Source organism: Microbacterium koreense, assembly GCF_042677105.1.
Taxonomy (GTDB): Bacteria; Actinomycetota; Actinomycetes; order Actinomycetales; family Microbacteriaceae; genus Microbacterium; species Microbacterium koreense.
This window is the reverse complement of sequence record NZ_JBHTIM010000001.1, coordinates 1,025,176-1,080,474: the sequence shown is the minus strand read 5'-3', so window position 1 is coordinate 1,080,474 and position 55,299 is coordinate 1,025,176. Positions and strand designations below refer to the sequence as shown.

The window sequence follows — 55,299 nt, the reverse complement described above, 5'->3', positions numbered from 1 at the left end:
CGACATCTTCACGTTCAGCGAGCGCTACATCGGCATCCCGCACGGCACGATCCGGGCGACGGTGCTCATCGAGACGCTGCCCGCGGCGTTCGAGATGGAAGAGATCCTGTTCGAGATGCGCGACCACTGCGCGGGCCTCAACGCCGGCCGCTGGGACTACATCTTCTCGATGATCAAAAACTACCGCGGCCGCGGAGCACGCTTCGTGTTGCCCGACCGCAGCCAGGTGACGATGACGGTGCCGTTCATGAGGGCCTACACCGAGCTGCTCGTGAAGACGTGCCACCAGCGTGGTGCGTTCGCGATCGGCGGCATGAGCGCGTTCATCCCGAACCGTCGTGACCCAGAGGTCACCGAGCAGGCGTTCCAGAAGGTGTCCGCCGACAAGAAGCGTGAGGCCGGCGACGGCTTCGACGGCACGTGGGTGGCCCACCCCGACCTCATTCCCGTCGCGCGCGCCGAGTTCGACGCGGTGCTCGGCGACCGGCCGAACCAGGTCGACCGCCAGCGCCCCGACGTGCATGTGAACGCCGCCGAACTCATCGACGTCCACATCGGGTTGCCGGTCACGGCCGAGGGCGTGCACGCCAATGTGTCGGTGGCCATCCGCTACATCGAAGCGTGGCTGCGGGGTCTGGGTGCCGTGGCGATCGACAACCTCATGGAGGATGCCGCAACCGCCGAGATCAGCCGCAGCCAGGTGTGGCAGTGGATCCATCAGGACCGCTCGACCGAAGACGGCACTCGCATCACCCGCGAGTACATCGAGGGACTCATCACCCAGGTGCTCGAAGAAGTGACGCGCTCAGAAGGCGACCGCTTCGACGACGCCGCCGAGATCTTCCGCGATGTCGCGCTGGGCGCGGAGTTCCCGGCCTTCCTGACCCTGCCGGCCTACTCGCGCTACCTCGTCGAGAGCGCCTGACACATCTACCCGATCGGCTCCCCCGAGCCTTCGAGATCAACGAAGAGGAAACGACATGACCACCTACCAAGACGACATCGACGCCGTCCAGGCCCTCAAGGACGAGAACGGCGCGACGTGGGACGCCATCAACCCCGAGTCGGTGGCCCGTATGCGGGCACAGAACCGATTCCGCACGGGTCTGGAGATCGCGCAGTACACCGCGGACATCATGCGCCGCGACATGGACGAGTACGACGCGGACTCGTCGGTGTACACGCAGTCGCTCGGCGTTTGGCACGGCTTCATCGGGCAGCAGAAGCTCATCTCGATCAAGAAGCACCTGAAGTCCACCAACAAGCGCTACCTGTACCTGTCGGGGTGGATGGTCGCCGCGCTCCGCTCGGAGTTCGGCCCCCTGCCCGACCAGTCGATGCACGAGAAGACCGCCGTTCCGGCGCTCATCGAGGAGCTGTACACGTTCCTGCGCCAGGCCGACGCCCGTGAGCTGGATCTGCTGTTCACGCAGCTCGACGCGGCACGCGCGGTCGGTGACGACACTGCAGCGGAGTTCATCCAGACGCAGATCGACGACTATGAGACGCACGTCGTGCCGATCATCGCCGACATCGACGCCGGCTTCGGCAACCCCGAGGCCACGTATCTGCTGGCCAAGAAGATGATCGAGGCGGGCGCTTGCGCCATCCAGATCGAGAACCAGGTGTCGGACGAGAAGCAGTGCGGTCACCAGGACGGCAAGGTCACCGTTCCGCACGAGGACTTCGTCGCGAAGATCAACGCGGTTCGCTACGCCTTCCTCGAGCTCGGCATCGACAACGGCATCATCGTCGCCCGCACCGATTCGCTCGGCGCGGGTCTCACCCAGAAGCTCGCCGTCAGCCACACCCCCGGCGACCTGGGAGACCAGTACAACGCGTTCCTCGACGTCGAAGAGATCGCCGAGGGCGACCTGGGCAACGGCGACGTGATCATCCGCCGCGACGGCGCCCTGGTGCGCCCGAAGCGCCTGGCGAGCAACCTCTACCAGTTCCGCCCCGGAACCGGCGAGGACCGTGTCGTGCTCGACTGCATCACCTCGCTGCGCAATGGTGCCGACTTGCTGTGGATCGAGACCGAGAAGCCGCACGTCGAGCAGATCGCCGGCATGGTCGACCGCATCCGTGAAGAGGTGCCCAACGCGAAGCTGGTGTACAACAACAGCCCGTCGTTCAACTGGACGCTCAACTTCCGTCAGCAGGCGTACGACCAGATGGTCGAGCAGGGCGCCGATGTGTCGGCCTACGACCGCAGCGCGCTCATGAGCGTCGAGTACGACGACACCGAGCTGGCGCAGCTGGCCGACGAGAAGATCCGCACGTTCCAGCGGGACGGCTCGGCACGTGCCGGAATCTTCCACCACCTGATCACCCTGCCGACGTACCACACGGCCGCGCTGTCCACCGACAGCCTTTCCAAGGGCTACTTCGGCGACGAGGGCATGCTGGCCTACGTCAAGGGCGTGCAGCGTCGCGAGATCCGCGAGGGCATCGCGACGGTCAAGCACCAGAACATGGCCGGCAGCGACATCGGCGACAACCACAAGGAGTACTTCGCCGGCGACGCCGCTCTCAAGGCGGGCGGCAAGGACAACACGATGAACCAGTTCGCCTGATCTCTCGTCTGTCCGTCTGAAGGGCGGATGCCGTAGCCACCGCGCGGCATCCGCCCTTCGGCGTTTCCGGAGGGATGCCGCGGGCGGCGCACGCGAGTACGCTCGGACGCGTGACCGAACGCGCGCCATCGCCCCACCAGCCTGCCCTGTCCGCCAAGCTCAGTGCGATCGCCGAGTCTGCGACGCTCAAGGTCGACGCGAAGGCGAAGGCGTTGAAGGCATCCGGCCGTCCCGTGATCTCGTATGCGGCGGGCGAACCGGACTTCGCGACGCCGCCCTTCGTGGTCGACGCCGCCCGCGAGGCACTGAACGATCCTGCCAACTTCCGCTACACGCCCGCTGCGGGGCTCCCGGGCCTCCGCGGGGCGATCGCCGCGAAGACACGACGTGACTCAGGCCTTGAGGTCGACCCGTCGCAGGTCATCGTCACCAACGGCGGCAAGCAATCGGTCTACCAAGCGTTCCAGGCGGTGGTGAACCCGGGCGACGAGGTGCTGTTGCCGGCCCCATACTGGACCACCTATCCCGAAGCGATCGCGCTGGCCGACGGGGTGCCCGTGGAAGTGTTCGCCGGCGCCGATCAGGAGTACAAGGTCACCGTCGAGCAGTTGGAGGCGGCGCGCACCGAGCGCACGGCGGTGCTGGTCTTCGTGTCGCCCTCGAACCCGACCGGGTCGGTCTACACCCCTGACGAGACGCGGGCGATCGCCACGTGGGCGCTCGAGCACGGCATCTGGATCATCTCAGACGAGATCTACCAGAACCTCGTCTACGAGGGCGCGCGGGCCATGTCTGTGGTTGAGGTGGTGCCCGAGGTCGCCGACCAGACGATCCTCGTCAACGGTGTCGCCAAGACGTATGCGATGACGGGGTGGCGCGTGGGCTGGATGGTCGGCCCGGCACGGGCGATCAAGGTGGCCGGCAACCTGCAATCGCACCTGTCGTCGAACGTCAACAACGTCGCCCAGATCGCCGCGCAGGCAGCGCTGGAGGGTCCGCAGACGGCCGCCGAGGAGTTCCGTGAGGCTTTCGATCGCCGCCGACGCCTCATCGTCGCCGAGCTGTCGAAGATCGACGGGGTCACCGTCCCCAACCCTCTGGGGGCGTTCTACGTCTACCCCGACGTGCGGGGCCTGCTCGGCCGCGAGTGGCGGGGAAAGCGCATCGAGACGTCGCTGGAGCTGGCCGACCTGATCCTCGACGAGGCAGAGGTCGCCGTCGTTCCGGGTGAAGCCTTCGGCCCGTCGGGCTACCTGCGCCTCTCGTACGCGCTCGGCGACGATGCCCTCCTCGAGGGCGTGCGCCGCCTGCAGGAACTGTTCGACTGACCCCGCAGGCCGAATCCACGGACACCATCGGGGTCAGGACTCAAGGAGTCACGATAGCGAAGTCGGGGTCACCGGGATCGAGCACCGACAACAGCGAGGCGAACACGTCCGCATCCCCCGTGATGTCGACGCCCGGGCTGTCGGTGTCCCCCGCGAGCAGAGCGATGAGCCGTTGCTTCTCCAAGGTCACAGTGGCGGCGGCGGTCGCGGCATCCGCTGCTTTCTCGACGTACACGAGGACTCCGTTGCGCAAGGTGACGCGGAAGCTGCGGCCGAGGTCGGTGAACACGACGTCGAAGGCGAGGTCAAGGTCCCACGCGCGGGGACCGTCGATCGAGATCGCGATCGCGTCGAGGAGCTGCTCGGGTGTCAGTTGCGCGATGATCGCCGGAGCGTCGGTCTTGGTCGGTGTGCCGAAGGTGCCCTCGCGCAACTCTGTGGCCCCCGAGAGGTAGAAGTTGCGCCACGTTCCGTTCTCAGAGCCGTAGGCGAGCTGTTCGAGGGTGTCGGCGTAGAGCGCGCGAGCCGCAGCGTGGTTTTCGTCGGTGAAGGTGGCGTAGTCGAGCAGGGTGGCCGCCCAACGGAAGTCGCCCTCGTCGTGCGCGACCTGCGCGAGCGCGACCACGTTGTCGATGCCACCCATCGCTGCGACGTGGCGTTCGGCCGAAGCCTTCGGCGGATGCGGCCACAGTCGGGCGGGGTTGCCGTCGAACCAGCCCATGTATCGCTGGTAGATCGCCTTGACGTTGTGGCTCACGCTGCCGTAGTAGCCGCGCGCGTGCCAAGCGTTCTCGAGCGCGGGCGGAAGTTGGATCTCCTCGGCGATCTCGGCGCCGGTCATCCCCTGGTTGAGCATTCGGAGTGTCTGGTCGTGAAGGTAGCCGTACAGATCACGCTGCTGGCCGAGGAACTCGACGATCTCCTCTGTTCCCCAGGTCGGCCAATGGTGCGAGGCGAAGAGGACGTCGGCGTCGTCGGCGAAGCGCTCGATCGCCTCGGTCAGGTACTGCGACCACACGTGGGGATTTCGCACGAGCGCGCCGCGCAACGTCAGCAGGTTGTGCTGGGTATGGGTCGCGTTCTCGGCCATGCAGAGGGCACGGTACTTCGGGAAGTAGAAGTGCATCTCCGCCGGCGCCTCGGTCCCGGGCGCCATCTGGAACTCGATCTCGACTCCGTCGATCGTGTGGCGCTCCCCGGTCTTCTCGATCGACAGGGTCGGCACGACGATCGCCGCGTGTCCCGTCGACGTCGTCTGCCCGAGCCCGGCCCCCACTTGGCCGCGTGGGCCGCGCTCCAGCGCTGCTCCGTACATGTACCCGGCACGACGACCCATCGCTGTTCCGGCATAGACGTTCTCGGCGACGGCCTCGACCGTGAAATCGGCAGGCGCGACGATCTCGACGCGCCCGTCGGCGATCTCCGTGTCGGTGACGACGCCCAGCACGCCACCGAAGTGATCGATGTGGCTGTGCGTGTGGATGACAGCCACCACCGGACGATCGCCCCGGTGCTCACGGTAGAGGGCGAGCGCCGCGGCGGCGGTCTCCTTCGAGATGAGCGGATCGATGACGATCACGCCGGTGTCGCCCTCGACGAAGGAGATGTTCGACAGGTCGAGACCGCGCACCTGATAGAGCCCCTCGACGACCTCGTAGAGCCCGTGTCTGGCGACGAGCCCGGACTGGCGCCACAGGCTCGGGTTGACGGTGTCGGGCGCATCGCCCGCGAGGAAGGCGTACGAGGCGGCATCCCACACCACATCACCGTCCTCTCCGCGGATGACGGCCGGATCGATCGTGCCGAGGTACCCGCGGTCTGCCGCGCTCAGATCACGTGCGTCTGCAAAGGGGAGGGATTCTGCGAGCGCCGCGTGCTGGGCGCGGATGGCAGGGGTGGCGTCGTTCTGGTGCATGGCGGTCTCCGGGGTGAGAGGACGGGGGTCCATCCCCGACGCTACCCATGTCGTACGCGCTCCGATAGTGCCGCGTGCCGCGGTCTCAGCCGATGATCTGGTCGGTGACGGGCGACTCGTTCCCGGCCATGTCGAATCCGACGGCGCAGAACCGCACCGGCAACTCCTCGGTCGGGATGAAGAACGCCTGACGCACGTAGGGGCGGTATGCGTCGCGGTCGGCGCAGTCCGTTGCGTCCGGCGCGCCGAAGAGCACGTGGATGTCGGCGATGTCGGGGATGTCGAACAGCGGGTCGACCATGACCTCGTCGTCGCCGAGCGACTCGACGGACAGTTGCGGTCCGGCCGTAGGCGGCACGGCATCGATCGCGAAGACGAATCGGACGGCGCCGTCTTCCTCTCCGGGAACGGTCGCGCACGCGAGCACGAACCCGTTCTCGACGGGCAGATCATCGACGGTGACGGTCACCGGTTCTTCGGCGAGCCCTGCGACGGTGTACCGCGGCGCGTCGGCGTAGGCCGCCGCATCCGTGCACCTCGCGGCGTCGCCGAGCGGCACGTTCGTCACCACGGCGACCTCGACGTCGGTGTCACTTCGCAACCGCAGTTCGGCCTCCCATCCCCCACCGTCGGTGCCATCGGGACCGTAAATCCCGCCTCCGTCGCTGTCGCCGAGAGCCGGAACAACCAGCGCGCACCGCCCACCCATCGTGAAGATTCCGTCCACGAAGCACTCCCCGATTCCGGCCACGGGTACCCCATAGCTCGTCTCGGGCACGAAGACCGCCGCATCGCCGTCGATCTCGCACGGTTTGCCGAGGTAGCAGGTGTCACCGCGCTCGACCGGCACACCGGTATTGGTCGTGTTGATCAGCGAGACGATCTCGTCGCCCACGATCAGCGGAGAACCCGACGAGCCTCCGCGGACACCCGGACAGTCGTTGGGCTGGGTGTCGAGCCACAGCCAGCGGAATTCGATGACATCCCCGGGCGCCCCGACCGTGCACTCCCCACGGCGCAGCACCCAGTCTTCTTCGCTGAGCCCCTGCGTCGGTGCGGCGATGTTGACGACGTCCGCCCCCTCGGCCGGGCCGGACGCGGCGATCGCCAGCGGCACCGCCCCGGCGTCGCGCAGTTCTGCGAGCGTCGCGTCCAGGCGGACGATCGCCACGTCGGTTGCGCGCATCGTGGCGTACTCCACGCGCGCCGCGGGCACCGTCAGACGTTCGCCCTCGTCTGCGGTCTGAAAGAAGGTCGCCTCACCGTAGGCTTCTTCGTCGACCATCGCGATGTTCGACGGCGCCCCGTCGAGGCCCACACAGTGCCCGTTGGTGAGCACGTAGGCGGGTGCCTCGTCGACGTCGGTCTCGATGAGGCTCGCCGTGCACTGCGACCCGAAGTCGGTCACCGCCACACCGCCATAGTCGGCAAGCTCGTCACGCGTGACGGGACCAGCTACCTGTGGCAGCTCGGTGGTGGCCTGCGGCTGCGGAGCGCCGGTGCAGCCGGCCAGAAGTGCAGCGGCGACGACGAGCGCGCCCATCCCGATTTTGCGTCTCACCACGCCAGCGTAGTGACGTCCCCCTCTCGCCGATGTGCCGCGCGAAGCACCCGGCACAGACCGATCCTCCCGCGCGTTTCGTGTGCGACGTCGTAGTCTGACGACGTTCACCGCACGCACCCCCGAGGAGGCCCATGCGCACGCGATCCCGTCTCGTGGCCACGATGCTCGCGGTGGCGACATCGGTCACCCTGCTGACCGGATGCGGGATCCTCGCGTCACAGCCGGCCCCCACATCGACAGTCCGCTCCGCCGACGGCGAATCCGTCGTGATCAGCTGGGAAGATTACCCCGCCCACGCGGGGGTGGATGGCGAGCGGCTTCTCGGCGCACCCGATGCCGCCGAACTCGAGGGGCCCGCGCGTGGGGTGATGGATGCGGTCCGCGGGGCGGTACAAGACGAATCCGGCGTGCCCCTTCACCCGCTCACCCCGACGACGGAGTGGTTCGGCATCGACGACTGGTTTCCCCAGCAGGGCAACGGGTATGGCGGCGATTCGATGCTGACGTCGGTGAACTGCTGCGATCTGCAATCGGATGCGGTGCCGACGCCGGATCGGTGGGATGCCGTCTTCGCCGCCGCGAACGCGGCGCTCGTCGAGGCGGGGCTCGGGGCGTTGACCGAGGATCAGGCCCTCGACGACGAGTACCGCGACACATACTGCACCGGCGCAGGTGGGACGTGCTGGCTGCGCTCGATGACGGCCTACGACGGATACCAGTGGGTCTTCGTGACGATCCAGGACACCACGCTCGACCCGACCGGTGACGCCGCGCGCGAGGCGGAAGAAATGGGCTGGCCGCTCGCCAGCATCGCGGTCGGGTACGGCGCGACCGTCGTCGATGCGGGACGGTCGGACGAATTCGCCGCAGCGATCGCTCCGTTCGTCGGACTGGAACGCCCCGACGCCACGACGTCCGACTGATCCGTCAGAGCTCGACGTCGACCAGTACGGGTTCGGGTTGGAGGATCAGTCCGAACTCGGACTGCACGCGGCCCTGGATGAACCGAGCGAGCTGCGCGAGCTCTTCTGCTGAGGCACCCCCGCGATTCGTCAACGCGAGCGCGTGTTTGGTCGACAACCCTGCCCGCGAACGGGGAAAGCGGAACCCCTTGCCTATTCCGGAATGCTCGATGAGCCACGCCGCGCTCACCTTGACGTCGGGCTCGGTCGAGGCGGGAGGAGGCACCACCCCGTCGAAGGTGGCCAGGGGTACGACCATGACCGGGTCGAGGTCGGGCGCGACCGGCCAGCGTGGACACTCCGGGGGCAGAGTCCTGGCGAAGGATGCCGACACCACCGCGTTCTGGAAGAACGATCCGGCACTCCAGGTGTCGGGGTCTTCGTCGTCGAGCACCATGCCCTTGCGCGCGCGAGTGGCGAGCACATGGTCACGCACCCACGCCAGTGTCACCGGCTCACCCTCGGCCACGCCGAGCGCGGTACGCAACTGTGCTCCCGTGAGGGGATGGCCGGCCGATCCCACGTCGGCGAGTTCGAGGGTGACAGAGAGGATCACCGCGTCGCGCTCCGCGACCGAACCGTAGTGCTTCTTGAGCTGCGACGTGCGGAACCCGAGACCGAGTTCCGCGGCCGGCACCGTGCGGACCTCACCGTCGACGGCATCGATCAGATCGACCTCGACGAGTGTCTGCACGATCTCCTGCCCGTAGGCACCCACGTTCTGGATCGGGGCGGCCCCGACCGTTCCGGGGATGCCCGACATCGCCGCGATGCCCGAATAGCCGTGCGCGACACTGTGCGCGACGAGGTCGTCCCAGTTGTGGCCTGCGGCCACGCGCAGGCGAACGTAGCCGGGGCGCGGCGACGGAAGCATCTCGATGCCGGTCGTGAGCACACGGACGACCGTGCCGTCGAACGGCGCGTCTCCGACGAACAGGTTCGATCCCCCGCCGACGACCAGGACCGGCTCGTGCTCCGCCCACAGTTCACGCAACGTCAGGACGAGTTCGTCGGTCGTCATGGCGTCGATCATCCGCGCGGGCGCGCCGCCGGTGCGCAGCGTCGTCAGCTGCGCAAGCGGAATCGGAGTGACCTCGGGCATACGTCAGACGCGGCGGACGCGCACCTGTGCCTTGCCGAGAACGGTCGTCTCCGCGGCCGTCACCGTGAGGTCGACGCGGACCGTCTCGTCGTCGACCGCGCCGATCTTGGCGACGACGACGAGGTCGGCCCCCGTCTCGGGGTCGACGACGACGGGGCGGGTGAACCGCACGCCGTAATCGACGATGCGCCCGGCATCGCCGAGCCAGGGCACGACGGTCTCGACGGCGAGTCCCATCGTCAGCATCCCGTGTGCGAGTACGCCGGGGAGCCCGACGGATGCGGCGACATCGTCGCGGTAGTGGATCGGGTTGAAGTCACCGGATGCTCCGGCGTAGCGAACGAGAGACTCACGTGTCAGGTGAACGGTGCGCTCCGCGACGATCTCTCCGACGGCCAGGTCGGTCATGATCCCTCCCCCACGAGCAGAACGGAGGTCGCGGTGACGACGTGGTCGCCCGCGGCATCCGTCATGACCGCCTCGCTGGTGACCATCGCGTTGGCGCCGAGAGTGCGGATGCCGGTGACCTCGAGACGGGCTGTGATCTCGTCTCCCGCGACGATCGGGCGCGTGTACGAGAAACGCTGTTCGGCATGCAGGACGTTGGACAGCACGATGCCCGAATCGGGCTCGGCGAGCAGCTGCTGCAGCGTCAGATCCTGAATCACCATCGCGAAGGTGGGCGGCGCGACGACATCGGCGTAGCCAAGCGCGCGCGCAGCCGCCGGATCGGCGTGCTGAGGGTCATCGGCGAAGACGGCGCGGGCGAACTCGCGCACCTTCTCACGACCGACGAGGTACGCGGGCGTGGGCGCGAAGTCGCGCCCGACGAGCTCGGGGTTCACTGGCACCGTGCCATCCTACCGAGCGGCCCGGACCCAGCCGATGGTCGAGCGGGTTCAGCGTCGGCGACCGCGGATGGCCTTGAGCGCCATCTGCACCGCGATCACCACGAGGAACGCGGCGAACAGGATGTTCCCCGTGAAGGGATCGACGACAGTGGCGATCCACGCACCGAGCGCCGTGGTCGTGCACGCAGCGAGGCCGACGAGTGCGGCCGCGACGAGATCGACGTTGTGCCGACGGATGTTGCCGATCGTCCCCGAGACGGCGGTCGGGATCATCATGAGCAACGACGTGCCCTTGGCGATCAGGTCACTTGCCCCGAACAGCAACATGAGCACCGGGACGACCACGACGCCGCCCCCGACGCCCAGGAGTCCCGCCAACACACCGGTGATGAGACCGAGCACGATCAGTCCGATCACGGTGACCACGGTGAGCGGCAGGTCGGCGGCGCGCGAGGGGACGACGAGGAACAGGCTCACGATGACGATGCCGAGGAACCCGACAAACCCCCACCGCAGTGCCGTCAGCGGGATGCGTGGAAGCAACCAGGTGCCGATCTGGGCACCGACGACCGCGCCGAGGGCGAGGATCAATGCCGGAATCCAGGCCACCGAGTCGTGCACGGCGTAGGAGATGACGCCCACCGTCGCCGTCGGCACGATCGCGCCGAGCGACGTCCCCGCCGCCAGGCGCTGGTCCATCCCGAGCACGAGCACGAGCAGCGGCACGATCACCGTGCCTCCGCCGACACCGAAGAGCCCCGAGAGGAGCCCTGCCGCCAGGCCGACGAGCACACAGGTGATCACGTACCGCGCATCGCGCGGCCGGGTTACCGCATCCGTCATCAGCGCAGGCTGTCGATCTGCCAGCCCTCGTCGGTCTCGACGAGCACGTAGGTGTAGATGTCGCGCATCGGAGCGGGTTCGTCGACGACGACACCGTCGGCATCGAGGTAACTGCCGTACCGCTCGACGGTCTTCACCGCGATGGTGTCGCCGCGGCGGTCGATATCGGTCACCGTCACCGAGTAGTCGACCACCGAGTCACCGAAGATCTGCGCCCATTCTTCGAAGCTCTCGCAGTCGGGAATCCGCTGCTCTTCACGCAGACGCTCACTCGTCGATGCGGTGAAGGCGTCACAGTCCTGCTCGAGCCACGCGGTCGTGTACTGGCCGACCGCTTCGACGGCGGCGCGCTCATCGTCATTCTCCGGCGCGACGCCGCTCACCGAGGTGGCGTGGTTGAGGAACAGCAGCGGGACGACCACAGCGATTGCCACGACGATTCCGAGAAGCACGACGCCGAGAGTCGCCCAGAGCACCCACATCTTCGAACGACGCCCGTCCGTCGCCGAAGTGAACGCCCCCGGTTGACCCTCGTCGTCCTCGTCGGCGATCTCGGCGAGCTCGGGTGGAAGCTCCCCGTCGTCGTCGGCGATCTCGGCATCTTCCTCCGGCACCGCGACGTGCGACGTCCACGCGGCCCCGTCCCACCATCGCAGGGCGCCGTGTCCGTCGTCGTACCAGCCAGGAGGCTTCGTGCTCATGGCGACGACGATACCCGGCCGAGTCCCCGCATCCCGCACCGAGCGAATTCGCCGAACATGATGCGCGGGCGGTGTCCATCTGGTCGACTGTTGTTCGTCAGGGTGGTGAGAGGTCGCAAGCGGCGGCTTCCGTGTCGAAAGGACAGACCCATGCAGTACATGTTCCTCATCGCAGACGAGCCCGGCGCCGGTCCCGCGCAGGACAGCCCCGAATTCGCGGCCGAGATGGGCGAATGGTTCGCATTCGACCAGCTCGTGCGCGACGCGGGCGTGTACGTCGCCGGCGAGGCGCTTCACCCGCAGGAGACCGCCACGACGGTGCGCGTACGCGACGGCAAGACCGTCACCACCGACGGCCCCTACGCCGAGACGAAGGAGCACCTCGGCGGCTTCTACGTGCTCGACGTGGCCGACCTCGACGAGGCGATCTCGTATGCCACGAAGATCCCCAACATCGGCTACGGGTCGATCGAAATCCGTCCCGTCCTCGACGTGTCGGACATGCAGTAGCGGATGCCGGATCCCGCGGTCGCCGAAGTCTTCGGTACGCAGTGGCCGCGCCTCGTCGCGACGCTGCGTGCCGACTTCGGCGACCTCGATCTGGCGGAGGACGCCGCCGGCCACGCCTTCGCCGTCGCCGCCGAGCGGTGGCCACACGAGGGCATGCCGGACGCACCCGGGGCGTGGCTGGTGACGGTCGCGCGACGCTGGGCGATCGATCAAGCCCGGCGCGACGTGAGGTGGCGGCAGCGTCAGAGCGACGTCAAGGCGATGATCGAGACGCCGCCCCGCGAGCGCGGTGCCGTCGACGATGATCTGCTGGCCATGATCTTCGGCTGTTGCCACCGCGCCCTCGATGAACCCGCGCAGGTCGCTCTCACGTTGCGCTACGTCGTCGGCTTGCCGACCGCAGCCATCGCCCGTTCGTTCCTCCTCCCTGAAGCGACGATGGCGAAACGGCTCGTCCGCGCGAAGAAGAAGGTCGCCGCATCCGGAATTCCGTTCCGCGTGCCCGACCGCAGTGACCTCGGGTCGCCGCTGAGCGAGGTCTTGCGGGTCGTGTACGTCATCTACACACAGGGGCACGCCGCGCCGTCGGGAGAGCTCATCCGGGGTGATCTGTGCGACGAGGCGCGCTGGCTCGCCGGCAGCCTCTGCGAGCTGCTTCCGGATCAGTCAGAAGTGTGGGGACTGGCCGCGCTGCTGGCGTTCACGGATGCGCGGCGCCCCGCCCGTCTCGACGCCGACGGCGAGGTGGTCGTGCTGCAGGACCAGGACCGGACCCTCTGGAACGCGCGCGCCGTGGCCGACGGCCGACGTCTGCTCGACACCGCCCTGCGGATGCGGCGGATCGGCACCTATCAACTCCAGGCGGCGATCGCCGCCGCCCACACGACCGCGCCCTCGTTCGAGGCAACGGACTGGCGGACCATCCGTCGCCTCTACGCCGCGCTGGCCCATATCGAGCCCACACCGATCGTGGGACTCAACGAGGCCGTCGCGGTGTCCATGGCCGAGGGACCCGCTGCCGGACTGGCCCGACTGGCCGACCTCGACGCCGAGCTCGGCGACTACCACTACTTCCATCTCGCTCGCGCCGACATGCTCGCCGCCGCGGGCGAGGTCGATCAGGCACGGGCGGCCTTCGCCCGCGCGGAGGAGCTTTGCGGCAACCCCGCCGAAGTCCGCGCCATCCGCCGCGTCGCGGTGTCGCGTCTCGATGAGGCGACGGCACGGCTCCCAGGAGCCTCGTAGGCCCCGCGCGTACCGTCAGGTGACATGACGACCCTCCCGCGACTGTCGATCGACGGCGAATCAGTTGCCTTCACCACCGACGAACTACGCGAGATGCGCGACGATCTGCAACGGTTCATCCTGGAGTACCGCTTCGGGTTGCGCGAGGTCGAGACGAAGATCGCCATCTTGCGCGAGGAGTTCCAGCACGCGCACGCCTACAACCCGATCGAGCATGTGACGAGCCGGGTCAAGACGCCCGACAGCATCGTCGACAAAGTCACACGCAAGGCCATCGCCCCCGACTTCGACAGCATTCGCGAGAACATCACCGACATCGCAGGAGTGCGCGTCACGTGCAGTTTCGTCCACGATGCGTACCGTCTGTTCGACCTGTTGACACAGCAAGACGACGTCGAGCTGCGCCTGGTCAAAGACTACATCGCCGACCCCAAACCCAACGGCTACAAGAGCCTTCACGCAATCGTCGACGTGCCGGTCTTCTTGTCGACCGGCCGCGTCACGGTACCCGTCGAGATCCAGTTCCGCACGATCGCGATGGACTTCTGGGCGAGCCTCGAGCACAAGATCTACTACAAGTACGACAGCCAGGTGCCGACGGCGCTCCTGGACGAGTTGAAGGATGCCGCCGACACGGCCGCCGAGCTCGACGTGAAGATGGAGCGCCTGCACCGCGAACTGCACGGCCCGGTGGGTCGCGGCCCGACCGTTCTCGCCTGAGACACGCGGTCCAGCGATCACGCTGTGGACCGCTCGGTGCGGGTGCCGCAAACGGCCGCAGCGGGCACACTCGGGGGATGCACACCACCCCGTCGACGACCCGCACCGCGACGGGTGCCGCCTGGGGGCTTCTGGGCGTGCTGGCGTTCTCGTTCACCGTCCCGCTCACCCGGATCGCCGTCGCCGACCTGCCCCCGCTGTTCGTCGGCGCGGGGCGTGCGGTCGTCGCCGCCGCGCTCGCCGCATCCGCGCTCGCGCTCTTGCGGCAACCCCTGCCGACGCCACGGCAATGGGCGCGACTGGCGGTCGTCGCCGGTGGGGTCGTCGTCGGGTTTCCCCTGCTCACCTCGTTCGCCCTCGAGACGGCGTCGGCGAGCCACGGCGCGGTCGTCATCGCCGTCCTCCCTGCTGCCACCGCCGTCGCAGCCGTGCTGCGTGGTCGGGAACACCCTCCCGTGCGCTTCTGGGTGGCCGCCGGCATGGGTGCGGTCGCCGCTGTCGTGTTCGCTGCCCTGCATAGCGTGGGACCGATCGGATTCGTCTGGTCGGATCTGTTGCTGTTCGGCGCGGTGATCGCCGCGGCGGTCGGCTATGCCGAAGGCGGCATGCTCGCCCGCGAGCTCGGTGCCTGGCAGACGGTGTCGTGGGCACTCGTGCTCGCGAGCCCCGTGATGATTGGACTGACGGCGGGGAGCGCCACCGCCGATCTGTGGACCGCGAGCGCCGAGGCGTGGTGGGCCTTCGCCTATCTCGGCGTCGTCAGCATGTTCTTGGGGTTCTTCGCCTGGTATCGCGGGCTGGCGATCGGTCCGATGTCGTCGGTGAGCCAGACGCAGCTCGTTCAACCGGTCTTGACTCTGTGCTGGGCCGCGCTCCTGCTCGGTGAGCACCTGACCTGGCAGACGATCATCGGCGGTCTCGCTGTCATCGCGTGCGCGGCGATCGCGGTGCGGGCACGTCAATCACCGGTCGCTCGTAGCGTTTCCCGATGATGGCCGTCACGCCGCGGCGGCGGGGGCGACGGATGCCGCAAGCGCCCGGAGCATCGCGGCGGTGACGACGAGCCCGCTCGTCGACGAGGCGCGAGCCGCCATGTCTTGCAGCATCGTCTGGTCGAGCACGATCGCCTCGGAGCGGTCGTAGACGAAGCGCATCGCGATGGCAGGCTGTATCCAGATGGTCGATCGCCGCCCGTCGTGATCCCACGTGAGGGTGAAGCTCTCGCTGCGGCGCAACTTGGTGGTGGTGACGGCCGTCACGTGCGCGAGAAGCCGATCATCGAACTCGAATGCGTCGCCCGACGTGCCGTAGAACAGCTTGCCCATGGCGCCTCCCCCAATAGGGACTAACGTCAGGTTACTAGTTTATCTAGCCATAAGCAATGGTGCGCTTGTCTGGGGACCCCACGAGCGGGCGTCGAGCAGTCGCGCAGCTGCGAGCTCCTCACCTCGGAGTGGAATCCGCCGCAGACAGCGATGGCATCCGCGTTACCACCGCATCCATACAGCGCACGCGTGGAGTCTGCACGCCCGGCGAGTGCCGATCATCGCACCTCGCCGTGTGGCCCGGCCAGGCGGGTCACCAGCGGCAGAGGCTCTACGCCACGGCAGACGCTTCGACCTCGGCCCACAAGCGATCGAGCGAGAGCCCGACTGCATCGGCGATCGACGCGACCGTCTGAAAAGACGGCGTTGCAACGCGACCCGACTCGATCTTGCGCAGCGTTTCCGGCGACACCCCTGCCGCGAGCGCGACCTCGAGCATCGTGCGTTCGCCGCGCGCAGCGCGCAACACCGCGCCGAGACGGCGGCCACGGTCCAGGTCTGCCGCACTGAGAGGGAGCCGAACCATCACACTGCCGATACTAATACCGGGATTCTTCGACCGGTATAGTTATCCCGAACTCGAAGGAGCCCCCATGATCGAGATCCTCAGCCCCGCTCAGGTCGACCAAGCCCGGGTGACCGGCAGGCTCGTCGCCGACATCCTCCAAGCGATGAAGGCGCGCGTGACCGTCGGCACCAACCTGCTCGAGATCAACGCGTGGGCCAAAGAGATGATCGTGGGCGCGGGAGCAGTCTCGTGCTACGTCGACTACGCGCCGTCCTTCGGCGACGGACCCTTCGGCCATTACATCTGCACCGCCGTCAACGACGCGGTCCTGCACGGACGCCCGCATGATTACATGCTCGCCGACGGCGATCTCCTTACGCTCGACCTCGCCGTACTGACAGGAGGTATCGCCGCCGATGCCGCGATCAGCTTCATCGTCGGCGACCAGCAACGGCCGGAAGACCTCGCGATGATCGAGACGACCGAGCGCGCGCTCGCGGCAGGCATCGCCGCCGCACGCCCCGGCGCAAAGATCGGCGACCTCTCACGCGCCATCGGCACCGTCCTCAAGTCCGACGGCTACCTCATCAACACCGAGTACGGCGGACACGGCATCGGAACCACCATGCACGGTGATCCCCACGTCCCCAACACCGGGCGCCCTGGGCGCGGCTACCAACTCCGCCCCGGACTCCTCCTCGCGCTCGAGCCGTGGATCATGGCCGACACCGACCAGCTCGTCGTCGACGAAGATGGCTGGACACTCCGAAGCTCGACCGGGAGCCGCACCGCCCACACCGAGCACACGATCGCGATCACCGAAACGGGCGCCGAGATCCTCACACTCCCCTCCGCTCACTGAGACCGCGCGTGAACCCGCCTCGAGCGAACACGTGAGCTCGACGCGGCCGCCGACCGGCGCCCGCCGCGCCGGCCCTATAGCCCATCCGTTCGACGCTTCGCACGGGGTTGACCAGCCCCATCACCGCATCGCGAGACTGAGTGCATGCCACGGGTGAGAGCGAATCTTCGGGAGTGGCGGGACGGTGCCCTGAACCGGTCCCGCATATTGCTGGCGGCGAAGACCGCCGTCGCCGCGGCGATCGCATGGGCGATCGTGCCGCTCCTGCCGTTCGTCGACAACGAATACTCGTACTACGCGCCATTCGGAGTGCTGGTGGTGATGTACCCCACCGTCGCGGCAACCGCCCGCACCGGCGGGCAGACGCTGCTGGGACTCGCACTCGGCGTCGCGCTCGGGCTGGGCGCACTCGCAGCGACGCAGTTTCTGTCCGTCCCGCCGGTCATCCCGCTCGCGATCGTCGTCGCCGTCGCCGTCCTGCTCGGCGGCATCCGTCATCTCGGAGCCGGACGCGACATCCTGTCGGCAGCCGCCGTATTCGTTCTTCTGCTTGCGGGACAGGCGGGCGGGGACAGCTACCCGCTGTCGTACCTCGTCACGATGGGCGTGGGCGTGGTGGTCGGACTCGCGGTCAATCTCGTCTTCGTGCCACCGCTGTACTTCCAGTGGGCGGGCGGGCGACTGACGACGCTGCGCGGCGCCATCGCTGCCGTTCTCAACACCCTCGCCGATCACGCCCAGAACCCCGACCCGCCGCAGGTCGACGCCGCCCTCGCGCATCTGGACGCCATGCTCAGCGAGGTGCGGCGAGAGGTGTCCGAAGCCGAGGACTCCGCGCGCGCGAACCCCCGCGGCCGCCGCCATCAGCACGAGGGCGAGCAGAATGCGAAGCGTCTTCGCTCGCTGGAGCTCGCCGCGGCCGGCACACGCGATCTCGCTGAAGTCGTGGCGGGACGCCACCCTGCGGCGCTGGCCGCGCTGACCGATGAGACGACGGAGCGCTTCGCCGACGCGATCCGCGCATGCGCGGCTCTGACCGACACCGCGACGGATGATCCGGAGCTCGACGAGCGCCTCGGCGCAGCTCTTCGGGCACTCGACCGCTACCTCGACGCGCTGCCCTCGACGACGGTGTCGACCTCGACGAAGGCCCAGCGGATCGAGCCGGCGATCTTCCTGCGTCGCGTCATCGACGCATCCGCGCCGTTCGCATCGGATTCACCCAGCAGCGGATCGGCCGGCGAGCGGTGAGGAGGTCCCTTCCGCCAGGAGGCCTAGCGGCCAGACGTCGGGATCGCAACCCTTCGACCTCGACGGCGCGTGGCGCGACCCTGGGAGAGACGAAGGGAGACGACCGAATGAACACACCCGCTGATCAGCCCATCGACGGCCGTGACACCTCGATCGAACCGGATCCGTCGAAAGACCCCGCCCAGGCGGAGTGGGACCGGACGGCCGCGCGGGACGAGGGGATGTCCGTGGGCCCATCGACCGCCACCGGAGCAGACCCCGCCGAGCTCCCGGCCGATGACGACGAGATCCCCGCACAAGACCTTCCGGGCGCGGACGAACAACCCGACTCACAGGGAGCCGCGCCTCTCGCCGTGGAACTCGGCGACGACGGCCAGGGCGATCTCGCTCCCGAAGACCTCTGAGTCCCGCTTCCGCGCACCGAGCCAGGTGCACGCGTTCCTCGACAGCGCTCCAGAAACGACGAAGACGCCCGCAAGGAGCGTCTTGTTCTGTAGCGGGAGCGGGGCTTGAACCCGCGACCTCACGATTATGAGTCGTGCGCTCTCACCAACTGAGCTACCCCGCCGCTAAGCACCGTGACGATGCTACGAGCCCCGAGTCAGGATTGAACTGACGACCCCTTCCTTACCATGGAAGTGCTCTGCCACTGAGCTATCGGGGCGCGCTGCCCGCAAGCAGGCAACTCAAAGAGGATATCAGAGCAAAGCCCTGCCTCTGAATCGGCGTCACCCGCCGGCGTACTGGCGCAGCCAGGGGATCGGATCGATCGGCGTGGTGCCGTTCATCAGGATCTCGAAGTGCAGGTGCGCTCCGAAGGAACGCCCCGTGTTGCCGGTGAGCCCGAGAACCGTGCCCGCCGTGACCGTCTGCCCGGGAACGACCTCGATCGAGTCATAGATCATGTGCGCGTAGTGGCTCGACACCAACTGCCCGTCGACCTCGTGATCGATGATGACGTGCACGCCGTAGGCGCCACCCGAGTTCGTCGCCACACGCACCGTGCCGTCGGCGATGGCCTGGATGGGTGCACCCGACCCAGGCGTGAAGTCGACGCCCTGGTGCATCGCGCCGGATCGCATTCCGAAGCCGTAGCTGATCGGAACGCCGACGGCGAAGGGCCACTGAATGGCCGAGTTCGGGTCGTTGACGAAGAAATTCGAAACGTTCGTGATGCCCGACTCGTAGGCCAGCTCTGCCATCGTGGCGGTCGAGTAGCTCTCCGTCTTCTCGATGTCGGCGTTCTCCGTCGTCGCCGGAGCCACGTACGCCTGGATCTCTTCGTCCTCGGTGACCGGTTCCACATCCGAGCCCGCGTCGAGCGGCGCCAGCACCGACATCGTGCCCTCGGGCGCGCTCGAAGCGACGACGGCTTCGACAGGTGTCGTCATGCCGACGGTCAGCAATCCGATGACACCCATGACGCCGAGCGAGAACGATGTCGCCGCGACCCGTTGGAATGGGATGCCGGGGCGTGCGCGCCGTCCTCGGCGGACCGCGTGCGAGGCCACTTCTTCACCCAGGTCCCGCGACTCGTCGTCGGGGGCTTCGTCGCGAGCGGGGGCAGGCTCGGTCGTGTCGTCGTCCGGCACGACCGCGGTCTCGCCGGTGAAGGAGAAGGCGCGTGCCGCACGAACGAACTCGTCGTGCGTGGGCGCGAAATCCGTCGGCGGCACGTCGGGGGCTTCGGGGGCCTCGACCAGCACATCGGGGTGTTGGGCGGGCAGCTCGTCGCCCGATTCGTCCTGCACCGCGGGCTCGAGCAGCTCGAAGGGCTCGGCGGGCGCGAGCACCGGCTCCGCGGCGACCGAGCGGGCAGCACGCGCGCTCCGGCGCGTCAGCGGTGCGGGTGCGGGAATCGCCTCATCCACCGGAACGACATCGGCGACGACGGCTTCGACCGGCCCCGTCACTGTGTTGTGCTCCACGGCGGCGGCCGCAGCCGCCAGCGCGGCAGCCGCGCGGCGCCGGACTTCGGCACGCGTCAGGGGTGCCGCATCCGTCGGCGCCGATCCAGGCGTCGTGGATGCGCGGCCGGAGCGTGCAGGCTCGGTCGGCGTGGAGTCAAACTGCAAGGGGGCGGGAACTCTCGCGTCGTGTCGCTCGGGGGTGCGACCGTCGGGCAGGTGGGGCTTCGAACACTTCGCCGTACGGGCGGCAAAGGTAACGATCGGGTAAACACTACCCCGGGCTGGCTGGGAATGCCATCAATACACCACGGCGATCGCCGAAACCGATTCTTCAGTCGCGCGCGGCACGAAACAGCTCGTCGAACAGCCCCGGTCCTGCGGCGACGATGAGCCGCCGCCCGAAGCCGTCGATGTCGTCGAGCCCCCCGATGCGGCCACCCGCTTCGGTCACCAGCAACGCTCCCGCCGCATGGTCCCACGCCTGCAACCCGCGCTCGTAGTATCCATCGATCCGTCCCGCTGCGACGAAGGCGAGATCCAGCGACGCAGCGCCGATGCGGCGGATGTCGCGGGCCATCGGCATGATGCGCGCGATGCGCGCCAGGTCGCCCTCGTGCGTCGCCGGGTCGTACCCGAGCCCGGTCGCCAGCATCGCGCCCGCCTCAGCGGGCTCTGCCGACACCGCCAGTCGTTCGCCGTCGAGCCAGGTACCGGCTCCGCGCGCGGCGTGGAACAGTTCGCCGCTGACCGGGTTGAAGACGACGCCGGCCTCTGCCCGCCACTCCCCGACGACAGGCGCGCCCGTCACCGCGGCGATGCTGACGGCGTACGAAGGGATGCCGTAGGCGTAGTTGACCGTCCCGTCGATCGGGTCGACGACCCACGTCACGCCGGATTCACCCTGCTCGGCGCCGGACTCCTCGCCGAGGAAGCCGTCCCCCGGCCGCGCCGCGCTGAGCCGCTCGCGGATGAGGTTCTCGACCTCGCGGTCGGCCTCGGTGACGATGTCGGCGATCGCGGACTTCGTGGCGGCGATCGACACCCCCTCGCGGCGGCGGCGGCGCGCGAGCTCACCGGCCTCGCGGGCGATGTCGATGGCGAGGGACTCAAGGTCGGCAGGCTGCGGCATCCCTCCACGCTACCGGCGCACGACGGAGGAGTAGCGTGGCGGCATGACCGCCGGAGTTCCGAACGCCACCCATGACGTCGTGATCGTCGGAGGCGGGCACAATGCCCTCGTCGCCGCCGCCTACCTCGCCCGCGCCGGGCGATCGGTCATCGTCCTGGAACGTCTGGATCATGTCGGCGGGGCCGCAGTCTCGGAACGCCCCTGGGCGGGCGTCGATGCACGACTGTCCCGCTATTCGTATCTGGTGAGCCTGCTCCCCCGCCGCGTGATCGACGACCTCGGTTTGCGCATCGAACTGACCCGGCGCCGCTATTCGTCGTACACACCGGTGCCGGACGACCCCGAGAGAGGCGTTCTCGTCGACAACGGCGATGCCGCCGCCACCGCGGAGTCGTTTCTGCGTGCCACCGGCGACGGGGCGGAGGCGGGGCGCTATGCGGCGTTCGGTCAGCGGATCGCCCCGGTCGCCGAACGCCTGTTTCCCACCGTGACCCAACCGCTCCGTCGACGTCGCGACGTGCAGAGCCTCGTCTCGGACGACCGGCTGTGGAGCGATCTGTTCGCACGCCCACTCGGAGAGGTGATCCGGTCGTCGCTCGCCACCGACATCGCACGCGGAATCGTGCTGACCGACGGCCTCATCGGCACGTTCGCGTCGGCGGACGATACAAGCCTGCGGCAGAACCGGTGCTTCTTCTACCACGTCATCGGCGGAGGGACCGGCGACTGGGACGTTCCTGTCGGTGGCATGGGCCGGGTGAGCGGCGAGCTCGAACGCGCCGCACGCGAAGCCGGCGCCGAGGTGCGCACGAGCGCGGAGGTCGCGTCGGTGTCACCGGACGGCGAGGTCGTCATCGCCTCCGAGGCCGGGCGGGACGTCGTGCGCGGAAGCATCGTCCTGAGCGGTGTGGGTCCCGCGGTGCTCGATCGTCTGTTGCGTGCCGGCGGGGCGGATGCGGCGACGACCGAGTCCGTCGACGATCCCGAAGGCGCTCAGGTCAAGGTCAACATGCTGCTTCGGCGTCTGCCTCGCCTGCACGACCAGAACGTCTCCCCCGAGGCCGCGTTCGCCGGGACATTCCACATCAATGAGACCCTCACGCAACTCGACGCCGCGCACGCGACGGCGATGGCGGGCGGCATCCCGCATCCGCTGCCCGCAGAGATCTACTGCCACTCCCTCACCGATCCGTCGATTCTCGGGCCCGAGCTGCGCGCCTCGGGCGCACAGACGCTGACACTGTTCGGCTTGCACGTTCCCCACCGGCTCGTCGCCGGCGCCGACCGCGACACGAGTCGTGCGGAGTTGCTGGCTGCGGCCGAGGCATCGCTCGCGTCGGTGCTCGCCGAGCCCATCGGCGACGTCGTGCTCGAGGCGCCGGACGGCACGCCGTGCATCGAGGCGAAGACGACCGCCGACCTCGAGGATGCTCTCGGCATGACCGGCGGTGACATCTTCCACGGATCGCTGTCATGGCCGTGGGCAGGCGACGACGAACCGTTGAACAGCCCCGCTGAACGCTGGGGCGTCGCGACCTCGCACCCGCGGGTGCTGCTGTGCGGGTCGGGTGCACGCCGCGGTGGTGCCGTCAGCGGGCTCGGTGGCCACAACGCAGCGATGGCGGCCTTGGAGATGCTCGGACGATGACGGATGCCGCGGGCTACCGCGGCGGCGCAGGCGGCATCGGCGGCGGGGGCGGGTAGCCCTCGTACCCGGCCTGCGGTAGCGGCTCACCGGCCGGGGGCGGGTAGCCCTCGTAGCCCTGTGCGCGCGGCGGGTTCGCCTGGGCGGCTTCGGCGGCGGTGGGTGCCTCGGCTTCGGCTTCGGGTTCGGCTTCGGCTTCGACTTCAGGCACCTCGGCCGACGCGGCTTCCTGCGCGGCGTCGACGGGCGGTGCCGCTGGATCCTGCGCGGGATGCGGTGGCTCGGGGGCTGGTTCTGCAGCCGGCGCGGACGCGGCCACCGGCGCGTACGTCGCTTCCACCGCGTGCGGCTGATGTGCCGCGTACGGGTCCGCGGGGTACGCAGCGACGGGGGCGACGACGTACGCGCCCGGCGATGGGTAACCGGAGTAGTAAGCCCCCCAGTCGGGCGACCCGTCGGGCATGACCGGCAGGGGCGTCATCCCGTCGACGTACGTCGGCCACGGCGCGGGTTGCGGGGCGGATGCGTCGGACCCGGGGCGCGCCGCAACGGGCTTCTTCGGGGCGAACAGCACGTTCACCAGCGGAACGAGCATCGTGCCGACAGCGGCGAGGATCGCGGCGGCGACGACGAATCGCCAGTAGATATCGGCAAAGGTGACGTACTCCCAAAGCATCAGCGGCAGAACCAACAGAGCTGTCAGGGCGACGACGAGCGCGATGGTGATGATCGTGACGGCCTGCGTGAACGGAGTGACGTAGCGGCGGAACGCCTTCATGTAGAGCCGGATGTGCAGCAGTGCCAGCTGCACGATCAGCACGATGATCAAGAACTGCAGGAACCGACCCACGCCCGAGAACGGCGAGCGCTCGGGCATCCAGATCATGACCGCGCCGATGAGTAGTAGCACCACCCAGCTTCCGATACTCGCGAGCGAGAACCATGCGGGCCGCCGCGGCGCGAGGTGCGCGTCGAGGATCGCGACCCCGGCGAAGGCGACGAGCAGCAGGATCGTGAGGAACGCGCGCCCGATCATGCCGCCTGCGGATCCGACGAACACCCAGATCACGCAGACGACCGCCGCGGCGATCAGCGCACCGATGGCGACCCAGATCGCTGCACGGATGAGCGACGAACTCGCCGGCCGGTCTGCGGCGGTTCCGGACGGGATGGTCATGGCGTTCCTCCTCCGCGACCGGACTCGGCCGCTCGCGTTCATCCTCGCATGTCGGCGCGCGACGACGAGGGAAAATTGTGTCGCCACCCGCCCACGATCGTGCGGATGCTGGTGGAATAGGAGGACGCGTTCGAGGCGAGGAGGAGCCATGCCAGAGATCGAGAGCTTCACGCTGGACCACACCGCCGTCCAGGCGCCGTACGTGCGCCGCATCGGCGTCGAGCACGGGCCGGGCGGGGGAACCGTGACGAACTTCGACGTGCGGTTGGTGCAGCCGAACACGGGCGAAATCCCGACCTCGGGCATCCACACCCTCGAACACATGCTCGCGGGACTGCTACGTGAGCGCATCGACGGCGTGATCGACATCTCACCGTTCGGATGCCGCACCGGGTTCCACCTGCTGATGTGGGGTGAACCGTCAGTCGCCGACGTGGTCGTCGCGCTCACCGAAGCGCTGCGTTTCATCGCCGACGACGCCGTCGAGTCCGACATTCCCGGCGTCTCGGCGCTGGAGTGTGGAAACTACCGCGACCACTCGCTGCACTCTGCCCGCGAATGGGCGAAGACCGTGCTCGACCAGGGCATCAGCCTCGACGCGTTCGAGCGCGTCGGGGTCTGACAGATCTCACCGCACGGGCCACGGCGCGGGCGGCGCGAAGGAAAAGCCCCGAGAGTGCAGAATCTGCAGCTCATCGGGGCTTTTCTTGGGTGGCGAGTGAGGGATTCGAACCCCCGAAGTCGAAGACGGCTGATTTACAGTCAGATCCCTTTGGCCACTTGGGTAACTCGCCAGGTGCGCACCCGCCCGGCTTTTCCAGTCGACCAGAGGCGCGATCAACTATCTTACAGCCCCCGTGGGCGCGGCGGAAATCCCGCCGAACTCCCCGCGATCAGGTGTCGATACGGCCCAGATCGGCGTCGCTGAGCGCGGACGGCAGACGCAGCAACGCGCCCTCGAACCGGCAGGTGGCCGCGGCCGCATCCATCGCCCGTGTCAACACGGTGGCCCACCCGTCACGGTCGTGCGGCGGCTGTGTCGCGAGCGAGGCGAGGGTCGACGCGAACGCAGCGTCGCCGGCACCCATCGTGTCGACGATGCGTCCCGGCAGGTCTGAGATCCCGCTCGTGACGCTCACGCCCCCCACGTCGATCGCTGCGCCGCCGGCGCCGTAGGTTGACAGCACCGCCGTCGCCCCGAGGTCGACCAGGCGCGGGCGCAACGTGTCCAGCGGTTCCCCGTAGAGAAGTTCGGCGTCGTCCTCGCCCACCTTGACGAGAGCTGCGCGCGCGGCGAGCGCTTCGAAGCCGACGCGGAAGTCGTCGCGGTCGTGCAACATCCCCAGGCGCGGGTTCGGATCGATCGCGAGCGTGCTCTCCGCCGTCGCGTCGGCGAGCTCGGCGGTTTGCTCGGCGTCGTCGAACCGGAAGCAACTGACGGCGACAAGCGCGGCATCCGAGATCGCGGCGCGCGCGACGCCCTCGAAGCGGATGCGGCGCTCCCACGCGGCGTCATTGAACTCGTAAGTCGGCTCTCCGCCCGCGTTGCGGATGCTCACCGCACGTGCACTGCCTCGCGTCGACGGCGTGGCGATGAGGTCGACACCGTGGTCAGCGAGGTAGGCCCGGATGCGTCCGCCCGCGTCGTCGTCACCGACCATCGCCAGTAAGGTCGCGGGCACACCGAGTCGGGCGAGGCCGACCGCGACGTTGAGCGCTGCGCCTCCGACGAACTCACGGACGTTCGACCCGTCGCGCAGCTCGTCGATCAGGGCATCGCCGACGACCACGACCCGCCGCATCATCGCCGCGCCCCCGACGTCTCGGCCACGCGGGACACGAAGGCCTCCGTACGCTCACGGGTGCCGTCGATACGTCGATCGACACTGGCTCGGATCTCGCTCGGAGCGAGAGGCGCCGCGAGCCGCACGTTCTCGTGGCATGACAGGTCGGCGCAGATGTAGGTGCCGATCGTGTCGCCGTGTGCACCGGCTTCGCCGGCCTTGCGCGCCGAGAACAGCACGACCTGATCGGCCGGCTGCATCGTGTGGCAGAGGTTGCACATGGCCGAGCGTGCGCGCGATGTGCCGTTCGCTGCACGGAGCACCACACCCTGCGCGGTGTCGTCGACCTCGGCGATGACGTACCCGCGGCTCTTCGTGTGCGGGTCGCGCCACGCGTAGAAGTCGAGATGGTCCCATTCCGCGAGCGCGAAGTCGCGGGGCACCGACAACAGGCGCAGCTCTTCGTCGGTGGCGTTCGTCATCGCCGCACGCACGTCTTCTTCTGTCAACGGCCGCATGGCACCTCCTCGACGTCGCGTCCAGTCTACGAAGGCGACCCCGGACGCGGTTCGTTCACGCGGAGGCGCGCTCGGCGGCTGCCTCTTCTTCGTCTTCGTCCGAGGCGCGTCCACGGATGAGAAAGCCGAACCCGAAGGCGATGAAGAACATCAGCACGCCGTAGACCGCCGCCGGAAGGGACAGCTCGACGGATCCGAGCACGGTTTGGGCGATGACGATAGCGAGGGTGGCGTTGTGGATGCCGATCTCGAACGACGAGGCGATCGCCTGGCGCCGCCCGACCCTGAGCCAGCGCGGCACGAGGTAGCCGATGGTGAGGCTGATGAGGCAGAACACGATCGTGATGAGCGACAGTCGTGCGAAGTTCTCAACCAGGAGCGCCCAGTTGGAGGCGACGGCCCCGGCGATGACGACGACGAGCACGATCACCGAGATGATGCGCACCGGCTTGTCCATGCGGTCGGCGAAGCCGCGCCAGAAGCGACGCACCAGCATGCCCAACGCAACCGGCAGCAACACGATGGCGAACACCTCGATCGCCTTCGACCACTGCATGCCGAGCTGGTCGTCGAACGGGTCGAAGTACCAGATGGCGATGTTGGTGATGATGGGCAGGGTCACCACGGCGATGACCGAGTTGACGGCGGTGAGCGAGATGTTCAGCGCGATGTCACCGCGGAACAGGTGGCTGTAGAGGTTCGCGGTCGTTCCGCCGGGCGATGCGGCGAGCATCATCATGCCGACGGCGAGGATCGGTGGCAGTTGGAACAGCATCACGAGGCCGAAGCAGATCGCGGGCAACAGCAGAAGCTGACATGCGAGGGCCACGATCACCGCCTTCGGCTGCTTCAGCACCCGGGCGAAGTCGCCGAGGGTGAGGCTGAGGCCCAGGCCGAACATGATGATGCCGAGGGCGACGGGCAATCCGATGGTGGTCAACGCTGATCCCATGGAACTCAGTGTGCCGGATGCCGCGACCCGGTGTCACGCGGCTGTGGACAACACGCCGCGTGACATCGGGTTCAGCCGGCTTTCGCGGGCACCGCGACGCCCGGGAGTGACCAGGTGGCGAAGGCGGGACCCGTCGCCACGAGACGATGTGCCCCGTCTGCGGTCCGGTCCAGCACAGCATCCCCGACGAGTCGTCGCGCATCGCCATCGGCGAGCGCTCCCACCGCAAGACTGACGTCCGCATCCCCTCGGGTGGCGAGTACGAGCACCGATTCGTCGACGCTCTCTCGCACGAAGATGATCGTTTCGTCGTCGACGTGCAGCCAGCGAAGTCCTCCCGATCCGAGCACCGGATGCCGGCGGCGCAGCTCGACGAGCGAGCGGTACAGCGCCAGGCGTGCCGCGACATCCGGGTGGTTCTCACTCCCCCACGGCATGGGCGTGCGACTGAGTTCGCCGTCGATGCCCTCCACGCCGAACTCGTCACCGGCGAACACCACGGGGATTCCTGGAAGCGTCATCGAAAGCCCGACCGCGACCGGGATCACCGCATCCGGCGCGTGGGTCGCGAAGCGCCCGGTGTCATGGGTGTCGAGGGGCTGCATGTTGCCGAGCCGCACACGCCACGGGATGCCCGCGGTGAACCGTACGACTGCATCGACGAACTGCCGGGCGGTGAACCGCGGTATCCCTCCGATCGGCTGGCCGAAGAACCAGGGCTCGTTCGTCTCCTCGCCCTGCGCCGTGAGGTACGTCTCGTTGCGGGGCTCGGCCAGCCACCCCCACAGCGGGCGGGTGAACGACGGATAGGTCATGGCCCCGTGCCATCCGTCGCCCTGCAGATCGCCCGAAGCATCGTTCGTGATCTCGCCGACCAGGAGCGCGTCCGGATTGATGGCGTGCATCGTCTCGCGCAGCAGACTGCGCACCTCGGCATTGAGGTCGACATCGCCCAGCCGGCCGGTCATATTGGCCACGTCGATCCGCCAGCCGTCGGTCGAGAAGGGTGGCTTGAGCCATCGGGCGACGACAGAGTCCGCGTCGGTGACGAACACGTCGCGAAGGCGCGCGGAAGCCCAGTTGAACTTCGGCAACGTGGGTGTTCCGAGCCAGGACTCGTACGTCGTGTTGTCGTCGTCGGTGAAGTAGTAGAACTCCTCCGTCGGGGCCCCCGGGCTCCCCAGAGCCGACCTGAACCACTCGTGCGCATCGCCGGAATGGTTCAGTGTGAGGTCTCCGATCACGCGGATGCCGCGGGCATGGGCAGCCTCGATGAGCCGGACGTACGCATCGTCTCCGCCGACGACCGGGTCGATCGACAGGAAGCTCGACGCGTCGTAGCGGTGGTTGGACCGAGCGGGGAAGACGGGTGTCAGGTACAGGAGGTTGACACCGAGGCCGACGAGATGGTCGAGCTTGTCGACGATGCCGTCGAGGTCGCCCCCGTAGAACTGCTGTGAGCGTCCGGGGAGGACGGGATCGACCGGCTCGTCCCATGCGGCGGGGATCGCCCACTCGGGCGTCGGACGTTCGTCGGCGCGCGCGGAACGCGCGAACCGGTCGGGGAACACCTGGTACATCACCGCATCCGTCATCCAGGACGGCGGCGCGGGGCGCGCGACCAGCGCGAAGTCGTCGGTGTCGCGGGTCTCGATGTCGTGGATTCCGGCTTGGTTGAGCCACTCGACCCGGCCGTCTTCGTGGACGAGCAGCCAGCGGTAGCCGTGCCGGCGGTTGCCGACGGTCACCGGTGCGTCCCACCAGTCCCAGCCGTCGGACGAGCCGGTCATGACGGCATCCGTCCACTGGGGCTCGTTGTCGGGGTTGGATCGGGTGCGGACGGCGTGAAGGGGCCCGTAGCCCTGAGGTACACGCAGCCGCACGGTCACGATGTCGCCGAGGTCGGGGGCGGCGTTCGACACGTACAGCGGGGAGCCGTCGTGATGCGGCAAGAGAAGAGTCATGAAGATCTCCAAGGTCAGGCGGATGAATGCGTCGTGGATGCAGGCGTTCGCCGTGACAGAGCCCTCGGATTGTTCTTCAGTTGTCTGCGGGAATCCTGCCACGCTGTCACGGGACGCGCGACCCCAGGTGCGCCGCCACCGCCGCTCGCGGAGGCACGGTGACGGAAGCCACACCATCCGCGACGGTGATGTCGGCCCCGTCGCATGCGCTCGCGGCGACGACGTCGCAGTAGTCACCGGACGGAAGGGCGGTCGGGATCTCCAGCACGATCTCCTCGTCGCCGACGTTGACGGCCACGACGCCGCGCCCGTCCCGCTCGAAACCGTACGCGTCGCCGGCCGACACCCCGGGCATGCGGGGCGCGTCGCCGACGACGGCCCGCCAGTCCAGCATCCCCACGATTCCCGGCCAGGTCTGCACACAGGTGCGCTCACCGTCGGTGACGAGGTCACCTGCGGATGCCGCGCCGCACGTCGAGTCGGTGACCGTGCCGTCGGACTCCGCCGGCGGTCCGGCATCGCGATCGCTGAACGCGTAGCCCGAATACACGACCGGGGTGCCGTAGTCATCCGCGAGCATCAACACGTTCGCGAGCAGGTAGAGATCGCCGTCACGATACGTGAGCCCCGCTTCTCCGCGCTCGGTGTCGTGGTTGTCGACGAACACGATCGCGCGGTCGGCGGGGACGTGCATCGGTCGCTCGTCTGACAGGTCGGGGTCGGAGAACAGGCCCGATTCGAACTGCGGCGCGAGGTCGCGCGCATACGAGAACTCGAAGACCTCGCCGCTGCCGGTGTACTCCTCCGGCTGAATGGGCTCGAGGGGCCCTCGGATCACCTCATTGAGGATGCGCGTTCCTTCGGGAAGCCGGCCGACGATCGCGGCGACATCATCCGCGGCCATGTGCTTCGCGGCGTCGATGCGGAAGCCGGCCACCCCCAGCGAGAGGAGGTCGTCGAGATAGGCGCCGAGCCGCGCGCGCACCGCCGGGGCGGACGTGTCGAGGTCGGCGAGGTTGACGAGTTCACACGTCTGCACTTGCTCGCGGGAGCCGTAGTCGACGATGTCGTCGTATGGCGTGAGTCCGCAGTGGTGAAAGTCGTCGAACTCGAACGAGCCGGGGTACGAGTAGTGCTCGTAGGAGCTCCCGGCCCACCCGACGCCCGGGGCGTCCTGCCCGGTCATGTGGTTGATGACGGCATCGGCGATGACGTCGACGCCGGCGTCACCACAGCGTTGCACCATATCCGCGAACTCATCCCGCGTACCGAGGCGCGACTCGATCTGGTGGCTGACAGGCTGGTACGACACCCACCACTCGTCGCCCACGATGTGTTCCTGGGGCGGCGACGTCAACACCCAGCTGAAGCCCGCCGGGCCGATGTTCTGCTCGCACTCGTCGGCGATCGACACCCACGGTAGTTGGAACAATTGGATGCCGACATCCGGCGCGGCACGCTCGGGTTCGCCCTGCCCGGTGCACGCCGTCGCCAGCAACCCGGTCGCGGCGAGCGCGACCAGCGCGAACGGCACCCGCATTACTTGACGGATCCCGCTGTCAGCCCCCCGACGATGAATCGCTGCAGGGCCAGGAACAGCGCCACCGGGATGATCGCAGCGAGCACGGCACCGGCGGCGAAGACACTCCAGTTGCTCGAGGTCTCTTGCGAGATGAATTGGTAGAGACCGACCGCCAGGGTCTGCTTCTCTGGGTCGATCAGAATCACACTCGCGATGACGAACTCGCTCATCGTGCCGAGGAACGACAGCAGACCGACGACCGCGAGGATGGGCGCGACCAAGCGCAGGATGATCGTGAAGAAGATCCGCGCGTGGCCCGCGCCGTCGAGCTTCGCCGCCTCGTCGATCGACGACGGCACCGTATTGAAGAAGCCGTACATGAGGTAGGTGTTCACCCCGAGCGCGCCGCCGAGGTACACCATGATGAGGCCGATCTGCGTGTTGAGACCGATCGCCGGGAAGATCTCGGCGATCCCGCTCATCAGCAGGAAGATCGCGACCATCGCGAGCAACTGCGGGAACATCTGCACCAGCAGAAGGGTGATGAGCCCGACGCGACGCCCGGTGAACCGCATCCGCGAGAACGAGTACGCGGCAAGCGCTCCGAGCAGCACCGTGCCCGCAGCTGAGGCGAGGCCGATGAAGAGGGTGTTGCCGAACCAGGCGGCGTACGGCTGCTGGGGCCGGTTGAACAGCTCGACGTAGCTGCCGAGGTCGATCGTCGAGAACAGGGTGTTCGCGGTCATGAGTGTGCCACCCGGGTTCAACGACGCCGACAGCACGTACAACAGCGGGAACGCCGCGAAGATGAGCATCGCGACGCCGATGAGGTGGCGCCATCCCGTCTCGCGGAAGTACTTGCCGAACGGGCGCCGCGGCAGGTGCACGACGTCGCCGGCCGGCGCGGGGGCGCCGCCGCGCAGCCGCCGAGCACCGCGCGGGGTGTCGGCGTCGAAACCTTCGGGCGTCGAAGCGACACCACCCGATGTCTGGAGTCCTGGCTGCGTCATGTCAGTTCAGCTCCTCGAGTGCGCGGGTTCGTCGGAAGGCGATCACCGAAATCGTTCCGACGAGGATGAAGATGATGATCGAGAACGCGCTCGCCAACCCGTAGTCGCGGTTGGCGCCGATGAACGCGACCTTGTAGACCATCGAGATGAGGATGTCGGTGGCTCCGACGTTCACGCCGGCAGTCACGTCACGCGGCCCGCCCCCGGTGAGCATGTAGATCAGGTTGAAGTTGTTGAAGTTGAACGCGAAGGACGAGATGAGAAGAGGCGCGACCGACACCAGCAGCAGCGGGAACTTGATGAGGCGGAACGCCTGGAACACCGACGCCCCATCCATCTGCGCTGCTTCTTGGAGCTCGTCGGGGATGGATTGCAGCGCACCCGTGGTCACAAGGAACATGTACGGGAACCCCAGCCAGAGATTCACGAAGAGGATGCTGAACTTCGCCAGCCACTCATTGGTGAGCCAGGGGATCTCGGCGCCGCCGAAGAGCACGACGTTGACGAAGCCGAATTCCTGATTCAGCATTCCGGCCCAGACGAGCGCCGAGAGGAATCCCGGGAACGCGTACGGCAGGATCATGATCACGCGGTAGTACTTCTTGCTCTTCATCCGCGGATCGTTGAACACGATCGCGAGAAAGAGTCCCAGCACGAACGTGGTCACGACCGAGAGGATCGCGAAGACGAACGTCCATATGGTCACCGATATGAGCGGCCCGCGGATCGATGACTCGGTGAACGCCCGCACGAAGTTGTCGAAGCCGACGACGATCTGCCAGCCGGGGAGCAGCTCGGTTCCGTCCGGCGCGGTGAAGGCGCCCGTGCTGACGTCGGAATAGACGGTGCCCGTCTGGGTGTCGAGCATCGCATCCGCGGACTCGTCGTAGACGTATCGCGACGTGTACTGGAACGCGGTGGTCGCATCCTGAGTCTTGAGGAAGCCCTCGTTCGGGTCATCGCTGATCGGCACCGCCATCGAGGCGATCACCGACTGGTTCTCGATGACCGCGGCGAAGCCGAGCGTGTTGTAGCCGTCGACGGAGACCGCGCGATCACCCTCGAAGGTCGCGTCGACGACGTCGAGCGGACGCTCATCGCCACCGAGGAGCGCCTGACCGTCGGGCGATGTGACGAGGAACGACAGTTCGCCGAATGATTCGACGACGGTGAGTGGAAAGGACGGCGAGTCGGGAACACGCTCGGTGTTCTGCAGCATGAGCGCGTCGACCGCGTCTTCTTTCGTGCTGTTGTGGCCGGTGCCGTAGTTGGTGAACGCGATGTAGCCCGAGTACAGGACGACGAAGATCTGAAAGATCAGAAGAAAGATGAGGCCGGGCGTGAGGTACTTCGCCGGGAGACCGCCGCGGCGCAGGTAGATCCAGTTGACGATCGCCGTACCGACGGCGACGAGGGTGCCGATGAGCCAGCTGCCTGACGTGAACAACACCAGGCACGCGTAGACGGCCATCGCGTCGATCAGGCCGAGCGCGACGATCTTGAACGTCAGCACCTTCCAGCCGACCGCGGCGGCTTCGGCCATGCGCGCGGCGGAGCGGCGGCGCTTGTCGATGCGTGTCTCCGCCGGGGTGCGCGTGGGTGTCGTCGTCATCGTCTGACCCTCCGTTGGGTGGATGCGGGGATGGAGTCAGGTGTGGGGCGGCACCCCGCAGGATGCCGCCCCACACCGTTGATCAACCGGCGATGGCGCTCTGGATGTCGCTGGCCATCTGCTGCCAGAGGGTGACCGGGTCGCCCTCGCCCTTGACGATGGCGTTCTCGGTGACGCCCCAGAACTCCCACACCGAGCCCATCTGCGGGATGTTCGGCATCGGCACGGCGCTGGCGCCGACCTCACCGAACCCGGCGACGATCGGGTCGCCCGCGACGGCGGCGTCGAAGGCAGACGTCAGGGCCGGTGCACGGCCGCCGACCTCGTACAGAGCGGTCTGCACGTCTTCGGAACCGATGTAGTTGGTGAGGAAGTTGGTCGCGGCGACGACGTTCTCGCTCTTGGCACTGAGGAAGAAGCCCTGCACCCCGACGAACGGCTGTGCGGCTTCGCCACCGGCGGTGGGAATCGGATCGATGGCGATCTCGATGCCGGCCTCTTCGGCCGCCGGGACGTTCCAGGGTCCGGTGAGGAAGAACGGCGCCTTGCCGCCGACGAAGTTCTCCCGCGCGAGGTCACCGGAGATGTTTGGGTTGAGGATGCCCGCAGTGCCCTGCTCGGCCAGCCACACGGCGAAGGCGTCTCCGCCGGCGTTGCCGATCTGAAGGTCGTCGGCGTTGTAGGTGCCGTCGGCGTTGGTGCCGAACACCGGCGCCCCGAACGACGTCTGGAAGGGGTACATGTGGTACGGGTCGCCCGCCTCGGGGTCGAGACCCACGAGGAATGCGTACTCGGTACCGGCGGCGCGACCGGCATTGATCATGTCGTCGTACGTCGCGGGCGCTTCGGGCGCCAGAGCAGTGTTGCGCATGAGCGCGATGTTCTCGATCGAGTAGGGGACGCCGTAGACCTGGCCGTCGTACGACCAGGCGTCGACGGCGACCTGCTCGTAGTCGGCTGCGGTGTCACCGAGCTCGACGGGCGCGACGACACCGTTGGTCACGAGCGTGCCGAGCCAGTCGTGCGCGCCCACGGCGATGTCGGGGCCCTTGCCGGTCGGGACCTGCGCGATGAACTGGTCGCGGATCTCGCCGAAGTCCTTCTGAACGAGGTTGACCTTGACACCGGTCTCGTCCGTGAACTCTGCCGCGGCGTCTTTCAGGACGGTCGCGCGGTCGGCGTCGACCCAGACGGTCAGCGTTCCGGCTGCCTCCGGCGCTTCGGATGCATCTCCTCCGCCGGAGCCGCCGGCGCAGCCGACGAGGGCGAGTGATGAGACTGCGGCGATCGCGGTGGCGCCGACGACGCCCCTCTTGTTCACCTTCATTGGTGGGTGCCTCTCTTGAGTGCGGATGGTTTCTGCCTTCGACCGAACAGCGCGGGAAGGTCATGCGGGGTCGCTCGCCAGACTGCAAGCGCTTACAGCATGCGGCAAATTGTACACACACGCAAGCGCGGAAGGTATTCGATATCCGTTCGTGATCCCGCACCTCAGCCGATATACCGGTTTGCATGCAAGCGTTTCCAGATTCGCCCCGGATTCCGCACGGATCGGGTGGCGATGAACGGCGTGGACGGGTGGGTCCGCACCGCATTCCCGTTCCCGATATCGACGCCCCAGTCGTCGATGTGCGCGAGTTCGGCTTCACGTACAGCTCGTCGCGCGCCGCACTGTGCGCCGACGCCGCGTGCATCCGCGGCGCCCAGACGATCGATACGGGTCGAGGCCGTCGCGGGTAGATTGAACCCATGGCAGATTCCTCGTTCGACATCGTCAGCAAGATCGACCGCCAGGAGGCCGACAACGCCCTCAACCAGGCGCGCAAAGAGGTCGAGCAGCGCTACGACTTCAAAGGCACCGACGCCTCGATCGAGTGGAGCGGCGAGGCCATCCTGATCAAGGCGAACAGCGAAGAGCGCGCCAAGGCCGTCCTCGACGTCTTCCAGTCGAAGCTGATCAAGCGCGGCATTTCGCTCAAGAGCCTCGAGACCGGCGACCCCGTCGCCGGTGGCAAGGAGTATCGCATCACCTCCACGCTCAAGGAGGGGATCTCGCAGGAGAACGCGAAGAAGATCGGCAAACTCATCCGCGATGAGGGCCCCAAGTCGGTCAAGTCGCAGATTCAGGGCGACGAACTGCGCGTGCAGTCCAAGAGTCGCGATGACCTCCAGGCCGTGCAGCGCATGCTCAAGGAGGCCGACCTGGACGTCGACCTCCAGTTCGTCAACTACCGCTAGCACGCGGCGCAGGGCGCGGGATCCACGGGGATGGTGGCGGGTTCCCGCACGGTTACAGTCGAACTAGCTAGGCGAGCTAACTAACTCCTGATCTGGGAATTCGTCGGCGGTGAGAAGCGGAGAACGAACTTCTCATCATGCTGGATCGTGCCTAGACTCGGCATTGGCGATCCCCCTGTGCCGACATCGCGGCAAACCGCCACTCGAAAGGCCACTGCGTGACCGACATTTCTGCCGGCCCGACCGATGACCGGCGCGCGCGACAGCTCGACGAAGAGCGCCGCGCCCGAGAGTGCGCAGCTGAGCCGATCCGAATGATCGGACGCGTCCAGTCCTACGGTTCCCTTCTCGGAATCGACGAGCGAACCGGCCTCGTGGTGATGGCCGGCGAGAATTCCGCCCACTGGCTCGGACGTCGTGCGCGAGCGGCGGGTGATGAGACCTTTGCCTGGGCGATCGAGCAAGGCCTCGCCATAGATCCCGTCCGTGCCCGGTTCGAGGACGAACTGGTCGATGTCATCGTGCACCGCGGCACCGACCCGTTGATCGTCGAGATCGAACCCGTGATCCGCGATCTCGACTACGTGCGCACCGGTGTCGTCGGTGCGATCCAGCGGCTTGCGGGCATCACAGACCCACACGAACTGCGCCAGACCGCGGCCCGCGAGATCAAAAAGGTCACGGGATACGACCGGGTGATGTGTTACGAGTTCCATGATGATGGCCACGGACAGGTCGTCGCCGACGAGCACGAACCCGACATGGAACCGTATTTCGGGCTTCACTTTCCGGCATCCGACATCCCGTCGCAGGCGCGGGCGCTCTACCTCGAAAAACGATCGCGGCTCATCGCCGACACGGAAGATATCGGTGCTCCGCTGGTCACCGTCTTGGATCCCGCACCCCCTTTCGATCTCGGCCCCAGCGAGCTGCGGTCTGCGTCACCCCACCATCTGACGTTCATGCGAAACATGGGTCAGAGGGCGACAGTGTCCTTCGCGATCGTCGTGGACGATCGCTTGGTCGGAATGTTCACCTGCGCGCATCGCACTGCGCGTCGGATTCCTGTGCTCCTCCGACGTGCGCTCGAGGTGCTTGCGACTCAGGTGGGGTCGCAGCTCACCGCCGCGGCGCAGATCACCGAGTTGCGCAGGCAACTCGACGCGCGCCAACGCCGCGCATCGATCACAGCTCCGCTCTACGGCCGCAACGACCCCGCCACGCAACTGATGACCGGCACACACACTGTGCTCGACGTCGTCCCTGCCGACGGCGCCATCCTGCGCATGGACCGCGCGCTCCACACGGTCGGCATCGTTCCGGACCCGGGGCCCCTGCTCGCCGCCCTCGACGACGCGGGGACGGCCTCGCTCACGACCGAGGCGTTGACCACGGACCACCCCGACATCGCCGCGGTCGCGCCGGGTGTTGCCGGGCTCCTGGTCGTACCACTGGGATCGGATGGTGATCGACTGGTGTTCATCCGGGGCGAGGTGGCCCAGACGGTGACCTGGCTGGGCGACCAGACCTCGGCGAATCGTGATCAGCCACTCTCACCTCGCCGTTCCTTCGCCTCCTGGCGCGAAGAAGTGCGTGGCCGGAGCCTGCCGTGGCATCACCATGCGCTGGATGCGATCGACCTCGGCGAGGACATCCGCACCGCCCTGGCAGCGCGCGCGCAAGCCGAACTCGCCGAACTCGCATGGCGAGACGCCCTGACCGGTCTGCACAATCGACGTTTCATGGACGACCGGCTTGAGGATCTCCTCCACGACGCAAACGATGAGATCGCGGTGATCTTCCTCGATCTGGACGATTTCAAGCGCGTGAACGACACCTACGGTCACGAGACCGGGGATGCCGTTCTCGCCGCGGTGGGCAAACGCCTCGCCAGCGTGACCCGATCCTCCGACATCGCCATCCGCTTCGGCGGCGACGAGTTCGTTGTGATCGTCGTGGGCCTGGGCGAGGCAGACGCCCGGGCCGTTGCGCAGCGCGCACTCGCCGCAGTCACCGAACCGGTGGCCACCGATGGACGCGTCATCACCGTATCGGCGTCGGCGGGTGTCGTGGTGGCGCCGCACGGCGCCCAGTCGGCGGACGTCGTCGGCGCGGCGGACGAGGCGATGTACCGCGCGAAGCGTGCCGGCGGAGGTCGGATCTCGGACTGATCAGTCCAACGAGGGCTCGGGCACGACCCGCAGGCCACCCGGCGAGTTCGCCGTGTCGACCAGGTCCTGCAACCACTTCTTGTTGATCTCGGGCATCGGTGCAACGTAGCTGAAGCGGAGCGCGACGAGGGGTGAGATCCACATCGCCTGCCGCCGGCTTCCGTCATCGTCGGCGATCGCGAAGGAGAAGCTCTCCTGGCGCCGCAACTTCGCCATCATGACGAGCTCGAGATGCGCCAGCAGACGGTCGTCGAGGTCGAAGGTCGTGGCAGGCGAGCCGTAGTGGAAAGCACCCATATGGTCCACTCTAGGCGGACGGACGCCACGACTAGGGTGGACTCCATGGCGATCGTGAACCGACTGACCGTGGACGGCCGTGACTACTTCCTGCCCGACCCGGTTTCTGAGCTGAAGGGGAAGATCCTCGACGCGATCCGAGCGGGCGGCGGGTACGTCAACGTCCCCCCGCTTCGAGGCGGACCCGGCATCGACATCCTCTTCTCCCCCGGCATGCCGGTGACCTGGTCGCAGATCGAGGTGCCGGATGTGGCGCCGTCCGCGAGCGACGACGGCGCCACGGCGGACGACGGCTACGACGTCTGAGCGTTCGGGCGCTGGGGTCACACGCTGAGCAACGAAGCGCGCACCACAGCTGCCGACGCGGGAGCCCCCCACAGGTAGCCTTGACCCCGCTGGCACCCCCGTCGGCGCGCACGGTCGAGATCCTGTACGGTCTCGATGCCCTCCGCCACGGTGCACCAGCCTCGCGCCTCGGCGGCATTCACCACGTCCGCAATGGCTCGATCGGCGTCGGCATCGGCTCGCTGGACGAGTGATCGATCGATCTTGACCTCGTCGATCGGAAGGGACTCGAGCATCGGGACGGTCGTCGCCGCGCCGTCGTAGTCGTCGACCGACACCGATGCCCCCACGTGGTGCAAGATGTCGATCGCGGAGCGCATCCCGGGAGTCAACTGGGGTGCGGGGGTCTCCGTCACTTCGATCGTGACGACGGCGGGGTCCAGTCCGGCATGATCGATCGCCTCGACGATTCGGCGCGCGTAACCCTCGGCGAATCGCGACGGCGATGCGTTGGTCGACAGTCCGATCTTCGCACCCAGCGATCGCCAGTGTGCAACTTGAGTCGCCGCGCGACGCAGAACCTCCAGATCGAGCTCATCTAGGCAGCCGTCCTGCTCCGCGAGCGGGATGAACATGTCCGGCGGTATCACCCCCAGCCGCGGATGCGTCCACCGCGAGAGGGCTTCAACCGTCACCGGCTTCAGATGCGTTGGGCTCGACGCGTCGGGCTCGAGCTGCCATTGAAGCTGGTACGCGACGGACAGTTCGTTCCGCTCCAGCGCTGCGCGAAGGTCTCGCGTGAGAGAGGCGGAGTCGTGCATACACATCAGCGTCGAGCACCGGTCGAATCGATGCAACGGGAGAGGAATCGGCGAGATCGGTGTACGATGCCCGCCACTCCTCCCCCCTTCGGGACATAAGATCGCAGGGATGGGAACACTCACCTACGACTCGAAGGTCGTCGCGTCGTTCGATGACCGCGTCCTTGCACACCTCCAACATGTCATCTGGGCGAAGCTTCGTCGCGGTGAGGCCTTCCCCTTCACGTGGACCGATCCCAACCGCGCCGGACTGGGGCGCACGTCGGTGTGGCTGAGCCCGCAGGCAACGCTGGCTTTCCAGTACTTCGGCGGCCGCGTCGCAAGCCTCAATCCGGCGTGGATCGAAGCGCTCACGAGATCCGCGAACTCGCCCGCCGGGCTTTCGCTCGTCCCCGAACCGGACACTCCCAGCCCCTGATAGCCGACGCTCGTCGACCTGTCAACGGCCGCCGGTGACGCCACCATCCGATTAGCGTCGGCCTCATGAGTATCGACATCGACGAACGGCCGACCGCATTCCGCCGCCCCTCGATCGGTATCCCACGCGCCCCTCGTCGACGAGAGACTGCCGTGTCTCCTGACTCGCACGCACCATGGCAGTCCGTCGATGCACGTCCGTCGGCAACTACCTCGCTCATCGTCCTCGCGCTTGTCAACGTCGCGATGGCAACGGCGCTTTTCCTCGTGAGCGCGGCGATTCTGCCCTGAGCACGCGACCGCCGAACCTCAAGCCGCAACCAAGCAATCACAGCGAACCTCAGGACTTCCCAAAGAGTCGGAAAATCGGCTGTCCCCCATGCGGTGGACACGCTAACTTCGTTCTTGGGCACGAAAGAAAGCACTGGGGATCACGGCAAGATCTGCTGGACAGCGGGCCCACCGGAGTCGGGGGACTCCGGAACAACAATGCGAGAAGTATCTGAGACGACTCGCGCAAGACAGCGGGAGACCTGGGGAGGCTCCCTGGGAGTCCTGGGGGGCTCCGACCCGAAGACCGCGTTTCCTGGGGGAAGCGCGGTCTCGGTGTTTCTGCGGCAAAGTGCGTCACGAAACAGGCCTGCCGGCGCGACCCGGATCAGGTCAGTGGCGCGCCAGCATCGCCGTCGCCCACCGGTCCAGTCGGGCGTAGGCCTCGTTGCGCGCGTCGCGCCGCGAGAGGAACACGTCGTGCAGCGCACCGTCGATGCGTTCGATCGTCACCGAGTGCCCGAGGTGGAGAGCTGCGCGCGCAATGTCGTCGACGATCAACACCGTGTCCGACGAGGTCATCGCGTCGCTCCACCGCGTCGGAATCGTCGTGCGCGCCGACAGCAGGACGCAGACCGGAACGTCGATTCCGAGCCCGGCGGCGACCGTTGCGTGGCCGTCGAGCACGGCGCGCACCCATCCCACGTGCACGGGCATGGTCTGATCGGGTCGCCACTGCGCCAGCGGCGACATCGGATCATCAGGATCGGCGACCTGGCGCTGGGCACGGGCGTAGAACCCCGCATCCATCTGCGGCCACAGATCGAACGGGCGCAGACGCGAGTGGATCCCCAGCACCGGTGCGATGGCGGCACGGGTCGCTGCGCTCAGCTGAAACTCGAGCCACGGACTGTTGAGGATGACGGCGGAGGCGGCACCCGGGTTGCGCGCCGCCCACAGACTGAGTGTCAGCCCCCCTGTGGAATGCCCGAGCAGAACAAGCCTGCGCTCCCCCGCGCCGTCGGCGGCGCGCCCCATCGCCGCGAGCGCCGCGGAGATGTCGGCGTCGTACTCATGCAGATCACTGACGTAGCCAGGAGTCTGTCCGGGGCGAAGACTTCGCCCGTACTTGCGTAAATCCAGGGCGAAGAAGCGGGCTCCTCGCTCGGCCCAGTAGCGCGCCAAACGGGTCTGAAAGAAGTAGTCGGACCACCCGTGCACATAGAGGACGTCGACGTCGGCGTACGGCCGGTGGTCGCCGAACAGCCCGCCGAACGCCGGGTGGTCGGGCACGAGCCGTACGAGTGTCGCGACGACGTCACCCTCATGGTCCGAGCCGAGGGGCATCGTCGTCTGCTCGAACGGCTCCCCCAAGACGTCGGGAACCCATTCGTGGCGCATCCGCTCAGCTTAGCGACGTGATTCGGCGTCCTCTTCGCCGCGTGAAATGCGCACCATCTCGTCGCGCGGCACCACCTTGATGCGCGCACGCTCGTGCGGTGCACCGAGCGCGATCTCGTGCTCATCGAGCCGATGCCAACCTTCGAGGTCGGTCCACTGCACGCCTCGCTCGGCGAGCAACGCCGGGATCGCGTTCTCGGAGGGATCCTCTGGCGCCCACCACGACCCCTGGTCGTTGATGAGGTGACGCACGGTTTCCATGGCGTCGGACTTCGTGTGGCCGATAAGGCCGACGGGGCCGCGCTTGATCCAACCGGTCGCGTACACTCCGGGCACCCGCTCGTTCGAGTCCTTGCGAATCACCTGACCCTCGTGGTTGGGAATCACGCCGTGACGCTTGTCGAACGGAACTCCCGGCAGCGGCGAACCGAAGTAACCGACGGCGCGGTAGAGCGCTTGGATCGGAACCTCGCGGATCTCACCGGTCCCCTCCACACCACCCTGCCCGTCAGGACGCGTGCGCTCGTAGGCGAGCGCGGTGACGTTGCCGTCGGCGTCCGTCTTGACTTCGAGCGGCTTGGCGTAGAAGTGCAGGTGCAGGCGGCGCGAGGCCTCGCCACCGGCGCCGTTGGCGGCCGGACGCTGCCGCCACGACTGCAGAACGCGGTCGATGACCTTCACCTGCTTGTTCGTCTCGATCGCCGCGCGCGACGCGTCGTCGTAGTCGAAGTCCTCGTCGTAGACGACCATGTCGACGTCGCGCAGCTCACCGAGCTCGCGAAGTTCGAGCGGCGTGAACTTCACCTGCGCCGGGCCGCGACGTCCGAAGACGTGCACGTCGGTGACGGGCGAGGCGACGAGTCCGGCGTGGACGTTGTCGGGGATTTCGGTCGGGAGCAGGTCTTCAGGATGCTTCGCGAGCATGCGGGCGACATCGAGCGCGACGTTGCCGTTGCCGATGACGGCGACCGATTCCGCCTCCAGCGGCCACTCACGCGGTACGTCGGGGTGGCCGTCGAACCAGCTGACGAAGTCGGCGGCACCGTACGACCCCTTCGCGCGGATGCCGGGGATGTCGAGGTCCGAGTCGAGCACCGCACCTGTGGCGAAGATCACCGCGTTGTAGTGCTTTTTGAGGTCGTCGATCGTGATGTCTTCACCGAAGCGCACGTTGCCGAAAATGCGGATGTCCCCGCGATCGAGCACGTCACGCAACGCCGAGATGACGCCCTTGATGCGCGGGTGATCGGGGGCGACGCCATAGCGGACGAGCCCGTAGGGCGCCGGAAGCTGCTCGAACAGGTCGATCGACACGTCGAACTTCCGCTCCGCCTTCAGCAGGATGTCGGCCGCGTAGATGCCGGCGGGGCCCGCTCCGACGATGGCGAGTCGCAGCTTGGTCATGACGAGGAGTCCTTTCGCAGTCCGATCCGCTCGCGACGCGAGATCGGCGGGTTCGGGTCAGCTGGAGCGGTCGGCGACAGCCCGCGCGAAGCGCGTCAACGCTTCGCGGACGGGCCCGTCGGGCAGCGGTGCGAGCGCGTCGATCGCCGCGGCCGACCATTCGTGGGCGAGGTCGAGCGTCGCGCGGGTCGCCTCGTGCTCGCGCAGTCGAGTGAGCGGCTCGTCGAGGATGGCGGGGTCTGCCCCATCGGCGATGCTGTCGACACCGGCGTCGATCTCCTCACGAAGGGCGACGGATGCCGCATCCTCCCGACGCGTCAGCAACAGGTACGGCATGGTCGGAACACCGGCACGCAGATCGGTGCCGGGGACCTTGCCGGTCTCGTCGGCGTCGGCGGACAGATCGATCACGTCGTCGAGGAGCTGGAAGGCGACACCGGCCTTCTCGCCGAAGACGACCATCGCCTTCTCGTACTCGGCCGGTCCGTTCGAGAAGAGCACGCCCGCTTGCGCGGCCGCGGCGATGAGGGAGCCAGTCTTGTCCGACAGGACGTCGAGATAGAACTCGACCCGGTCATCGCCCTCTTTGGGGCCGACCGTCTCGTGCAATTGCCCGAGCACGAGCCGCTCGAAGGTGTCAGCCTGCAGCTGGATCGCCTTCTCACCGTGGCGGGCCATGATCTGGCTGGCGCGTGAGAAGAGCAGGTCACCGGTGAGGATCGCGATGTTGTTGCCCCACACCGAGTGCGCGCTGGGAACGCCGCGACGCTTGTCTGCGGCATCCATGACGTCATCGTGGTAGAGCGAGCCCAGGTGGGTGAGTTCGAGCGCGGCCGCGGCTTCGACGACGGCCGTCGTCGCACCGTCTCCGAGTTGAGCGGTGAGCAACGCCAGCATCGGGCGCACGCGCTTGCCGCCGGCGTCGTAGAGGTAACGACTCGTCGCGTCGGCGAGATCGTCGGCCATCCGCAATTCATCGGCGAGGGTCGAATCGACCTGCTCGAGCCCCCGCTCGACCGCGCCGAGGAGACGGCGCGAGCGGACACCACCGAAGATGCGGTCGGTGAGGCCCAGCTTGCCCGCGATGCGCGAGCCCGGAGCGGACGGAATCACCCGACCAGCCTACCGGGGCGTAGGTGCGAGCCGATCGTCATTCGGGGTTGACCGCCCGGTGCAGGGCGACGATCCCCATCGACAGGTTGCGGTGAGCCACATCGGTCCATCCGGCATCGCGGATCCATCCGGCGAGGGCACGCTGATCCGGCCAATCACGGATCGACTCGTTGAGGTAGTCGTAGGCGTCGGCGTTCGAGCTCAGCATGCGCGCGACAACGGGGAGGATCCGGTCACTGTAGAAACGGTAGAGGCCGGCAAAGGCTCGCGACGGCGGATGGGAGAACTCGCACACGACGAGACGGCCGCCCGGTTTGGTGACCCGACGCAGTTCGCGCAGCGCACGCTTCGGATCGTTGACGTTGCGCAGACCGAACGACATCGTCACCGTGTCGAACTCGTCGTCAGCGAAGGGCAGGTCGGTCGCGTCGGCCTCGCGGAACTCGAGGTTCGGCATGTGGCCGTAGCGTCGCTTCCCCTCGACGATCATGCCGGGCGAGAAATCGGCGGCGATGACGTACGCGCCGCTGCGCGCGAACGACACGCTCGAAGCGCCGGTTCCCGCGGCCAGGTCGAGAATGCGCTGACCCGAGCGCGGGGCCACGGCACGAGTCGTCGCGACGCGCCAGAAGCGGTCGTTACCCAGGCTCAAGACGTCGTTGGTGATGTCGTAGCGTCTGGCGACCTGATCGAACATGCCGCTGACCTTCGCCGGATCCTTGTGGAGGTCGGCGCGGTTCGCCTCGTTCTCGGTCATCCGTCTGATTCTACGGTGCCGCCGGTTGCGCCCCGGCGTCGTCGGCGAACGAGGTGCCGGTCGTGCGGGCGATGTCGACCAATCGGGCGAACCATCGATCCGCCGTGGCATCGTCGAACGGTGCCGACTGCGTGCGCACCCGGGACTCCAGGTCGAGGGCGAGCGTCTCGAGATGCGCGACGACATCCGGCGGATATCCGTACGCGACCCGGTGCTCATCCCATTCGTCGCGGTCGTCGACCCACACGCCGCGATCGTCGACGGCCCGGATGACGTCGAGGTCCATGTCGACTCCGACAGGCTCTGCGGCATCCCACCGTGCGTCCCAGGCGAGATCGATGTAGACGCGGTAGCTCGCAGGCGGCGCCTCGTTGACGGTGAGCACATAGTCGCCGCTCGGGGGCAGCAGCGTCACATTGGCGCCGAGGGTGACGACCTCGCGGGTCGGGCGCGCGCTGCGCCAGCCGGCGAGCTGACCGAACCACTCGCCCCACTCGTCGGAACCCAGGTAGATGCACTCGTGGATCCAGTGCGGCGCACCGTCCCACTTACGCCAGCGGAAGATCAGTCGTGTGCCGGGTTCGGGTCGGTCGATGCTCACGCGACCGAGTCTAGAGTTGACGTGTGACAGATGCCCCTCGCCCGCCGCGACTGGTGGTCGAGACCCACGAGGTGGACCCGGTCGACGACCTCCTCACCTACACCGCCGCTCGGAATCCGCTCGCGTGGGTGCGCCGCGGCGACGGCATGGTCGGGATGGGTGCGGCGCACGTTCTGCGCACGGATGGTCTCGAAGGCGCGACGATCGGCGAGCGGTGGCGCGAGCTGTCGGATGCCGCAGACGTCCGCGACGACGTCGGCCTCAGCGGAACCGGGCTCGTCGCGTTCGGCGCACTGCCGTTCGACCCGCGTTCTGCGCGCGCGGGCGTCCTCATCGTCCCCTCGGCCATCGTCGGGCGCCGCGACGGGCGCGCGTGGGTCACGACCCTCCGTGCCGACGACGACGCCCCCGCCGAGATGCCGCACGCCATCCCGTACGGCACCCACTGGGCGGGCCGGGTCGGCCCCGGAGCGCAGACCGCCGCCGGGTACATGGACTCCGTACGCGCCGGGCTCGCCGCGATATCGGCCCGCGAGGTCGACAAGGTCGTGCTCGCACGCGACCTCACCGGAACGATCCCGCTCGGAGCCGACCTGCGCCGACTGCCCCGCGCGCTCTCGCAGGATTATCCCGACACCTGGACCTTCGCCGTCGACGGGCTCATCGGCGCCAGTCCCGAGACGCTCGTGACGGTGCACGGTGGCACCGTGTCGGCGCGCGTGCTCGCGGGCACCGCCGCACGCGGAGCCGATGCCGACGCGGATGTCGCCGCGGCGGCGGCGCTGGCGACCAGCGCGAAGGACCTCGACGAACACGAATTCGCCGTCCGCAGTGTCGTCACGGCGTTGCGCGCGCACACACGCGCGCTGGCAGCGGCGGATGCACCGTTCACCCTCAAGCTGCCGAACGTGTGGCACCTCGCGACGGACGTCGAGGGCGAGCTCTCGGGCACGGCATCCGCTCTCGACCTCGTGCGTGCCCTGCACCCGACCGCGGCGGTCGCGGGCACCCCGACACCGTCGGCCATCGAAGTGATCCATCGCCTGGAACCGTTCGACCGTGGACGCTACGCCGGGCCGGTCGGATGGATCGATGCCGCCGGAGACGGCGAATGGGCGATCGCGCTGCGATGTGCGCAGTTCGACGCCGACACGGCTTCCGGCATCCCGGTCACCGCCTACGCCGGCGCCGGTATCGTGCCGGGCAGCGACCCCGAGACCGAACTGCTCGAGACGCGCGTCAAGTTCCGCCCGATCGTCGACGCCCTCGCCTGATCCGCCGGTGCGCGCCTACCAACTGCGCGCGAGACGGGCCTTCTCGGCCTCGACGTCGAACGTCGCCGCGGGCCACTGCGGGTCGATGTCTTCCAACGTCTCGAGCAGCAGCGCCTGCACCGCGAGCCGTGCGTACCATTTGCGGTCCGCGGGCACCACGTACCAGGGCGCGTGTTCGGTCGAAGTGCGCTCGAAGACCGTCTGATAGGCCGCCATGTAATCCGGCCACGCGGCGCGCTCGTCGAGGTCGCCCGGGTTGTACTTCCAATACTTGTCCGGCCGATCGAGTCGCTCGGCGAGACGCGACTTCTGCTCGTCGGCCGAGATGTTCAACATGACCTTGACGATGCGTGTACCGGACTCGGCAAGCCGACGCTCGAAGTCCACGATCGCCCCGTACCGCCGCTCGATCTCGTCGGCCGGCGCCAACTCGCGCACGCGGCCGATCAGCACGTCTTCGTAGTGCGAGCGATCGAAGACGCCGATGAGCCCGGGCTCCGGCACGCGCTTCTCGATGCGCCACAAGAAATCATGCGCGAGTTCTTCTTCGGTCGGGCGCTTGAAGGCGGCCAGCGCCACGCCCTGGGGGTCGACCGACCCGACGACGTGGCGGATGATGCCGCCCTTGCCGGCCGTGTCCATCGCCTGCAGGACGAGCAGCACGCTCGCATCGGTGGCGTCGGACCGTGACGCGGCGTAGAGCCGCTCCTGCAGCTCGTCGAGTTGCGCGACCCCACTGGCGAGGTCATTGTGTCCGTCGACTTTGTCGCCGCCGTATCCCGGAGTCGAACGCGGGTCGACGTCGATCAGGCGAAACCCTTCGTCCACGCGCAAGACCTCGCGCGCGTCGGCGGTCCACTGGTGCTGGCTCTTCGCGGTCATCCGCCCATCATGGCGCGATCGCACACACACGGCCACCCGTGCGTCACCGCGGTAGTGGCACCTCGATGAGCTGCCGCCCCCCGACCGGGGCCGTGAGCGCCTGATCGAGAGCGGCCCGCGTCGTGACCCGCTGGTACTCCCAGCCGTAGGCGAGCGCGAGCTGCTCGAGCCGGACGGTATGCGGCGTGTACAGCACGCGATCCATGGCCTGGGACGCCGCGACACCCGCGACCTCGAGGGAATCGAAAATCGTCCCGCCGCCGTCGTTCCCGACGATCACCTGAAGACGGGGTTCGTCTTCTTCGGGCGGCAAGTGCAACGCGCCGACGTCGTGGAGGAAGGCGAGGTCACCGAGCAGCACACGGGTCACACCGGCCACGCCGGCATCGCGAGCGGCCAGTGCGATCCCCGTCGCCGTGGCGATCGTGCCGTCGATCCCGGCGAGACCTCGGTTCGCGTGCACGGGGATCTTCTTGCCACCCAACACCGCATCGGCGACTCGGACGAGGCGGGACGAGCCGAACACGACGCGATCGTGCGGCCACGTCGCGCGCCAGACGGCGTCGACCAGGGTTCGGCGATCAAGCGGCGCACGAATGACCCCGAGCTCGGCAGAGATCGCACCGAGCCGTGTGGACGGCTCGGTGGAAGCCAGACCGTCGGCATCGGGCGCGGGCGGTGTGAGGTCGACCGAGGCGGCGCGCGACGCCCGCATCCACCCGCCGAGCCACTCACGGTCGGCATCCCCGGTGGCGACGGCCACCGTATCGACGGCGACGGTCTGGCCGTTGAGGTTCAACGGTTCGCCCGGACCGCGCACGGCGAGCACTTCGACATCGGTGCGGCTGAGAAGCCCCGCGACCTCCCTCGACAGCGTGGGGTGACCCAAGACGACGACGCGTTCGATTCGTCCACCGAAGTCCGGGTCGGCGAGCAACCCGCGATAGCCGTGGACGAGGAAGCGCCCGTAGCGCGCGCCACTGACGACCTCGGCGATGAGCGGCCACCCTCCGGTGTGAGCCAGCTCTTCCGCATCGGCACCGGCATCGGCACCGGCGATGACCACCGTCCGCGGGCCGCGGACGATGACCCACGGGTCGGCATCGGGATCCGACGCACGGTCTTCGGTCCCGATGCCACCACCGCCCTGATAGAGCGCCCCCGAGTGAGTGGTCTGGTCCTCGACCGGAGCCGACACCTGCGCGCGTGCCGCGACGCTGTCGAGCCAGCCCGGAAAGTCACCGGCAAGGGGCTCGCGGTACGGCAGATTGAGATGCACGGGGCCCGCCGCGCGCCGACCCTCGCCGAGGGCGGCGGACACGGCCTCATCGGCGACGTCACGCAACATCGTGCTCTGCTCGCCGTCGCCCGTCGGATCGGTCTCTTCGGGCGTCGGCAGATCGGCGTCGAAACGCGTCAGCCACGCGAACATCCCCGGCTGCCGAGTCGTCTGGTTCGCCCCCACACCGCGCAGCTCAGGTGGACGGTCGGCGGTGAGCAGCATCAGCGGAACCCCCGCGTGGTGCGCTTCGAGCGCGGCGGGGTGGAGGTTCGCCGCCGCGGTACCGGAGGTGCAGATGACCGCCGCCGGCATCCGTGTCTCACGCCCGATTCCAAGCGCAGTGAAGCCGGCGACCCGCTCGTCGATGCGCACATGCAGGCGGATGTGCCCCCGTCGCTCGAGTTCGGCGGCCACCAGCGCAAGTGCCTGCGACCTCGACCCGGGGCTCAGCACGACATGCCGTACGCCCCGTGCGATCAGTGCCCCGAGCAGAGCCGCTGCGGCGTCCGTCGCCGGCGCCGGCGAAACCCGTGGGTCGACGGTGGGCTCTTCATCCTCCACGGTCAGCCGTGGGCGCCGCGCTGACCGCGGGTATCGTCGTCGTCGGCGGAACCCGTCGCATCGTTCGCACTCGGACCTCCGGATGCCGACCCTCCGGGGGCAGTATCGGAATCCGGTGACGACGGGGCGTCTGCAGCATCCGTCGCGTCGCGGGCGGTCTGCCCACGCGGGTCGTCGTCTTCGGAGTCGAGCTTGGCGAGCTCCTCTTCGAGGCGGCGGATGCGCTCGTCCTGATCGGTGACGCCGCTCAGCGTGCTGAGGAACTCGGGGTCGTCATCGGGAGCCTGATAGACGGTGACAGCTGACTTGCGCACGCGGCCGACGGCGAGCCACAGGATGCCCCCGAGCACAGGGATCAGAATGACGATCGCGATCCATGCCCCCTTGCGGACCCCGCGATGACGTGTCGGTGGCTGGATGGCGCAGTCGACGATGGTGAACACCCAGAACGCTGCCACCAACGGGATGAGAACAAAGAGCACCCGGACCACGTCTTCATCCTAGGTGCGCTCTCTGGGCGCGGACTGGACAGGTTGCCCGCCGACGTACGATGGAGGGGTGAAAGCCCGCTCCGTCGTCGTCTATACGGTGTTGCGGCTCCTGGCGTTCCTGGTGCCGTTCGGCATCATGATGCTGTTCCCGCTGTTCCGCGAGTTCTACTGGCTGGCGGCCATCTTCGCGGCGCTCATCGGGTTGAGCCTGTCGGTGATCTTCTTGCGCCGACCCCTCGCCGATGTCACCACCGGCCTCGCCGACAGGCGCGCGGCCCGGCAGGCCGAAACGGACGAAGACGTCGAGGATGCGGCGACCGACCCCTGAGACGCGTCAGCCGATGAACGCCCACATCAGCGCGGCACCGTAGGCGAGCGACGTCAGAGAGGTCAGCGCCAGCGCGACGACGAGCTCGCCTGGTTTGCGGTACGTCCACACGATGAGAATCGCGGGGAGCGCGGCGAGGAGCGCGAGAAGCGACAGCCACGCGATCGGGTAGAACAGCGCGAGGAACGCCGCGATCGCGAACGGCAGCAGCACGAACAACGTGAAGATGATGCGCGTCGCCGTGCGGCCGATCAGCACCGTCAGGGTGCGCTTTCCGGCTGCACGGTCCTGGTCGATGTCGCGCAGGTTGTTCGCGAGCAGTACCGCGCAGGCGAGCAACCCGGCACCGACCGCGCCGAACCATGCCTCCTGCGGCAGGGCGAACGCCTGGACCCACGTCGTCCCGAGTGTGGCGACCAGCCCGAAGAAGACGAAGACGAACAGTTCCCCCAGGCCCGCGTATCCGTACGGACGCTTTCCGCCGGTGTAGAACCACGCCGCGACGATGCAGACGGCACCGACGGCGAGGAACCACCACTGCTGCGTGCGGATCGTGATGGCGAGACCCGCGAGCGCCGAGATCGCGAAGAACGCGAGCGCGACGATCAGGACGGTCTTCGGCCGGGCTTTCCGCGAGGCGGTCAGTCGAGCGGGTCCGACGCGAAAGTCATCGGTGCCCCGGACGCCGTCGCTGTAGTCGTTGGCGAAGTTCACGCCGACTTGCAGCGAGACAGAGACGATCAGGCAGAACAGGGCGATGACCCAGTGGAAGACATCGACGACGAGGATCGCCGCCCCGGTGCCGATCAGGATCGGCGTGACGGCGAGCGGGAGCGTGCGCAGTCGCGCGGCGCCGATCCAGTCGCGTGCCGTCGCTTTCCGCACCGGACGCGGGTCGCGCGGGGCGTGGGCCTTCTGCGGATTGCCCCGAGAGTGCTGCTTGTTCGGACCGCGCTGCTTGCGCTTCTTGCTCGACGTGCCTGCCACGACCAGCAATCCTAGATCCCTCCGCTCAATGGCCCGTCGGTGGGAGGTGTGCGAGGCGACGCAGAGCGGCGCGGTCGGGTTTGCCCGACGCGAGGGTCGGGAGGTCGTCGACGAGCACGAGCCGCGCCGGGCGGGCGTGCGGTCCGATGCTCTGGGCGACAGCCGCTCGGGCATCGTCCAAGTGTGCGCCGTCGGCGTCGCGGTGGGCGACGACGATGACGGATGCCTCTCCCCACCGTTCGTCCGGCACCCCCACGACGACGGCCTCAGCGAAGCCGGGGACAGTGCGCACGAGTCGCTCGACGCGGTCGAGCGAGACGTTGAGGCCGCCCGACACGATGACGTTGTCGATCCGACCGTGGATACGGAGCACACCGTCATCGATCGATCCGGTGTCGCCGGTGCGATACCACCGCACACCGTCGGTGTCGTGCACGAACACCGCATCCGTCCGCTCGACGTCGTCGAGATACCCGTCGGCGAGCGACGGGCCGCTGACCCACACCTCACCTTCTTCCACAGCGAGGCGAGTTCCTCGCAGCGGAACCCCGTCATAGACGCAGCCGCCGCTGGTTTCGGTCGAACCGTAGGTGCGGGTGATCCGCACCCCCGCAGCTTCCGCTCGCTCCCGCACGGCCGGGGCGAGCGCCTGGCCGCCGATGAGGACGCGCTCGAACGAGCGCAGAGCCGCACCGACCGACGCGTCGCGGTCTGCGGCATCCAGCAATCGCGTCAACTGGGCGGGAACAAGGGACGTGTAGGTCGGCACGCGCCGCTCTCCTGTGGCGGAGACCATCATGGCGGCGGTGGCGGTGAACGCCTGTGGGGTGAAGGAGCCGCTGAGGATCGCCGGTTCGCGGTCGGCGATGACCGAGCGGACGAGCACCTGCAGACCGGCGACGTACGTCGCCGGCAAGGCCAGCAGCCACGCGCCGTCGCCGATCCGATCCGCCGTGGCCAAGGCGCTCGCCGTGAGTGCGTCCCGGCTGAGCACGACGCTCTTGGGCACACCGGTCGATCCCGAGGTCGTCACGACCGCGGCCGTTCCTGCCGGCACCTCAGCGGGAAGATTCTCCGCGGCACCCACGCCGAGCGCCGGCCCGGCGCCGTGCAACGCCGCCCGCACGGCTCGCAGCACCGCGCGCGGATCGTCACCGACGACGGGTTCGAGACGCATCAGAAGTGGTACGGGAAGGGTGACCAGTCGGGGTCGCGCTTCTCGAGGAACGCGTCGCGCCCCTCGGCCGCCTCGTCGGTGCCGTAGGCCAGGCGCGTCGTCTCACCCGCGAAGACCTGCTGTCCCATCAATCCGTCGTCGACGGCGTTGAACGCGAACTTCAGCATGCGGATCGCGGTCGGCGACTTGCCGAGGATCGTGCGCGCCATCGCGATCGCTTCGCGCTCGAGGTCGTTGTGCGCGACGACACGATTGACCGCGCCCATCTCGTACGCCCGGTCGGCCGAGTACTCCTCGGCGAGGAAGAACACCTCGCGGGCGACCTTCTGTCCGACTTGGCGGGCCATGTAGGCCGAGCCGTAGCCGGCGTCGAACGACCCGACGTCGGCGTCGGTCTGCTTGAACCGCCCGTGCTCACGCGACGCGATGGAGAGGTCGCACACGATGTGGAGAGAATGTCCGCCGCCTGCCGCCCACCCGGGGACGACGGCGATGACGACCTTCGGCATGAACCGGATCAGCCGCTGGACTTCGAGGATGTGCAGCCGTCCGGCGCGGGCGGGGTCGACGACCGTATCGGTGTCGGAGTACTTGTAGCCGTCGCGTCCACGGATGCGCTGGTCGCCGCCGGAGCAGAACGCCCACCCCCCGTCCTTCGGGCTCGGTCCGTTGCCGGTGAGGAGCACGACGCCGACCCGCGGATCCTGCCGGGCGATGTCGAGTGCACGGTACAGCTCGTCGACCGTATGGGGGCGGAAGGCGTTGCGCACCTCCGGCCGGTCGAACGCGATCCGGGCGATGCGGCCGTCGCGCGAGACGTGCGCGGTGATGTCGGTGTAGGCGTCGGCGCCGGGGGCCGGCGTCCATTCGCGCTCGTCGAAAATGTCGGAAACGCTCATCCGCTCAGCCTACGGCCGCACACCCCACCCGCGCCGGATGCCGGGGCAGCGCGCGTCAGGCGTTCTTGGCGTCGCGCCAATCGAGCCACGCCTGGACGGCGTCGTAGTCGAAGTCGGGCCCGCCGAAGCCGAACGTGAACAGGCGCGTCCCGCCGGCGTAGAGCGCGTCGGCGTCTTCGGGGCCGCGGCGCTGCAATTCGTTCGAGATCACCAGATTCGACGTGTCGCGCCCCTCGGTCTCCGCCCACTTTTCGATGACCGAGAGCTTGTGGGGCAATTCCTCCGCCGTGACGAAGCTGTGCCAGATGTCGGCGTGACGGGCGACCAGGCGCAGCGTCTTCTGCTCGCCCTTGCCGCCGATCATGACGGGGATGCGGCGCGTCGGTGCCGGGTTGAGCTCGGCCCACCGGGCCTCGACCCGCGCCAGACCGTCGGCGAGGTCGTCCAGACGCGAACCGGCCGTGCCGAATTCGTACCCGTACTCGTCATAGTCGCGCTGGAACCATCCCGAGCCGGTGCCGAAGATGAAGCGGCCCTCGCCGCCCTTGGCCGAGATGTGGTCGATCGTGCGGGCCATGTCGGCCTGCAGGTCGGGGTTGCGGTAGCTGTTGCAGTTGACGAGCGCGCCGAACTCGACCTTCTCGGTCTGCTCGGCCCACGCCGCGAGCATCGTCCACGACTCGAAATGCAACCCGTCGGACTCGCCGAAGAGCGGGAAGAAGTGGTCCCAGTTGAAGAGGATGTCCACACCCATGTCCTCGAGCCGGCGGACGGCATCGCGGATCTGCGGGTAGGTGACGTGCTGGGGCTGGATCTGCACGCCAAGGCGCACGGGGGTGTCGAAGAGCATGAATCAAGCCTATTTGAGGCATACCGGAGTCAGCGGACGAGCCGTGGTGCGGTGGCAAGGCCTAGACGAAGCCGCGCCTCAGGTCGCTTCGCCCACGCCCGTCGCTTCGCGTATCACCGAGAAACGCCTGGAAAACTCCTCGAACCTGGATGCCTCTTCAAGAAGAGGTCGCACTCTCACCACGAAGGCAAGAGCGTCGGCTGTCGGTCGGATCGACCGCCCGTCGGGCTCGAAGAAGCGCACCTCAAGCCGCCGCTGGAGGCGGGCCAGCTGACGAGAGACTGCGGCTGGTGAGTATCCGACCTCTCGTGCCGCCGCCACCACCGACCCGGAGTCGATGACGGCTACAAAAGTTCTCAGCAATCCGATATCGAGCATGACACCCCCGAGAAGTCACGACGCCGCAAACGCATACATCGAGCAGTGGAGCGCAGACAGTATCGGGTACCCGCGCGATTCTTGTGCAATGCGTTCAACATCCGGTCCTCTCCACTGCGGAAAGATGTCTCCGTGATAGTCTAGAGCAAGCGCTTGATTTATGGAGGAACTGTGAACTCGATCCCAGAAGCCGCGGAGGACCGGTCGCTCCCCGAGTTCGTGGAGTATCTCGTCATCGGCGCCGGCGTCTGTGGTCTCTGCCAACTGCAGAGACTGCTTGAACTAGACAGCGACGTGATCCTCGTCGATGCCAATAGTGGCCTCGGTGGCACGTGGTACAAGAACCGGTATCCGGGATGCCGGTTCGACTCCGAGTCGTACACGTATCAGTACTCCTTCTCGCGCGAGATGTTGGAAGAGTGGGATTGGTCGGAGCGCTTCGCAGCACAGCCCGAGACCCTCGCCTACCTCAACTACTTCGCCGACAAATACGGGCTCGATTCCCACATCCGTTACAACCTCGCGGTCGTGTCGATGGTGTGGAACGAGCAGGACCGTGAGTGGACGGTTGCCTTTCAGAACGGACGGTCCATCCAGGCTCGCTTCGTGCTCTCCGCCATCGGCATCCTCTCGGCACCGACCTACCCGCGCATCGCAGGGATGGACACCTTCGCAGGAGATGCCGTACACACGTTCGACTGGCCCGAAGACCTCGACGTCTCGGGCAAGCGCGTCGCGGTGATCGGCACGGGGGCCAGTGGCGTCCAGGTGATCACCGACATCGCCACCTCCGTTGAGCAACTGTACGTCCTGCAGCGCGGTGCAAACTGGTGTGCGCCGCTGGGCAACTCGCCGATCCTGGCCGATGAGATGGCCGACCTGCGCTCCCGCTACGACGAAATCTTCAAGTGGTGTAGCGAAACGCCGGC

At 67.8% G+C, this 55,299-nt stretch carries 56 protein-coding genes and 3 tRNA genes (2 of these 59 cut by a window edge); 21 read left to right on the top strand and 38 right to left on the bottom strand.

What is annotated here, in order from left to right; translation table 11 throughout:
- The 3 genes from aceB to ACFQZV_RS05000 form a co-directional block, all read left to right on the top strand.
- Positions 1-925, top strand: partial view of a malate synthase A gene (gene aceB, locus ACFQZV_RS05010; RefSeq protein ID WP_378751200.1) — the 3' portion only. 743 nt of this gene lie to the left of the window's left edge; 925 of the gene's 1,668 nt are visible here — the last part of the coding sequence; its start codon lies beyond the left edge, outside the window; its stop codon occupies positions 923-925.
- 55 nt (positions 926-980) lie between these two features.
- On the top strand, positions 981-2,576 hold the full coding sequence (locus tag ACFQZV_RS05005) for an isocitrate lyase (RefSeq protein WP_378751202.1): 1,596 nt from the start codon (positions 981-983) through the stop codon (positions 2,574-2,576).
- A gap of 110 nt (positions 2,577-2,686) precedes the next feature.
- Positions 2,687-3,904, top strand: a complete 1,218-nt coding sequence (locus tag ACFQZV_RS05000) for a pyridoxal phosphate-dependent aminotransferase (protein ID WP_378751204.1) — start codon at positions 2,687-2,689, stop codon at positions 3,902-3,904.
- 40 nt (positions 3,905-3,944) lie between these two features.
- Here the strand turns inward: ACFQZV_RS05000 and ACFQZV_RS04995 are convergent, their stop codons facing one another.
- Entirely contained in the window at positions 3,945-5,852 is a 1,908-nt protein-coding gene (locus tag ACFQZV_RS04995; RefSeq protein WP_378751206.1) for an alkyl/aryl-sulfatase, read from the bottom strand.
- A 52-nt stretch (positions 5,853-5,904) separates the two neighbouring features.
- Positions 5,905-7,380 (bottom strand): trypsin-like serine peptidase, encoded by a 1,476-nt coding sequence (locus ACFQZV_RS04990; protein ID WP_378751208.1) that lies wholly within the window; start codon positions 7,378-7,380, stop codon positions 5,905-5,907.
- Between the two features lie 134 nt (positions 7,381-7,514).
- Here ACFQZV_RS04990 and ACFQZV_RS04985 point away from each other — a divergent pair, with 134 nt between their 5' ends.
- Positions 7,515-8,306, top strand: a complete 792-nt coding sequence (locus ACFQZV_RS04985) for a hypothetical protein (protein ID WP_378751210.1) — start codon at positions 7,515-7,517, stop codon at positions 8,304-8,306.
- A gap of 4 nt (positions 8,307-8,310) precedes the next feature.
- Here the strand turns inward: ACFQZV_RS04985 and ACFQZV_RS04980 are convergent, their stop codons facing one another.
- The 5 genes from ACFQZV_RS04980 to ACFQZV_RS04960 are packed head-to-tail and all read right to left on the bottom strand — an operon-like array spanning position 8,311 to position 11,842.
- A complete protein-coding gene (locus ACFQZV_RS04980) occupies positions 8,311-9,447 on the bottom strand; it encodes a UDP-N-acetylmuramate dehydrogenase (RefSeq protein ID WP_378751212.1) in 1,137 nt (378 codons plus the stop codon).
- Positions 9,448-9,450: 3 nt separating this feature from the next.
- Positions 9,451-9,855, bottom strand: a complete 405-nt coding sequence (locus tag ACFQZV_RS04975) for a MaoC/PaaZ C-terminal domain-containing protein (RefSeq protein ID WP_378751214.1) — start codon at positions 9,853-9,855, stop codon at positions 9,451-9,453.
- The gene (locus ACFQZV_RS04970; protein WP_378751216.1) at positions 9,852-10,298 is read right to left on the bottom strand and encodes an FAS1-like dehydratase domain-containing protein; all 447 of its coding nucleotides are present in this window, start codon (positions 10,296-10,298) and stop codon (positions 9,852-9,854) included. The genes ACFQZV_RS04975 and ACFQZV_RS04970 overlap by 4 nt, the downstream gene beginning before the upstream one ends.
- A 48-nt stretch (positions 10,299-10,346) precedes the next feature.
- Positions 10,347-11,141, bottom strand: a complete 795-nt coding sequence (locus ACFQZV_RS04965; protein WP_378751217.1) for a sulfite exporter TauE/SafE family protein — start codon at positions 11,139-11,141, stop codon at positions 10,347-10,349.
- Entirely contained in the window at positions 11,141-11,842 is a 702-nt protein-coding gene (locus tag ACFQZV_RS04960; RefSeq protein WP_378751219.1) for a DUF2510 domain-containing protein, read from the bottom strand. The genes ACFQZV_RS04965 and ACFQZV_RS04960 overlap by 1 nt, the downstream gene beginning before the upstream one ends.
- Positions 11,843-11,992: 150 nt before the next feature.
- On the opposite strand from ACFQZV_RS04960, the gene ACFQZV_RS04955 reads away from it, so the two are divergent.
- The 4 genes from ACFQZV_RS04955 to ACFQZV_RS04940 all read left to right on the top strand — a co-directional run bounded on the left by ACFQZV_RS04955 (position 11,993) and on the right by ACFQZV_RS04940 (position 15,309).
- The gene (locus tag ACFQZV_RS04955; protein WP_378751221.1) at positions 11,993-12,352 is read left to right on the top strand and encodes a YciI family protein; all 360 of its coding nucleotides are present in this window, start codon (positions 11,993-11,995) and stop codon (positions 12,350-12,352) included.
- A gap of 3 nt (positions 12,353-12,355) precedes the next feature.
- Positions 12,356-13,597, top strand: coding sequence for an RNA polymerase sigma factor (locus tag ACFQZV_RS04950; RefSeq protein ID WP_378751223.1), 1,242 nt, complete (start codon positions 12,356-12,358; stop codon positions 13,595-13,597).
- 24 nt (positions 13,598-13,621) lie between these two features.
- Positions 13,622-14,317: a GTP pyrophosphokinase gene (locus ACFQZV_RS04945; protein WP_378751225.1), complete on the top strand. Its 696-nt coding sequence runs from the start codon at positions 13,622-13,624 to the stop codon at positions 14,315-14,317.
- Positions 14,318-14,394: 77 nt separating this feature from the next.
- Positions 14,395-15,309: a DMT family transporter gene (locus ACFQZV_RS04940; protein WP_378751227.1), complete on the top strand. Its 915-nt coding sequence runs from the start codon at positions 14,395-14,397 to the stop codon at positions 15,307-15,309.
- 6 nt (positions 15,310-15,315) lie between these two features.
- Here the strand turns inward: ACFQZV_RS04940 and ACFQZV_RS04935 are convergent, their stop codons facing one another.
- A complete protein-coding gene (locus tag ACFQZV_RS04935) occupies positions 15,316-15,642 on the bottom strand; it encodes a DUF7882 family protein (protein ID WP_378751229.1) in 327 nt (108 codons plus the stop codon).
- Positions 15,643-15,913: 271 nt separating this feature from the next.
- Positions 15,914-16,168, bottom strand: a complete 255-nt coding sequence (locus tag ACFQZV_RS04930) for a helix-turn-helix domain-containing protein (protein ID WP_378751231.1) — start codon at positions 16,166-16,168, stop codon at positions 15,914-15,916.
- 67 nt (positions 16,169-16,235) lie between these two features.
- Between ACFQZV_RS04930 and map the strand changes: the two genes are divergently transcribed.
- The 3 genes from map (at position 16,236) to ACFQZV_RS04915 (ending at position 18,667) form a co-directional block, all read left to right on the top strand.
- On the top strand, positions 16,236-17,012 hold the full coding sequence (gene map, locus ACFQZV_RS04925; RefSeq protein WP_378751233.1) for a type I methionyl aminopeptidase: 777 nt from the start codon (positions 16,236-16,238) through the stop codon (positions 17,010-17,012).
- Between the two features lie 144 nt (positions 17,013-17,156).
- The gene (locus ACFQZV_RS04920; RefSeq protein ID WP_378751235.1) at positions 17,157-18,263 is read left to right on the top strand and encodes an FUSC family protein; all 1,107 of its coding nucleotides are present in this window, start codon (positions 17,157-17,159) and stop codon (positions 18,261-18,263) included.
- Positions 18,264-18,370: 107 nt separating this feature from the next.
- Complete coding sequence (locus tag ACFQZV_RS04915; protein WP_378751236.1) at positions 18,371-18,667, top strand: sugar ABC transporter ATPase; 297 nt, start codon at positions 18,371-18,373, stop codon at positions 18,665-18,667.
- Positions 18,668-18,757: 90 nt separating this feature from the next.
- On the opposite strand, the gene ACFQZV_RS04910 is transcribed toward ACFQZV_RS04915, so the two are convergent.
- The 4 genes from ACFQZV_RS04910 to ACFQZV_RS04895 all read right to left on the bottom strand — a co-directional run bounded on the left by ACFQZV_RS04910 (position 18,758) and on the right by ACFQZV_RS04895 (position 21,302).
- A tRNA-Met gene (locus ACFQZV_RS04910) sits at positions 18,758-18,831 on the bottom strand.
- A 24-nt stretch (positions 18,832-18,855) separates the two neighbouring features.
- Positions 18,856-18,927 (bottom strand) — tRNA-Thr (locus tag ACFQZV_RS04905).
- A gap of 64 nt (positions 18,928-18,991) precedes the next feature.
- A complete protein-coding gene (locus ACFQZV_RS04900) occupies positions 18,992-20,338 on the bottom strand; it encodes a M23 family metallopeptidase (protein ID WP_378751238.1) in 1,347 nt (448 codons plus the stop codon).
- A 166-nt stretch (positions 20,339-20,504) separates the two neighbouring features.
- Entirely contained in the window at positions 20,505-21,302 is a 798-nt protein-coding gene (locus tag ACFQZV_RS04895) for an inositol monophosphatase family protein (protein ID WP_378751240.1), read from the bottom strand.
- Positions 21,303-21,345: 43 nt separating this feature from the next.
- Here ACFQZV_RS04895 and ACFQZV_RS04890 point away from each other — a divergent pair, with 43 nt between their 5' ends.
- Positions 21,346-22,950: a phytoene desaturase family protein gene (locus ACFQZV_RS04890; RefSeq protein WP_378751242.1), complete on the top strand. Its 1,605-nt coding sequence runs from the start codon at positions 21,346-21,348 to the stop codon at positions 22,948-22,950.
- A gap of 13 nt (positions 22,951-22,963) precedes the next feature.
- Here the strand turns inward: ACFQZV_RS04890 and ACFQZV_RS04885 are convergent, their stop codons facing one another.
- Positions 22,964-24,124: a hypothetical protein gene (locus ACFQZV_RS04885; RefSeq protein WP_378783272.1), complete on the bottom strand. Its 1,161-nt coding sequence runs from the start codon at positions 24,122-24,124 to the stop codon at positions 22,964-22,966.
- 148 nt (positions 24,125-24,272) lie between these two features.
- Between ACFQZV_RS04885 and ACFQZV_RS04880 the strand changes: the two genes are divergently transcribed.
- Positions 24,273-24,746: an S-ribosylhomocysteine lyase gene (locus tag ACFQZV_RS04880; RefSeq protein WP_378753184.1), complete on the top strand. Its 474-nt coding sequence runs from the start codon at positions 24,273-24,275 to the stop codon at positions 24,744-24,746.
- Between the two features lie 90 nt (positions 24,747-24,836).
- On the opposite strand, the gene ACFQZV_RS04875 is transcribed toward ACFQZV_RS04880, so the two are convergent.
- The 9 genes from ACFQZV_RS04875 to ACFQZV_RS04835 form a co-directional block, all read right to left on the bottom strand.
- A tRNA-Tyr gene (locus ACFQZV_RS04875) sits at positions 24,837-24,918 on the bottom strand.
- Positions 24,919-25,017: 99 nt separating this feature from the next.
- Complete coding sequence (locus ACFQZV_RS04870; protein WP_378753186.1) at positions 25,018-25,929, bottom strand: PfkB family carbohydrate kinase; 912 nt, start codon at positions 25,927-25,929, stop codon at positions 25,018-25,020.
- Positions 25,926-26,426, bottom strand: a complete 501-nt coding sequence (locus ACFQZV_RS04865) for an FBP domain-containing protein (RefSeq protein WP_378753188.1) — start codon at positions 26,424-26,426, stop codon at positions 25,926-25,928. Before ACFQZV_RS04865 ends, ACFQZV_RS04870 begins: the two co-directional genes overlap by 4 nt.
- Before the next feature lie 55 nt (positions 26,427-26,481).
- A complete protein-coding gene (locus tag ACFQZV_RS04860) occupies positions 26,482-27,378 on the bottom strand; it encodes a bile acid:sodium symporter family protein (protein ID WP_378753190.1) in 897 nt (298 codons plus the stop codon).
- Between the two features lie 71 nt (positions 27,379-27,449).
- Positions 27,450-29,444 carry a glycoside hydrolase family 13 protein gene (locus tag ACFQZV_RS04855; protein WP_378753192.1) on the bottom strand — a complete coding sequence of 665 codons (1,995 nt, stop codon included), beginning with the start codon at positions 29,442-29,444 and terminating at the stop codon, positions 27,450-27,452.
- Between the two features lie 4 nt (positions 29,445-29,448).
- Positions 29,449-30,882 (bottom strand): alpha-amylase, encoded by a 1,434-nt coding sequence (locus ACFQZV_RS04850; RefSeq protein WP_378753194.1) that lies wholly within the window; start codon positions 30,880-30,882, stop codon positions 29,449-29,451.
- The gene (locus ACFQZV_RS04845; RefSeq protein ID WP_378753195.1) at positions 30,882-31,874 is read right to left on the bottom strand and encodes a sugar ABC transporter permease; all 993 of its coding nucleotides are present in this window, start codon (positions 31,872-31,874) and stop codon (positions 30,882-30,884) included. The genes ACFQZV_RS04850 and ACFQZV_RS04845 overlap by 1 nt, the downstream gene beginning before the upstream one ends.
- A gap of 1 nt (position 31,875) precedes the next feature.
- Positions 31,876-33,486 carry an ABC transporter permease subunit gene (locus ACFQZV_RS04840; protein ID WP_378753197.1) on the bottom strand — a complete coding sequence of 537 codons (1,611 nt, stop codon included), beginning with the start codon at positions 33,484-33,486 and terminating at the stop codon, positions 31,876-31,878.
- An 82-nt stretch (positions 33,487-33,568) separates the two neighbouring features.
- Entirely contained in the window at positions 33,569-34,813 is a 1,245-nt protein-coding gene (locus tag ACFQZV_RS04835; protein ID WP_378753199.1) for a sugar ABC transporter substrate-binding protein, read from the bottom strand.
- A gap of 422 nt (positions 34,814-35,235) precedes the next feature.
- Between ACFQZV_RS04835 and ACFQZV_RS04830 the strand changes: the two genes are divergently transcribed.
- Together ACFQZV_RS04830 and ACFQZV_RS04825 are read left to right on the top strand one after the other, a co-directional pair.
- The gene (locus ACFQZV_RS04830; RefSeq protein ID WP_378753201.1) at positions 35,236-35,724 is read left to right on the top strand and encodes a YajQ family cyclic di-GMP-binding protein; all 489 of its coding nucleotides are present in this window, start codon (positions 35,236-35,238) and stop codon (positions 35,722-35,724) included.
- A gap of 218 nt (positions 35,725-35,942) precedes the next feature.
- Entirely contained in the window at positions 35,943-37,895 is a 1,953-nt protein-coding gene (locus ACFQZV_RS04825; RefSeq protein ID WP_378753203.1) for a bifunctional diguanylate cyclase/phosphodiesterase, read from the top strand.
- Here ACFQZV_RS04825 and ACFQZV_RS04820 read toward each other — a convergent pair whose 3' ends face one another.
- Complete coding sequence (locus ACFQZV_RS04820) at positions 37,896-38,192, bottom strand: DUF7882 family protein (RefSeq protein WP_378753205.1); 297 nt, start codon at positions 38,190-38,192, stop codon at positions 37,896-37,898.
- 45 nt (positions 38,193-38,237) lie between these two features.
- Between ACFQZV_RS04820 and ACFQZV_RS04815 the strand changes: the two genes are divergently transcribed.
- Positions 38,238-38,498: a hypothetical protein gene (locus ACFQZV_RS04815; protein ID WP_378753207.1), complete on the top strand. Its 261-nt coding sequence runs from the start codon at positions 38,238-38,240 to the stop codon at positions 38,496-38,498.
- 17 nt (positions 38,499-38,515) lie between these two features.
- On the opposite strand, the gene ACFQZV_RS04810 is transcribed toward ACFQZV_RS04815, so the two are convergent.
- Entirely contained in the window at positions 38,516-39,298 is a 783-nt protein-coding gene (locus ACFQZV_RS04810) for an EAL domain-containing protein (RefSeq protein WP_378753209.1), read from the bottom strand.
- Positions 39,299-39,407: 109 nt separating this feature from the next.
- Between ACFQZV_RS04810 and ACFQZV_RS04805 the strand changes: the two genes are divergently transcribed.
- Together ACFQZV_RS04805 and ACFQZV_RS04800 are read left to right on the top strand one after the other, a co-directional pair.
- On the top strand, positions 39,408-39,716 hold the full coding sequence (locus tag ACFQZV_RS04805) for a DUF7882 family protein (protein ID WP_378753211.1): 309 nt from the start codon (positions 39,408-39,410) through the stop codon (positions 39,714-39,716).
- A 65-nt stretch (positions 39,717-39,781) separates the two neighbouring features.
- Positions 39,782-40,006 carry a hypothetical protein gene (locus ACFQZV_RS04800; RefSeq protein ID WP_378753213.1) on the top strand — a complete coding sequence of 75 codons (225 nt, stop codon included), beginning with the start codon at positions 39,782-39,784 and terminating at the stop codon, positions 40,004-40,006.
- Between the two features lie 372 nt (positions 40,007-40,378).
- Here ACFQZV_RS04800 and ACFQZV_RS04795 read toward each other — a convergent pair whose 3' ends face one another.
- From ACFQZV_RS04795 to ACFQZV_RS04775, 5 genes are read right to left on the bottom strand one after another with little or no spacing between them, the layout of a single operon-like run.
- On the bottom strand, positions 40,379-41,386 hold the full coding sequence (locus ACFQZV_RS04795) for an alpha/beta hydrolase (protein WP_378753215.1): 1,008 nt from the start codon (positions 41,384-41,386) through the stop codon (positions 40,379-40,381).
- 9 nt (positions 41,387-41,395) lie between these two features.
- Positions 41,396-42,790, bottom strand: a complete 1,395-nt coding sequence (locus ACFQZV_RS04790) for an FAD-dependent oxidoreductase (RefSeq protein WP_378753217.1) — start codon at positions 42,788-42,790, stop codon at positions 41,396-41,398.
- Between the two features lie 57 nt (positions 42,791-42,847).
- Positions 42,848-43,903, bottom strand: coding sequence for a polyprenyl synthetase family protein (locus tag ACFQZV_RS04785; protein WP_378753219.1), 1,056 nt, complete (start codon positions 43,901-43,903; stop codon positions 42,848-42,850).
- Positions 43,904-43,940: 37 nt separating this feature from the next.
- A complete protein-coding gene (locus tag ACFQZV_RS04780) occupies positions 43,941-44,660 on the bottom strand; it encodes a demethylmenaquinone methyltransferase (protein WP_378753221.1) in 720 nt (239 codons plus the stop codon).
- Between the two features lie 10 nt (positions 44,661-44,670).
- The gene (locus ACFQZV_RS04775) at positions 44,671-45,261 is read right to left on the bottom strand and encodes a hypothetical protein (RefSeq protein WP_378753223.1); all 591 of its coding nucleotides are present in this window, start codon (positions 45,259-45,261) and stop codon (positions 44,671-44,673) included.
- Between the two features lie 23 nt (positions 45,262-45,284).
- Here ACFQZV_RS04775 and ACFQZV_RS04770 point away from each other — a divergent pair, with 23 nt between their 5' ends.
- The gene (locus ACFQZV_RS04770; RefSeq protein ID WP_378753225.1) at positions 45,285-46,535 is read left to right on the top strand and encodes an isochorismate synthase; all 1,251 of its coding nucleotides are present in this window, start codon (positions 45,285-45,287) and stop codon (positions 46,533-46,535) included.
- A 15-nt stretch (positions 46,536-46,550) separates the two neighbouring features.
- Here ACFQZV_RS04770 and ACFQZV_RS04765 read toward each other — a convergent pair whose 3' ends face one another.
- Genes ACFQZV_RS04765 through ACFQZV_RS04755 form a run of 3 tightly spaced genes read right to left on the bottom strand, consistent with a single transcriptional unit; the run spans position 46,551 to position 49,751 of the window.
- Positions 46,551-47,417, bottom strand: coding sequence for a polyphosphate kinase 2 family protein (locus ACFQZV_RS04765; RefSeq protein ID WP_378753227.1), 867 nt, complete (start codon positions 47,415-47,417; stop codon positions 46,551-46,553).
- A gap of 43 nt (positions 47,418-47,460) precedes the next feature.
- Entirely contained in the window at positions 47,461-49,260 is a 1,800-nt protein-coding gene (gene menD / locus ACFQZV_RS04760; RefSeq protein ID WP_378753229.1) for a 2-succinyl-5-enolpyruvyl-6-hydroxy-3-cyclohexene-1-carboxylic-acid synthase, read from the bottom strand.
- Between the two features lie 2 nt (positions 49,261-49,262).
- Positions 49,263-49,751, bottom strand: a complete 489-nt coding sequence (locus ACFQZV_RS04755; protein WP_378753231.1) for a PLD nuclease N-terminal domain-containing protein — start codon at positions 49,749-49,751, stop codon at positions 49,263-49,265.
- A 67-nt stretch (positions 49,752-49,818) separates the two neighbouring features.
- Between ACFQZV_RS04755 and ACFQZV_RS04750 the strand changes: the two genes are divergently transcribed.
- The gene (locus ACFQZV_RS04750; protein WP_378753233.1) at positions 49,819-50,079 is read left to right on the top strand and encodes a DUF4229 domain-containing protein; all 261 of its coding nucleotides are present in this window, start codon (positions 49,819-49,821) and stop codon (positions 50,077-50,079) included.
- Positions 50,080-50,085: 6 nt separating this feature from the next.
- On the opposite strand, the gene ACFQZV_RS04745 is transcribed toward ACFQZV_RS04750, so the two are convergent.
- From ACFQZV_RS04745 to ACFQZV_RS04725, 5 genes are all read right to left on the bottom strand, one after another.
- Positions 50,086-51,066 carry a 1,4-dihydroxy-2-naphthoate polyprenyltransferase gene (locus ACFQZV_RS04745; RefSeq protein WP_378753235.1) on the bottom strand — a complete coding sequence of 327 codons (981 nt, stop codon included), beginning with the start codon at positions 51,064-51,066 and terminating at the stop codon, positions 50,086-50,088.
- A 25-nt stretch (positions 51,067-51,091) separates the two neighbouring features.
- Positions 51,092-52,243 (bottom strand): AMP-binding protein, encoded by a 1,152-nt coding sequence (locus ACFQZV_RS04740; protein ID WP_378753237.1) that lies wholly within the window; start codon positions 52,241-52,243, stop codon positions 51,092-51,094.
- Positions 52,243-53,142: a 1,4-dihydroxy-2-naphthoyl-CoA synthase gene (locus ACFQZV_RS04735; RefSeq protein WP_378753239.1), complete on the bottom strand. Its 900-nt coding sequence runs from the start codon at positions 53,140-53,142 to the stop codon at positions 52,243-52,245. The genes ACFQZV_RS04740 and ACFQZV_RS04735 overlap by 1 nt, the downstream gene beginning before the upstream one ends.
- Positions 53,143-53,197: 55 nt before the next feature.
- Positions 53,198-53,992, bottom strand: coding sequence for an LLM class F420-dependent oxidoreductase (locus ACFQZV_RS04730; RefSeq protein WP_378753241.1), 795 nt, complete (start codon positions 53,990-53,992; stop codon positions 53,198-53,200).
- 78 nt (positions 53,993-54,070) lie between these two features.
- Entirely contained in the window at positions 54,071-54,370 is a 300-nt protein-coding gene (locus tag ACFQZV_RS04725; RefSeq protein WP_378753243.1) for a LysR family transcriptional regulator, read from the bottom strand.
- Positions 54,371-54,541: 171 nt separating this feature from the next.
- On the opposite strand from ACFQZV_RS04725, the gene ACFQZV_RS04720 reads away from it, so the two are divergent.
- Positions 54,542-55,299, top strand: partial view of a flavin-containing monooxygenase gene (locus tag ACFQZV_RS04720; protein WP_378753245.1) — the 5' end (the start) only. The gene runs 913 nt beyond the window's last position; only the first 758 of its 1,671 coding nucleotides appear in the window; the start codon lies at positions 54,542-54,544; its stop codon lies beyond the right edge, outside the window.

Bases quoted from the DNA above. Each gene is read 5' to 3' on its own strand.
- ACFQZV_RS05005 (WP_378751202.1), top strand. From the start codon at position 981: ATGACCACCTACCAAGACGACATCGACGCCGTCCAGGCCCTCAAGGAC.
- ACFQZV_RS04995 (WP_378751206.1), bottom strand. From the start codon at position 5,852: ATGGACCCCCGTCCTCTCACCCCGGAGACCGCCATGCACCAGAACGAC.
- ACFQZV_RS04985 (WP_378751210.1), top strand. From the start codon at position 7,515: ATGCGCACGCGATCCCGTCTCGTGGCCACGATGCTCGCGGTGGCGACA.
- ACFQZV_RS04980 (WP_378751212.1), bottom strand. From the start codon at position 9,447: ATGCCCGAGGTCACTCCGATTCCGCTTGCGCAGCTGACGACGCTGCGC.
- ACFQZV_RS04975 (WP_378751214.1), bottom strand. From the start codon at position 9,855: ATGACCGACCTGGCCGTCGGAGAGATCGTCGCGGAGCGCACCGTTCAC.
- ACFQZV_RS04965 (WP_378751217.1), bottom strand. From the start codon at position 11,141: ATGACGGATGCGGTAACCCGGCCGCGCGATGCGCGGTACGTGATCACC.
- ACFQZV_RS04960 (WP_378751219.1), bottom strand. From the start codon at position 11,842: ATGAGCACGAAGCCTCCTGGCTGGTACGACGACGGACACGGCGCCCTG.
- ACFQZV_RS04955 (WP_378751221.1), top strand. From the start codon at position 11,993: ATGCAGTACATGTTCCTCATCGCAGACGAGCCCGGCGCCGGTCCCGCG.
- ACFQZV_RS04950 (WP_378751223.1), top strand. From the start codon at position 12,356: ATGCCGGATCCCGCGGTCGCCGAAGTCTTCGGTACGCAGTGGCCGCGC.
- ACFQZV_RS04945 (WP_378751225.1), top strand. From the start codon at position 13,622: ATGACGACCCTCCCGCGACTGTCGATCGACGGCGAATCAGTTGCCTTC.
- ACFQZV_RS04940 (WP_378751227.1), top strand. From the start codon at position 14,395: ATGCACACCACCCCGTCGACGACCCGCACCGCGACGGGTGCCGCCTGG.
- ACFQZV_RS04935 (WP_378751229.1), bottom strand. From the start codon at position 15,642: ATGGGCAAGCTGTTCTACGGCACGTCGGGCGACGCATTCGAGTTCGAT.
- ACFQZV_RS04930 (WP_378751231.1), bottom strand. From the start codon at position 16,168: ATGGTTCGGCTCCCTCTCAGTGCGGCAGACCTGGACCGTGGCCGCCGT.
- map (WP_378751233.1), top strand. From the start codon at position 16,236: ATGATCGAGATCCTCAGCCCCGCTCAGGTCGACCAAGCCCGGGTGACC.
- ACFQZV_RS04920 (WP_378751235.1), top strand. From the start codon at position 17,157: ATGCCACGGGTGAGAGCGAATCTTCGGGAGTGGCGGGACGGTGCCCTG.
- ACFQZV_RS04915 (WP_378751236.1), top strand. From the start codon at position 18,371: ATGAACACACCCGCTGATCAGCCCATCGACGGCCGTGACACCTCGATC.
- ACFQZV_RS04895 (WP_378751240.1), bottom strand. From the start codon at position 21,302: ATGCCGCAGCCTGCCGACCTTGAGTCCCTCGCCATCGACATCGCCCGC.
- ACFQZV_RS04890 (WP_378751242.1), top strand. From the start codon at position 21,346: ATGACCGCCGGAGTTCCGAACGCCACCCATGACGTCGTGATCGTCGGA.
- ACFQZV_RS04885 (WP_378783272.1), bottom strand. From the start codon at position 24,124: ATGACCATCCCGTCCGGAACCGCCGCAGACCGGCCGGCGAGTTCGTCG.
- ACFQZV_RS04880 (WP_378753184.1), top strand. From the start codon at position 24,273: ATGCCAGAGATCGAGAGCTTCACGCTGGACCACACCGCCGTCCAGGCG.
- ACFQZV_RS04870 (WP_378753186.1), bottom strand. From the start codon at position 25,929: ATGATGCGGCGGGTCGTGGTCGTCGGCGATGCCCTGATCGACGAGCTG.
- ACFQZV_RS04865 (WP_378753188.1), bottom strand. From the start codon at position 26,426: ATGCGGCCGTTGACAGAAGAAGACGTGCGTGCGGCGATGACGAACGCC.
- ACFQZV_RS04860 (WP_378753190.1), bottom strand. From the start codon at position 27,378: ATGGGATCAGCGTTGACCACCATCGGATTGCCCGTCGCCCTCGGCATC.
- ACFQZV_RS04850 (WP_378753194.1), bottom strand. From the start codon at position 30,882: ATGCGGGTGCCGTTCGCGCTGGTCGCGCTCGCCGCGACCGGGTTGCTG.
- ACFQZV_RS04845 (WP_378753195.1), bottom strand. From the start codon at position 31,874: ATGACGCAGCCAGGACTCCAGACATCGGGTGGTGTCGCTTCGACGCCC.
- ACFQZV_RS04840 (WP_378753197.1), bottom strand. From the start codon at position 33,486: ATGACGACGACACCCACGCGCACCCCGGCGGAGACACGCATCGACAAG.
- ACFQZV_RS04835 (WP_378753199.1), bottom strand. From the start codon at position 34,813: ATGAAGGTGAACAAGAGGGGCGTCGTCGGCGCCACCGCGATCGCCGCA.
- ACFQZV_RS04830 (WP_378753201.1), top strand. From the start codon at position 35,236: ATGGCAGATTCCTCGTTCGACATCGTCAGCAAGATCGACCGCCAGGAG.
- ACFQZV_RS04820 (WP_378753205.1), bottom strand. From the start codon at position 38,192: ATGGGTGCTTTCCACTACGGCTCGCCTGCCACGACCTTCGACCTCGAC.
- ACFQZV_RS04815 (WP_378753207.1), top strand. From the start codon at position 38,238: ATGGCGATCGTGAACCGACTGACCGTGGACGGCCGTGACTACTTCCTG.
- ACFQZV_RS04810 (WP_378753209.1), bottom strand. From the start codon at position 39,298: ATGCACGACTCCGCCTCTCTCACGCGAGACCTTCGCGCAGCGCTGGAG.
- ACFQZV_RS04805 (WP_378753211.1), top strand. From the start codon at position 39,408: ATGGGAACACTCACCTACGACTCGAAGGTCGTCGCGTCGTTCGATGAC.
- ACFQZV_RS04800 (WP_378753213.1), top strand. From the start codon at position 39,782: ATGAGTATCGACATCGACGAACGGCCGACCGCATTCCGCCGCCCCTCG.
- ACFQZV_RS04795 (WP_378753215.1), bottom strand. From the start codon at position 41,386: ATGCGCCACGAATGGGTTCCCGACGTCTTGGGGGAGCCGTTCGAGCAG.
- ACFQZV_RS04790 (WP_378753217.1), bottom strand. From the start codon at position 42,790: ATGACCAAGCTGCGACTCGCCATCGTCGGAGCGGGCCCCGCCGGCATC.
- ACFQZV_RS04780 (WP_378753221.1), bottom strand. From the start codon at position 44,660: ATGACCGAGAACGAGGCGAACCGCGCCGACCTCCACAAGGATCCGGCG.
- ACFQZV_RS04765 (WP_378753227.1), bottom strand. From the start codon at position 47,417: ATGACCGCGAAGAGCCAGCACCAGTGGACCGCCGACGCGCGCGAGGTC.
- ACFQZV_RS04740 (WP_378753237.1), bottom strand. From the start codon at position 52,243: ATGCGTCTCGAACCCGTCGTCGGTGACGATCCGCGCGCGGTGCTGCGA.
- ACFQZV_RS04735 (WP_378753239.1), bottom strand. From the start codon at position 53,142: ATGAGCGTTTCCGACATTTTCGACGAGCGCGAATGGACGCCGGCCCCC.
- ACFQZV_RS04730 (WP_378753241.1), bottom strand. From the start codon at position 53,992: ATGCTCTTCGACACCCCCGTGCGCCTTGGCGTGCAGATCCAGCCCCAG.
- ACFQZV_RS04725 (WP_378753243.1), bottom strand. From the start codon at position 54,370: ATGCTCGATATCGGATTGCTGAGAACTTTTGTAGCCGTCATCGACTCC.